This window comes from Nonomuraea sp. NPDC049400 (genome assembly GCF_044466425.1).
GTDB lineage: Bacteria > Actinomycetota > Actinomycetes > Streptosporangiales > Streptosporangiaceae > Nonomuraea.
The window spans coordinates 1-57671 of sequence record NZ_JBITMP010000034.1 but is presented as its reverse complement, the minus strand read 5'-3'; the positions used below and the strand labels follow the sequence as shown (position 1 = coordinate 57671).

The window sequence follows — 57671 nt, the reverse complement described above, 5'->3', positions numbered from 1 at the left end:
GAACACCAGCTCCTCGGGCCGTTCGCAGCCCTCGACCTCCTTCCACAGCAGCGGGGTCGAGACGGTCGGCTGCTCCCTGGCCCGCAGGGAGTAAGGCGCCACGGTGGTCTTGGCCGGGTTGTTCTGGCTCCAGTCGATGAACACCTTGCCAGGTCTGGCCTTCTTCGTCATCACGCTGACCACCTGCTTGGGGTGCTCTTTCTCCAGAAGCCGGGCCAGCCTCCTGGCGTACGCGGAGGGCTCCTCGCGGCAGTCCCAGTCGGCGTACAGCTGCATGCCCTTGCTTCCGCTGGTCTTCGGCCTGGCGGTGAGCCCCTCGCTCTTCAGCACCTCGCGCAGCATGAGCGCCACCTCGCAGCACTCGACGATCGTCGCCGGCGCGCCTGGGTCGAGGTCGAACACGAGCGTGTCGGGCGGCAGCGCCTCCCCGTCCTCGCCGACGCGCCACTGGGGTACGTGCAGCTCGAGCGCGGCGAGGTTGGCGTAGTAGACGAGCGTGGGCAGGTCGTCGACGACGGCGAAGTCGATGGTCTCGCGGTTCTTGGTGCTGCCGGGGGCGGGCAGGGTGGCCCGCCGCACCCAGGAGGGGGTGTGGTCGGGGGCGTTCTTCTCGAAGAAGGACTGGCCGGCGACGCCGTTCGGGTAGCGCTTGACGGTGAGGGGCCTGCCCTGGATGTGGGGGAGGAGCACGGGGGCGACGCGGCTGTAGTAGTCGATGACCTCGGCCTTGGTGAAGCCGTACTCCGGGTAGAGGACCTTGTCCAGGTTGCTCAATGTCAGCTCGCGCCCGTCGACCTTGACCGGAACCTTCATAGCGTCACCTCCGCGGGGAGCTTGTCGGGCCGCAGCCCGCGCCACACGGGGTGCCGCAGCCGCTGTTCGTCGGTCCACATCGTGTAGGCCACCTCCCCGACCAGCTCCGGCCTAACCCACCGGTTCCGCCACGGAACCTCGTTGCAGAACGGGCTGCGCGGGATCTCCAGCGGCCGCATCCGCTGGTAGAGATCGTCGAGCACGGCGTCGGTGAACCCGGTGCCCACGTGCCCCACGTACGTGAACCCCTGGTCGGTGAACACCCCCATCACGAGCGACCCGACGCCGCCCGCCCGCCGCCCCTTCCCCGGTTTCCAGCCGCCGACCACGACCTCCCTGGTGATCAGGTTCTTCACCTTGATCCACCAGGGGGAGCGCGTACCCGGCCGGTAGGGCGAGTCCAGCCGCTTGGCGACCACGCCCTCGAGCCCCTGCTCGTACGTGGCCGTGAGCAGGTCGGAGTCGCCGGGGAAGTACGGGGGAGCGCCGACGTCCAGTTCGTCGAGCAGTGCCCGACGGTCCCGGTAGGGCAGGTCGAACAGCCGCGTGCCGTCGAGATAGAGCAGGTCGAACGGCATGTACGTGACGGGGTACAGCTCCAGCATGATCGGCTCGGGATCGGTCAGGTGCATCCTGTGCTGCAACCGCTCGAAGCTGGGCCTGCCGCGCCGGTCGAGCGCGACGACCTCGCCGTCGATGATCGCGTTCTTAATCCCGAATCCCGAAATTTCCGGATACCGCCGCGTGTACTCCACCCCATGTCTACCCGTCACCCTCAGCCCGCCATCAAGATGAACGATGGCGCGGATGCCGTCCCACTTGACCTCCAGCCCGTACTGCTCGCGGTCGGAGGGTAGTTCCCCAGGTACGGCCAGCATCGGTTCGACCGGGTATGGCATTGGTTGCCCCATGACGGGTATGTGCCCAATGGCAAACCCATGCGAGCTGAGGAGTGACCATGCGCAGCATCTGGAAAGGTGCGATCTCCTTCGGGCTGGTCACGATCCCCGTCAAGCTCTACTCGGCGACCGAGCAGAAGGACGTGGCGTTCCACCAGGTGCACCGCGAGGACGGCGGCCGGATCCGCTACAAGCGCGTGTGCACGGTGGACGGCGAGGAGGTGCCGTACTCCGACATCGCGAAGGGGTACGAGCTGGCGTCCGGCGAGATGGTCGTGCTCACGGATGAGGACTTCGAGGGCCTGCCGCTCAGCACGTCACGCAGGATCGACGTCCTCCAGTTCGCCCCCGCCGAACAGATAGACCCGATCTACTTCGCCAAGTCGTACTACCTGGAGCCGGACGCGCAGGGGGCGAAGCCGTACGTGCTGCTGCGCAACGCGCTGGAGAGCTCGGGCCAGGTGGCGGTGGTCAAGGTGGCCCTGCGCCAGCGCGAGTCCCTGGCCACGCTGCGAGTACGGGACGGCGTCTTCGTCCTGGAGACCATGCTCTGGCCCGACGAGATCCGCAGGCCGGACTTCTCCTTCCTCGAGGAGGACATCGAGGTACGGCCCCAGGAGCTCAAGATGGCCGAGTCCTTGATCACCACGATGGAGTCTGACTTCGACGCGAGCGAGTACCACGACGCTTATCGCGAGGCGTTGCAGCAGGTGATCGAGGCGAAGGTGGCGGGCAAGGAGGTTCTTCCTCCCAGGGAGGAAGAGGAGGCCCGCCCTGCGGTGGACCTCATGGCCGCGCTGCGGGCCAGCGTGGAGGCCGCGAAGCGGGAGCGCGAAGCCGGCGCGCCCGCCAAGGCGAAGAAAGCGGCGGGCAAGTCCAAGGACGAAGAGAAGGCCCCCGCGAAGCGCAAGGCCCGCAAGTCCGCCTGAGGCTGCCTGCGGCCCTCTGCGGGCCTGATCGAGGCGTCCTGGGCGATGCTTTTCCGCCCACGGCTGCCCCGACAGCCCTACCGATCGCTCGCCCGTCATGAGTGGGACACGCATGCGCGCCCTGCGGCAAGTGCTCAACGCCGCGCTGTCTCGCCGATTCTCGCTGTGCCATCCCCGGTGTGCCCGTGCTCGTTGCCGCCCGGCGATCGGCCAAATTGGACATATCGGGATAATTCATAACATGTCATGAGATAAATCTTTAATGCGAGCAATACCATAGCTATTGTACGGCAAAATAGGGCGATTCCCGTTTTGGCCTCTACGTCCTCGGTAATGACATTCAGCGGATGACTCTTCAGCAGGCGTCCAAGACGTTTTCCGAGCAATCGGAGGACGTCCAGAACGGGGCAACAAATCCTTTAGGGGGAAAACGCAATGCCCAAGCTCAAGAGTGTTATGGCGGGCCTCGCCATCAGTACGGGTCTGTCCGGCGGCCTGCTCGCCATGGGTGCGACGACCCCGGCCAGCGCCGGCACCACCCAGGCCACCTCCGGCGCGCCCGTCCTCATCGGGAACGGCTGCGGCTGGCGGTGTGGCGGTTGGGGCTGGGGCCGTCGTCACAACAACCGGACCAACGTCTTCGTCCACAACAACAACCAGAACTTCAACTACGACAAGGACCGCCACTACAACAAGGAGTACGACATCGAGAAGTGGTTCAAGCACCACGGCGATGACGACGACTGACGTGCTTTGACTGACCGTGTGCTGACAGCGCAGGGATGAGTGCCTGCTTCTGGTCTCCACGGCAATTCCTGGTGAGGGCTCCACTGGCATCGGCCAGGGAGCCCTCACTGTGCCGTGTCCGGCGAGGCGGGTGCTGCCTGTTCAGGCGCCTTTCTATTTGTGCCCGATGCCGTGTGCCGTTCGCCGGAGGCCCGCCCGGACCGGGCGAGAGGCGACGGTTATATGCCGCGACGTGTTACTGCTGAGCCATGTAAATGCCTGGTGTCGGGCAAGAGTAGACAATGTCGGTTTGCTGGCCATTCGGCCGGAAATATGCAGGGTACGGATGATTCGCCTAGCGGGGCATCCGGGGGCGTTTCCCGATATTCCGGTCGTACTGGATTTGGGAAGCTCTGAGAACGGGGCAATCGATCCTTTAGGGGGGAACCGCAATGCCCAAAACGTTCAAGAATGTTATGGCCGGCCTCGCCATCAGCACGGCGCTGACCGGCGGCGTGGTCGCCGTGGGCGCCACGACGACCGCGGCCAACGCCAGCACCGCCACTCAGATCAGCGCCGGGACGTCCGTCCTCACCAAGGTCGCCCGCTGCCACCGCTGGCGTCGCTGCGGATGGGGCTGGGGTCGCGGCTGGCGGCGCCACCACCGTCCCCAGACGATCCGGATCCTCATCCACAACAACAACCAGAACTTCAATGCGAACCGGGACCACCGGGACGAGCGGGACTACCGGTTCCGCGAGTTCCGCGACCGGTTCTTCGGCGACGACGACGACAGCTGACGTCTCGGTCTGAGCCGGTGGCGCATTTCCCTGCGCCACTCAGGAGTCCGCGAAGGCGATGAACTCCGGTCACACAAATAGGTGCCCGTATTCGCAAGGATCGACATCCATTGCGAATACGGGCACTCCCCTTTTTGCCCTTCGCCTCGATCGCCCTCGGGCTCACCGGCCTGTGACTCCGACGACGTCGAGGGCTTACGGGCGGTTCGGACACGGTGTCGCCTGGCCCTCTGGTCGATGTCGCCGATCCGGCTCCTGGCCGGCGGCGGTCGATCGCGTTGATGTGCCTGCCCGGTCGGCAGTGGTGAACAGCGCAGGTTCACGGCGCCCGCCATCGCGGTCCGTCACGTTGGCAGAGCCCCCAAGCCACCACGCCGGAAGAGACAGGGTGCTTTCACGGAGGCGAGGCGTCCGTCGGGCGGGTCCGGGTAGCCGGGATCACCACGTGCTCACAGACGGGGCCGTCCAGGCTCGTGTACACCGCCGGCGGTGGGCGCTGTGCAATGAGCGCTGCGGGATGGGCGGTGCGCCTTACGGTGGCGATGCCTGCGGTGGCCATGCGCCCTGCGGTGGCTATGCGCCTGCGGTGGGGTCCGCCCTGCGGCCTGCGGTGCGCCGTGCAGTGCGCGGTACCTGACGGCGGGGGCGGCACGGTCGCTGTGGTGGAGGCGCGAACAAGGCGAGTGCCCGTATTCGCCGTGGATGTCGATCCGTGCGAATACGGGCACTCGTCTGTGTGAGCGGAGTTCATCGCGTTGGCGGACTCCAGAGTGGTGCGGGGAAGCGCGCCACGGCTCAGGCTGAGACAGCTCTCAGAGGTCAGTCCTCAACCTCGCCGTCGCCACCGTTGCCGCCGCCACCGCCGCCACCACCGGTGCCGCCGTCGCCGCCGGCGCCGCCGGCACCACCTGTGACGCCACCGGCGCCGCCGGCGCCGCCGTTGCCACCGTTGGCGTTGCCGCCGTTGCCGCCGTTGCCGCCGTCGCCGCCTTCGGCTTCGATCTCGTCACCGCCGCGGCCCCAGCCGCCCCAGCCGCCGTCGCCGCCGTCGCCGCCGTCGCCGCCCTTGTAGCCGTCGTGCTTGAACTCGTACTCTTCGTGATCATTCTCGTAGTCGCGGTGCTTCTTGCGATCGTTCTTGTAGTTGAAGTTGTGGTTCCTGTTGAAGATCTGGATGTCGATGCGGTCCTTACGGTGGTGCTTGCGCCACCAGCCGCCCCAGCCCCAGCAGTGCCGCCAGCCGCAACCGTGTCCTCCGATGAGGACAGGCGCGCCGGTGCTGACCTGGGCGGTGCCGGCGTTGGCCGCGGTCGTCGTCGCACCCGCGGCGATCACGCCGCCGGTCATCGCTGTACCGATGGCGAGGCCCGCCATAAGACTTTTGAGCTTGGGCATTGCGTTTTCCCCCTAAAGGATCGATTGCCCCGTTTTCGACACTTCCCGAAAACGGCAGAGCCGAGGTGCCGGGAAATGACTCTGAATGGCCGCTGAGCAAAAACCATCCATTCCTCTATGTTTCCGGCCGAATGGCCAGCAAACCGGAATTATTCACTCTTGCCCGGCAGTAGGCGTTTCTATGGTTCAGGGAAAATTGCGACGTCGATGGCCGTCGTTTCCCTGATCAAAGAACGGCGAGAAATGGAACGAGGCGAAGTGAGGGCTCCCCCGGCGGATACCGATGGAGCCCTCACCAGGAATTGTCGTGAGACGAGGAGAGCGAATCTCGGGCCGAACCGCGAAGGAAAACGCGGATCGCTCCCGAGAGCCCGTCACTCACCGACCGAATCCACTTCACGTGAACCGTGGCCACCCGTGAAGACGGGCACTCATCCCTGCGCTGTCAGCGCACGGTGCGTCAGTCCTTGTTGTACTTGTTCTTGTGCTCGAATTCGCGGTGGTCCTTCTCGAACTCGCGCCTCTTGTCCTTCTTGTGGTCGAAGTTGAAGTTCTGGTTGTCGTTGAAGACGGTGACGCAGACGTGACGACGGTTGGTCTTCCAGCCCCCTCCGCCCCGGCCGCAGCGACGGTCGCCGAAGTGACCGTTGTTGTTGAAGCCGTTGTTCTGGTTGAAGAAGAAGGGCAGGAACTCGGCGAAGTTGTCGTCGTCGTCGTCGTCATCATCGTCGTTGAAGAAGACGTGCTCGTCGTCGTCGTCGCCGCTGAGGATGGTCCTGCCGGCGAACGCGTCGGCGGCAGTGGCGCCGAGGCCGACCACGCCGCCGGTCAGCAGCGTACTGATGGCGAGGCCCGCCATAACACTCTTGAGGTTGGGCATTTCGTTTTCCCCCTAAAGGATCAGTTGCCCCGTTCTCGACGTTTTGGATGCCTGAAAACAGGTTCCTGGACGGCTGCTGAAGAGTCATCCGCCGAAAGTCATTTCCGGGGTGGTGGCCGGGCAAACAGGAATCACCCTATTTTGCTATGCATTAACACTCTTATTGCTCGCATTAGACATCTATCCAATGAAATGGCTCGATATGTCCGATTGTTCCGCTATGGAAACGTAGATGACATCGACCGTCGCGCCGGCCGGGCTTTCCTGGTGGCCGTGCCGGCGTCGCGAACGGTGATGTCCTCGTTTGCGATGTCGCTCCCAGGCGCGGAAAAACCGCGAACATATGTGTTGCCATGGCGCAGGCTCGCTCGCTCACGCCGGTGGTGGTGGCGTTCGCATTTCGCCGTAGTGGTGAGGGCAGGCATGCTGACGCGCACCGGTGTCACCGGCGAGATGCGTTATTGCGCCACGGCGGCCATCATTGTCTGGGGTCGGCGTTGTGCCTTCCCTGTGGATGTCTTCCGCTTTCGCGGCGCCCTGCAATGCCCGCCTTCTCGACTCGCCCGCCGTAAACGGTGAGTGCCCGTGCTGTCACGCCGAGTACCGCTTGGTTGTCATGTTCTCCGGCCTTGACTGCCACAAACGGGGGGCTACAGCTTTTACCGCACTCTTAGTCTGGCATGAGATCCATTAGACATTTATGAAACTAAATAGGCCGATATGTCCGCATTGATTGGAGCGGACGCCGAGCCGGAAGGGGTCCGGTGAGCGGCTGCCGTCCATGGCCTGCCCCATGATCGGGTGCTGTATGTCCGAAAGGTGGTCATGAGGCCCGCTCTGTACGGATTCCGTACCTCACCCAGACCCGATGGTTATCGTTGAAGGAACGAGAAGAGGCCTTCGCGGAACGACAAGGAGGACACATGATGGCGGAGCCGATCCCGCACTGGCCGGGACGCATGATCGGCTCGGTGCACGTCCGATCGACGGGCACGGGCCCCGGTGAGCAGGCCGTCTTCGTGCACGGTCTGGCCGGTTCGGCCACCAACTGGACCGATCTCATGGACGAGCTCAAAGACACGGTCACCGGCCACGCCATCGACCTCCCTGGAGCGGGGTTCTCGCCCGCCCCGTCCGACGGCGACTACACCGTCGCCGGCCACGCCAGAGCCGTGACCGAGCTGATGGAGCACACCGGTCCGGCTCACTTGTTCGGCAACTCGCTGGGCGGCGCGATCGCCGTCAGGGTCGCCGCCACCCGCCCCGACCTGGTCCGCTCGCTCACCCTGGTCTCCCCGGCCCTGCCCGACCTGCTCCCCAGGTACGGCCCCGTCCGCATCGCCGCCGCCGCGATCCCCGTGCTGGGCGACTGGGTGGCGAGCCGGCTCTCCCTGGTCCCCGCCGAGCAGCGCATCAACGCCTCCATGGCCATGGTCTGGGCCAACACCGGCAGCGTCCATCCCGTACGCCTGCGCGACGCGATCGACGAACTCCGCAGGCGCGACGAGATCCCGCACGCCGGCGAGGCCATGATCGGCTCGGCCAGGGGCATCGTGGCCGAGTACTTCCGCCGCGGCGAGGCAAACCTGTGGCGCCAGGCGGCCAAGGTCAAGGCCCCGACCCTGATCGTGCACGGCAGACACGACCGCCTCGTCCGGCCCGCCATGGCCGCGAAGGCATACCGTACGTTCCCGCAGGTCCGGCTCGTGCTGCTGCCGACGGCCGGCCACGTGGCGATGATGGAGATGCCGCAGGTCGTGGCGGCGGAAGCACGCAGTCTGATCCGTGAGACTCGATTGGGGAATGCCCCACTCGCCAGCTAGGTTTCAAGGTGAGATAGGACCCCCTGGAACGGGAGCGTAGAAAGTGTCGTTGCCACCGCTGGTCGAGCCGGCCGCAGAGCTGACCGTCGACGAAGTGCGCCGCTACTCGCGCCACCTGATCATCCCCGACGTGGGCATGGCGGGGCAGAAGCGGCTGAAGAACGCCAAGGTGCTGTGTGTGGGCGCCGGGGGCCTGGGCTCGCCCGCGCTGATGTACCTCGCGGCGGCGGGCGTCGGCACCCTCGGCATCATCGACTTCGACGTGGTCGATGAGTCCAACCTGCAACGCCAGATCATCCACGGCCAGTCCGACGTGGGCAGGCTCAAGGCCGAGAGCGCCGCGGCGTCAGTCCGCGAGATCAACCCGCTGGTCGACGTCGTCATCCACAACACGGCGCTGACCACGGAAAACGTCATGGAGATCTTCTCCGGCTACGACCTCATCGTCGACGGCACCGACAACTTCGCCACGCGCTACATGGTGAACGACGCCGCGGTGCTGCTCGGCAAGCCGTACGTCTGGGGCTCGATCTACCGCTTCGACGGCCAGGCCAGCGTGTTCTGGGCCGAGCACGGGCCCTGCTACCGCTGCCTCTACCCGGAGCCCCCGCCTCCCGGCATGGTGCCCTCGTGCGCCGAGGGCGGCGTGCTCGGCGTGCTGTGCGCGTCGATCGGCTCCATCCAGGTCAACGAGGCCATCAAGCTGCTCACCGGCATCGGCGACCCGCTGGTCGGCCGGCTGATGATCTACGACGCCCTGGAGATGAAGTACCGCGACGTCAAGGTCCGCAAGGACCCCGAGTGCGTCCTGTGCGGCAAGAACCCGACGGTCACGCAACTGCTCGACGACTACGAGGCGTTCTGCGGCGCGATCTCCGACGAGGCCGCCGAGGCCGCCAGCGGCTCCACCATCACCGCGCTGGAGCTCAAGGAGATGCAGGACCGCGGCGACAACATCTTCCTTGTCGACGTCCGCGAGCCGAACGAGTACGAGATCGTCTCCATCCCCGGCGCCACGCTGATCCCCAAGGGTGAGTTCCTCAACGGCTCGGCCCTGGAGAAGCTGCCGCAGGACAAGCGCATCGTGCTCCACTGCAAGTCCGGCGCGCGCTCGGCCGAGGCCCTCGCCGTGGTCAAGAACGCCGGGTTCTCCGACGCCGTCCATGTGGGTGGTGGCGTCCTGAGCTGGATCAAGACGGTAAACCCGAGCCTGCCCACCTACTAACGGGTTTCTGGGGAAGTTCCCCGGACGCCCCTATTAAGGTCGATGGGGTGAACTCCGCTCGCCCGTGGCCCACACTCGTGGTGGCCTCCGCGCTGACGCTGGTCTGCGCGGTGGCCGCCGGGGTGGCGGGGAGCGCGGCCGGCACGGAGCTCACCCGCGGTCCCACCACGGCGGAGCTGCAGGCGGCGGCCAGGCGTGAGGTCGCCGAGCGCTGGCGCACCTGGCCCAGCGGCCGTATCTTTCCCGCCACATTGCCGTACTCCGCCGAGCAGGGCGGGCAGGAACGTGCCAGCAGGATCGGCATCTCGCCTCAGACCTCCTGCGACCCCGTCGACGCCAAGGCGGTCAAGGCACTGCGCAAGGCCGGCTGCAGGGGCGTGCTCCGGGCCACCTATGTCGACGCGCTGCGCGGCGTGCTCGTCACGATCGGCGTGGTGGCCATGCGCGACGAGCCGGGCGCCGTACGCGCCAGGACCGCCTTCTCCGACAGTGGCAAACCCGTGCCGGGCCTGTATCCGCTGCCCTTCAGCGGCACGGTGGCCGACCGCTTCACCCCTGGCGTGCGGCAGGCAGGTTCGGTACGGCAGGCAGGGCCGTACCTGGTGCTGACCACGGCGGGTCAGGTGGACGGGCGGCCCGCGGGCGCGGCGGACGAGCAGCGGCCCGCCATCTTCGCCTTCGCCACCGAGGTCGCCGAGCACGTGCTGACCGACCTGAGCACGCCGAAGATGCCCGAATGCACGGCCAAGGAGTGGCAGTGCTGAGCCCGGGCAGTACGCGGATCGTGCTGAGGAGGGGTGCGGCGGTCGCGGCGGCCGGGATGTTGCTGCTCACGGCTGCGCCCGCGTGGGCCGACGACGTGCGCGGCGGTCAGCAGCCGGTCATCAAGACGCTGGAGCTGACCCAGGCGTGGCGCACCAGCAAGGGCCGCGGGGTGACGGTGGCGGTGCTCGACTCCGGTGTCGATCCGCGCCATCGCGACCTGGTGCACTCGGTGCGGGTGGGCAAGGACTTCACCGCAGGCGCGAACCCGCCGGGGGTCGCCCCGCTCCGCCTGCACGGCACGTACATGGCCTCTCTGATCGCCGGGCACGGGCACGGACCCGGAGGAAAACTGGGGATCATCGGCGTAGCGCCCGAAGCGGACGTACTGTCAGTAAGGGTCATCCTCGAGGACGAGGAGCCGGGTTTCCAGGAGTTCAACTCGGCGGAGCGTTTCGAGAACGTGGTGGCCCGGGGCATTCGCTACGCCGTGGACGAAGGGGCAGACGTGATCAACATGTCGATCTCCAAAGAGCTGGCGACCAGGGAGGAGCGGGCGGCCATCCGCTACGCCATCTCCAAGGGCGTCGTGCTCGTGGCCGCCGCGGGCAACGACGGCGACCGGAAGATCGACGTGGACTACGCCCCCTACTCCTATCCGGCCGCGTTCCCCGGGGTCGTCTCGGTGGGGGCGACGGACCGGCGGCTGCGCCGGGCCACGTTCTCCAACTGGAACTCCTCCGTGCTGGTGGCAGCCCCGGGCGTGGACATCATGGGCGCGGGCCCCGGCGACGAGTACTGGGTCGGGCGGGGCACCTCGCAGGCGACCGCGCTGGTCTCCGGAGTCGCCGCCCTCATTAAGGCGAAATATCCGGATATGTCGCCGCCGCTGGTCGCCCGCGCTCTCACCGCCGGCGCCACCGACCGGCCGCCGGGAGGGTACGACATCGCCACCGGCTTCGGCGTCGTGAACGCGGCCAAGGCTCTGTCCGAGGCCGGCAAGCTGGCCGGATACGCCGAGGCCGCCGCAGGCTCCCAGGCGCAGGACCCCGACAAGCCGCTGGCCGGCGGCCGGGCGGGCCCCATCAAGGTCATCGCCAGGGACGAGAAGCGCGTTGCGGTCCACGCGGCCATCGCCGCCACCGCGGCTGTCGGCGCGCTCGCGTCCCTGAGTGTCATATTCATCCTGGTCAGGCGCGTCCGCCGGGCACACAGCTCGCAAGGCGCATGATCCGCCCACTAAGGGGGACGAAATAGACACACGGAGGCCATTAAAGAGGATGAGGCGGTGGTGAGGGCTCGTAGGTCGACGTCAGGGCTACCGCGCGCCGGGGGAGAAGGCACGCCGGGACAGAGGAACCCGCTCGGCGCCACCACCGGCCGGCGGTCCCGCGTTCGTGCTTGGCCGGCGGCGAACTCCCGTACGCGCGCGGCCGTCAAGCAGCGCGCGGAGCTGGACACGCTCCAGCAGGGCATCCGGTACAGGCGCATGTTCGTGACGCTGCTCAGCGTCATCGTGGTCGTGTCGTCGGTGGTCGTGCTGCTCGGCACGATCGGCCTGTTCGCCGAGACGCGGTCGCGCCCGCTCACGCCCGCCGAGCGGAGCCAGTACCAGCAGGAGGAGATCGCCAGGCGCTGGCAGGCGTGGCCGGCGACGGGGGTCTTCCCTGAAGAGGTGAAGTACCTCGGGCTCGACCGGGCCCAGCAGTACGCCAGGCGCGTCGGCATCGCCCCCGAGACCGAGTGCGGCAAGGGCGTGGACGCCTCCGTCGCCGGGGTGCTGCAGAGCCACGGTTGCCTCACGATGCTGCGGGCGACGTACATCGACCAGACGGCCTCGTTCGTGATCACGGTCGGGGTGGCCGTGCTGAAGGACGAGGAGTCCAGGGTCTCGGCCGCCGAGGAGCTCACCCAGGACGACCGCGTGGGCGTGCTGCCCGTCGCCTTCCCCGGCACGATCACCGAACGCTTCGGCCCCGACCAGCGCCAGCGCACCGGCTGGGTGAGCGCGGGGCCGTACATCGTGTTCTCGACGGCGGGCTACGCCGACGGGCGGACCAGGGCCGCGATCCCGCCCGAGGAGATCCTGCACAGCGAGCTGTGGCCGGCCGCCAAGTCCGTCGGAAACCAGATCGCCTACTTCCTCGCGGACCCGCCCAAGGTGCCGCCCTGCACCCAGGGGAACGTGTGCTAGCCGGCGTGCGCGCGCTCACCGCCGCGCTGCTCGTGCTGGCAGGGCCTGCCGCCGAGCCCGTGAGGGAGCAGCAGCAGTGGGTGCTCGACGCGCTCAACGTCGAGCAGGCGTGGACCGTCACCAAGGGCGAGGGCGTCACGGTCGCCGTCATCGACAGCAGCGTGGACGGCCAGGTCAAGGAGCTGAAGGGCCGCGTGAGCGCGGGCCCCGACATGAGCGCGGGCGCGGTGACCCGCCAGATGCCGCCCGGCAGGCACGGCACCGCCATGGCAGGGCTGATCGCGGGCTCGGGCGAGGACGACGGGCTGATCGGCGTCGCGCCCAAGGCGAACATCCTGTCGCTGCCCATGGTCACGGACGACGATTCCGGGGTGGGCGTCCCGCCGGCGCAGGACGACGAGCAGGTCTCGGAGAGCCCGCTCGCCCGGGCGCTGCGGTACGCGGCCAACCACGGAGCCAAGGTCGTCAGCATGTCCATCGGCTCCTACGGCCCGCTCAGGTCCGAGCGCGAGGCCGTCTCGTACGCGCTCGGCAAGGGCGTCGTCCTGGTCGCCGCCGTGGGCAACGACGGCCTGACCAACTACGCCAAGCAGAACGGCACCTCCTACTGGAGCTTCCCGGCCGGCTACCCGGGGGTCATCGGCGTGGCGGCCACCGACAAGCAGGGCAAGCGGGCCACGTTCAGCAGCGACAACCTCTCCGTGCTGGTGGCCGCCCCCGGTGTGGGCGTGCCCGTGGTCAAGCGCAAGAGCGGCTACGAACTGTCGGAGGGCACCAGCTCGGCCGCCGCGCTCGTGGCGGGCGTGGCCGCGCTCATCAAGTCGCGCTATCCCGACCTGCGGCCCGAGCAGGTCGCCCAGGCGCTGGCCTCGAGCGCGCGGGGCCGGCCCGCCGCGGGATACGACGACCAGACCGGCTACGGGGTGGTCGACGCGGCCGCCGCGCTCAACGCCGCCGAGCGGCTGACCGGCGAGCAACGCAGTGTCGTGCCGGGCAAGGAGCACTTCGGGCAGGGCGAGGACTCGCCCGTGCCGACGCGGCCGGGCCCCGACCCGCTGCGGCTGTGGTTGTACGGGGGAGGGGTGCTGGCCGCGCTGGTCATGTTCTGCGGCGCGATCATCGTGCTCAATCAGCGCAAGGAGTGAGCCTTTACGATCCGCGCGATGAGTAAAGTTCCGCTATGGTCCCCCGTCATGGGATACGAGCTGCGGGTGGTGCGCGAGTCGCCACTCGCCTTCGCGGAGCTCGCGAAGGCCATCGCACCGGCCGGTTTCGAGCTGCGCGGATCTGACGAGATCGTGGCCGCACACAGGGGCGGCACGCACGCGGTGGCCCGCTGGCAGGGCCAGCTGATCGGGGAGCCCGGCTCCGACTGGCACGTCGCACAACTCCTGCGGCTGTCGGCCGCGCTCGGCGCCCGGCTCGTGGGCGAGGACGGAGAGGTCTACGCGCTGCGCGACGGCGTCATCGAGGTCCTGACGGGCGGCAGCGCGATGGAGATCGGCAAGTTCGACGAGATCATCGACGCGGGTCCTGCGGCATGGAGCCCCTGAACCCCTTCGCCGAGCGGGTGCTCGACCTCGTCGAGCGCATCCCGCCCGGCAAGGTCATGGCGTACGGCGACATCGCCGAATACCTCGGCGAGGGCGGCCCCCGGCAGGTCGGCAAGGTGATGTCCACGTGGGGCGGCGGCGTGCCGTGGTGGCGCGTCGTGCACGCCGACGGCGCCGGCGCGGCCCCTGACCACCTGCAACGCTGCCTGGACCACTGGCGCGAGGAGGGCACCCCGTTGCGGGGCGAGCGGGTGGACATGCGCAGGGCTCGATGGGACGGGCGTTCAGCGGATTTTCAGTAAGGGGCGTGACCTGCTGTTTCGCCGAACCGGCGAACCCGTGACCTGTGACTCCCATTACCATGGGCAGAACACTGATGGCGGCCCGAAAGGCGGTGCCTCCCTATGGCCACCGGCGTCACAGCCCAGAGCCAGGGCGGCGACTCGCTCGCCGACCGCCTGAAGGCTGTCCAGGATCTCTGCGATCGTGGAGAGCCTCTCCAAGCGGTCATGCGAGCGGTCGGTTCCGGCGGTCGCGACGCCGCGTTCGACGCCGAGGTGCTTGGCGGCCCGCTCGGGGCGCGCATGGACCTGGCGGTCAAGCGTGGCGCGGCGCGGCGGCGTGAGATGCTCGAGCTCGTCCGGCCCTACCTGGCGGCCGTCGACGCGCGCGTCAAGCGCGATCTGCCGGTCGCGCGGCGCGTCATCGTCCACCTGATCGAGCACCGGCCCGACGAGGAGCTCGTCGAGGGCGAGACGCTGACCAAGGTCGTGACCGCGGCGGCAGAGCCGTCCAAGCGCATCCGCAAGGGCCTCAGCTGGTACGCCGACCTGCCCTTCCGTGACGAGCTCCCGCCCGACCTCTACCGCCTGCGGCGGGCCGACCTCGTGCCGGTGACCCACATCGACGACATCGTCTGGGTCGACGGCAAGCTCCGCGTGACCGGGTTCGCATACCTGGCGGGGCTCTCCGTCCGCAGCCGCAGGTTCAACCGGGCGACCGTGGTGCTGCGCGGGCCACGCTGGTTGCCGCCCATCCGCATGCGCACGCGGCGCGTGCTCGCGCCCGAGGCCACGCATGGCGCGCGCGAGCCCGGCTGTAACTACGACTGGTCGGGATTCAGCGCCGAGCTGAGCCCGTGGCCGCTGCGCTGGCGCGGCGCCGTGCGCGCCGTGGTGTCCGCCGTGCGGCGGCGGATGCGCCACCGGCCGTCCGTGCCCGACGCCACGACGTGGCGCGCCGAGATCGTGTTCTGGAGCCGGGGCGCGCGGGCCACGGGCCTGCTGCGCGGCTCCTCCGTCGGCCGGCCGGAGCGTCCCGCGGGGCTGCAGCTCAAGCCGGGCTGGTGGATCAGGCCGGTGTGGACGTCCGACCGGGCGCTGCAGGTCGTGCTCCAGCCCAACAGGGCCGAGCTGACGGGCGTGTCCGTCGACGGCGAGCGCCTGGAGCTGAAGATCTCCCTGCCGGGGCGCACGGTGACCAAGGGTCACGCCCGGCTCGGCGGCCACCGCATCGCCGCCGACTTCACGCCCGCGGGCGACGGCACGCAGGTCGTGGTGGGCCTCGCCGTGTCCGCGCTGCTGCACGAGAAGGACGGGCGGCGGCTCTGGGTCGAGCCCAAGGGCGACCCCGCGGCGTCCGTCATGCTCGCCGACCTGGTGGAGACCCGCACGCCGGTGGGCGACCGCGAGATCACCGTGCTCGGTGACCGCCGCGACCGCGTGGTCGTCTCGGCTCACCGCATCCGCCCGGTCATCACCTCCGCGGTCTGGGACGGATCCGTGCTCGTCCTGCGCGGTCACTATCCCGACGCTCCCGGGCCCCGCAACCTGACGCTGCGGCACCGGTCCGGGCTGTCCTATCTGCTGCCGATGGAGCGCTCCGGCGAGGAGTTCTCCGTACGCGTCGAGCCGTCGGCCATGGACCGCTTCGGCGAGTCCGTGCCGCTGGCCTCCGGCACCTGGAACATGTCGATCCGCCACCCGTCGGGCGAGATCGTGCCGCTGCGCATGGACCACGCGGCCCTGCAGGGGCTCGACGAGGACCCGCGCACGTTCGACGGGCGCACCTACCGGATGATCTCCACCCGTTTCGACGTGCCGGTGGTGACGGTCGAGGAGGCCCGGCCCGCCGACGAGCGGGGCGTGGCGGGCACCCACGTGCTGCGTCGCGTCTTCTACCCGGCGCAGCGCACGGAGCCGCTGACGGACGCTACCGTCTACGTGGTCAACGACGGGCGGCTCTACGCCGACAGCGTCCGCGCGATCTACGAGGAGCGGCTGCGGCGGGGCGACGACCGCGAACACATCTGGATCGTCAAGGACGGCGCCTTCGTGCCGCCCGGCGGCGCGACCGTCATCCGCGCTGGCAGCCGCGAGCACCACGCCGCGCTCGCGAGGTCCCGCCACATCGTGACCAACTCGTTCCTGCCGGTCTGGTTCCGCGCCCGCGAGGACCAGGTGGTGGTGCAGACGTGGCACGGCACTCCGGCCAAGCACATCGGCAACGACCAGGCCCACATGGCCCGCGACCCGAAGCCGCCGATCTGGCACCGGCAGGCGGCGGAGGTGCGCGGCTGGGACCTGCTGCTGTCGCAGTCGCCGTGGGCGACGCCGGTGCTGCGCAAGGCCTTCGGCTACAAGGGCGAGATCCTGGAGAGCGGCCTGCCACGCAACGACGTGCTCCACTCTCCCGACCGGGAGGCGCTGGCTGCCGCCGTCCGGGAGCGGCTGGGGCTCGTGGAGGGCAAGCGGGTCGTCCTGTACGCGCCCACATGGCGGGATTACGACCGCAAGAACGCCATGGTCAAGCTGGACCTGGCCAAGGCGCGCGAGGCGCTGGGGGCCGATCACGAGATCCTGGTGCGGGCGCACCCGATGCAGGCAATGCCCGCCGTTCCCGACATCGCCCACGACGTCACCACTTATCCCGATATTGCGGACTTGTTGCTGGTGGCCGACGTGCTGGTGACGGACTACTCGTCGGTGATGTTCGACTTCGTGTGCACGGGGCGGCCGATCGTCTTCTACGGGTACGACCTGGCGAAATACTCCTCGAAGCGGGGCCTCTACCTGGACCTGGCCGAGCTGGCGCCAGGGCCGGTGCTGTCGACGTCGGCCGAGGTGATCGAGGCACTGCGCTCGATCGACTCCGTCGCCGCCGCCCACGCCGACCGCTACGAGTCCTTCCGCGCCACCTTCGCCCCGCGTGACGATGGCAAGGCGACCGCACGCGTCGTCGACCACCTCTTTCCTGATCACTAGGTGACGTCAGAAGAGGTCGGGGAGGTCCGGCAGGAGGAAGCGGCGGTCCGGGTCGTAGCCCGTCTCCAGGGGGAGGTCCTCGGCGCGGCGCAGGCCGGTGTGCGGGAGGTGCTCCACCAGGAGGTAGAGGAGCGCCGACATGGTCGTGGCGCAGACGATCTCGCCGTTTTCGATGAGCTTGCGGATGCCTGAGACGTGCACCCACTCCACTCGATCGGCCTCCCAAGGGTCCGCGGGCGGGCCGATGTGGGTGGCGGAGCCGGCGTGGTAGACGTGGTGGAGGCTGTCGGCGAGGCCGTTCGCCGGCTGGATCGACAGGAGCGGGCGCAGCGGCCCGGGACGCCAGCCGGTCTCCTCCTCGACCTCGCGCGCCGCCGCATCCCGAGGCATCTCGCCCTCGTCCACCCGCCCGAGCGGGATCTCCCATCCCCAGCTGTCGGTGATGAAGCGGTGCCGCCAGATCAGCAGCACCTGGTCCTGGTCGTCGGTGACGACCGCTCCCGCGGCCGGCGCCGTGCGGACGAGCCGGTGGCCGAGACGGCGTCCGTCGGGCAGCTCCACATCGGCGAGGCGAATGTCCAGCCACTGGTCGGCGTACAGCGACCTCTCGGAGTGGACCTGCCACCGCATGCGATCAACCTCCACGCCAGGGCGAGATGTTGACCTTACGTTACAAGGATCAACGCTGCGTAGGCGAGGGGGCGTGATCACCTGCCAAGCTGATGGCGAACAAGAGGGCGGCGTGTCGCGCGGGAAGGGGAGATTCGCCCCGATACGGTAGGCGGATCGTGTGGGGAGACCGGGCAAGTCGGCACGATCTACCCCTGTGGTCTGGTGGAATCTAGTGCTGTGAGTGGTCAGACCTGGCGGTTGGTGCGGCGTGGCAGCGGTGGCCCTGTTGTGCCCCCTGTGCTCGACGAGCACCAGCGTGCCGTGGTCGCCCACGAGAGCGGCCCGCTGCTCGTTCTCGCGGGCCCGGGCACCGGAAAGACCACCACGATCGTCGAGAGCGTGGTCGACAGGATCGACCGGCGCGGTCTCGACCCCGAGCGGGTGCTCATCCTCACCTTCAGCCGCAAGGCCGCCGAGGAGCTGCGCCAGCGGGTCACCGCCCGCCTGCGCCGCACCACCCGCACCCCGCTGGCCCTCACCTTCCACTCCTACGCGTACGCGCTGCTGCGCCGCGAGTCGGTGCTCGAGGGCAAGGCCCCGCCACGCCTGCTGACCGGGCCGGAGCAGCTGCTGGAGATCCGCCGGCTGCTCCACGGCGAGCTGGAGAGCGGCGCGCTCGACTGGCCGGTGTCGCTGCGCGAGGCGCTCAAGACCCGCGGGTTCGCTGAGGAGCTGCGCGACTTCCTGTCCAGGGCCAACGAACGCGGGCTCGAGGGCGAGCGGCTGGTCGCGCTCGGCAGGCTGCACGGCAGGACCGACTGGGTGGCGGCGGGCAGGTTCGCCGAGCGCTACCAGGACAGGTTCGACCTCGACCCGGAGGAGACGTACGACTACGCCGAGCTGATCGGCGCCGCCTCCGCGCTGCTGGCCAGACCGGAGGTGCGCGAGCGGGAGCGGGCGGCGCACGACGTGGTGTTCGTGGACGAATACCAGGACACCGACCCGGCCCAAGAGCTGCTGCTGGCGCAGCTGGCGGGCGACGGCCGCGACCTGGTCGCGGTGGGCGACCCCGACCAGTCGATCTACGGTTTCAGGGGCGCCGACGTGCAGGGCATCATGAAGTTCCCCGAGCGCTTCAGGACCCGCGACGGCCGCGACGCGCCGGTGCTGGCGCTGCGGGTGTGCCGCAGGAGCGGGGCCGACCTGCTCGAGGCCTCCCGCCGGGTCGCTGCCCGCCTGCCCGTCGCCCCGATGCCCGACCACGCGTACGGGCACGAGCACGACCACCGCGACCTGGCGCCGCTGCCCGAGTCCGAGCCCGGCGACGCGCGAGTGGTGCTGGCCGACAGCACCAGCCAGGAGGCGGCGATCGTGGCCGACACGCTGCGCCGCGCGCACCTGATCGACGGGGTGCCGTGGCACCGGATGGCCGTGCTGGTGCGCTCGGCCAAGCGCCAGGTTCCGCTGCTGCGGCGGGCACTGGTCAACGCGGGCGTGCCCACGATGATCGCGGGCGACGAGGTGCCGATCGCGCAGGAGCCCGGCGTGCGGCCGCTGCTCACCATGCTGCGGGTGGCCCTGGATCCCGCCCAGCTCGACGAGGGCGTGGCTGAGGAGCTGCTGACGGGGCCGCTCGGGGCCACGGACATGATCGGCGTACGCCGCCTGCGCCGCGCACTCAAGATCGCGGAGAACGAGGCGGAGGGGACGCGGTCGTCAGGCGAGCTGCTGGTCGCGGCCGTACAGGACGCCCGGGAGCTCACCCGCGTGGAGCCCCATGTGGCCCTGCCCGCCGAACGCGTGGCCAAGCTGCTCGCCGCCGCCCGCGAGGCCGCACAGCAGGAGGGCACCGCCGAGGACCTCCTGTGGACCGTGTGGCACGCCAGCGGCCTGGCCGGGCGCTGGAGCGAGCAGAGCCTGCAGGGCGGCCCCAGGGGCGCGCAGGCCGACCGCGACCTCGACGCCGTGGTGGCCCTGTTCGACCACGCGGCCAGGTTCGTGGACCGCATGCCCAAGGCGGGCCCCGAGGTGTTCATCGACGACCTGGCCGCCCAGGAGATCCCCGGCGACACCCTGGCCGACCGCGCCCCTGACGGCGACGCCGTGCGCGTGCTGACCGCCCACCGCTCCAAGGGCCTCGAATGGGACGTCGTGGTCGTCGCGGGCGTGCAGGAGGGCGTCTGGCCCGACCTGCGCTTGCGCGGGTCGCTGCTCGGCGTGGAGGACCTCGTCGAGGTGGTCGAGGGCACCCAGCCGAACGCCGCCTCGCTGGTCTCCAAGCTGCTGGCCGAGGAGCGCAGGCTGTTCTATGTGGCCGTCACCAGGGCCAGGCGCAGGCTGGTGGTGACCGCGGTGGGCGGCGAGGACACTGACGAGCGGCCGTCCAGGTTCCTGTCGGAGCTGATGCCGGGCGCGGTGGAGTCGGCCACGGTCGACGACCGGGCCCGCTGGCTGAACATGTCCGCGCTGGTGGCCGACCTCCGCAGCGCGGTGACCGACCCCACCAAGCCCCGAAAAATCCGCCAAAATGCCGCCAAGCAGCTCGCCCGCCTCGCCGCCGCGGGCGTCCAGGGCGCCCACCCCAACGACTGGTACGCCCTCACGCCCATCTCCGACGACCGCCCCCTGAGCTGGCCCGGCGACGTCGTCAGCATCTCGCCCTCGGCGGTCGAGAGCTTCACCAAATGCGGCCTGCGCTGGCTCCTCGAGACGGCCGTCGGAGCCGCGGGCACCAGCACCGCACAGGGCCTGGGCAACATCATCCACGCGCTGGCCGTCCTGGCCTCCACCGACCTGCCCAGCGAGGACCTCCTGGGCGACCGCCTCGACCAGATCTGGAACGACCTCGACTTCGGCGGCGCCTGGTACAACCGCAAGCAGCGCCAGGTCGCCGAGCAGATGATCGGCAAGTTCCTGCGCTGGCACAAGGAAAATCCGCGCGAGCTGGTGGCCCTGGAGGAGGCGTTCACGGCGATGGTGTCGGAGGGCGTCCAGATCAAGGGCCGCGTCGACCGGGTCGAGCGCGACTCCGACAACCGCGCCGTGATCATCGACCTCAAGACCGGCGGCTCCAAGCCCAAGGCCGGTGACCTCGACCGCCATCCCCAGCTCGGGGTCTACCAGCTCGCCGCGCTGCTGGGCGCGTTCGCGCGGCACGGCATGACCGAGCCGGGCGGCGCCGCGCTGGTCCAGGTCGGTAAGGCGGCGGGCAAGAACGAGGCGCTTGAGCAGCAGCAGCCGCCGCTGTCGGAGGACAAGGACCCCGGCTGGGCCAAGGACCTGGTGGACACGGTGGCGATCGGCATGTCGGGCCCGTTCTTCCAGGCCAAGGTCAACGACGGCTGCCGCACATGTGCGGCCAGGGCCAGCTGCCCGGTCAACGACAACGGGGGCCAGGTGTGCTGACCCCCGCCGAACTCGCCGACAAGCTCGGCATCCTGCCGCCCACCCGCGAGCAGGCCGCGGTCATCGAGTCCCCGCTGGAGCCGATGGTCGTCATGGCCGGCGCCGGCTCGGGCAAGAGCGAGACCATGGCCGGGCGCGTGGTCTGGCTCGTCGCCAACGGCCTCGTCAAGCCGGAGAACGTGCTGGGCCTGACCTTCACCCGCAAGGCCGCCGCCGAGCTGGCCACCAGGGTCAGGGAGCGGCTGAACGGCCTGGCCGAGGCGGGTCTGGTGGAGCCGGGCGCGCTCGACAACGAGCCGACCGTGTCCACCTACCACGCCTACGCCGCCCGGCTGGTCACCGACCACGCGCTGCGCGAAGGTCTCGAGCCGACCATGCGCCTGGTCACGCCCGCCGTGTCGTGGCAGCTCGCCTCGCGGGTGGTGGCGATGTACGACGGGCCGATGGACCGCATCGAGCTGGGCCCGCCGTCGGTCACGGCCGCCGTGCTTGAGCTCGCCGGCGAGTTGTCGGAGCACCTGCGATCGGCCGGCGACGTGCGGCGGGTGGGCGAGTGGCTGCAGGGCAGGCACGACGCGCTGCCGGGCAGGACGACCGTGGCCCAGCGCAAGCCGCTCAGCGTCCAGGCCGCCAGGGAGCAGCTGCTGCCGCTGGTGGAGGCGTACGAACGGCTCAAGCGCGGCCGGGAGGTCATCGACTACGGCGACCAGATGTCGCTGGCCGCCAGGATCGCCGCCAACCACAAGGAGGTCGGCGAGATCGAGCGCGCCCGCTACTCGGTGGTCCTGCTCGACGAATACCAGGACACCAGCCACGCCCAGCTCGTCCTGCTCCGCTCCCTGTACGGCGGCGGCCACCCGGTCACCGCCGTGGGCGACCCCTGCCAGTCGATCTACGGCTGGCGCGGCGCCTCCGCGGGCAACCTGCGCCGCTTCCCGCGCGACTTCCGCACCAGCACCGGCGACGCCGCCGAGGTCCGCCAGCTCAGCGTCAGCTTCCGCAACGGCGACCGCGTGCTCGACGTCGCCGCCCGCGTCCAGCTCCCGCTGCGCATGGAGGCCCGCGAGGTGCCGGTCCTGGTCCCCGGCCCCAACCGGGTCGAGCGCGGCCGCGTCACGTGCGCCTTCCACGAGACCGCCGAGGACGAGGCGAAGTGGATCGCCGACGGCATCGGCAAGATCCTCGGCCAGGAGGTCGCCCCCGACGGCATGCCCTGGGGCGAGAAGGAGCGCAAGAAGACGCTCGCCATACAACCCCAGGACGTGGCGATCCTCGCGCGCAAGCGGTCGCAGTTCCCCGCGCTGCGCAGGGCGCTCGAAGAACGCGACATCCCGGTCGAGGTGGTCGGGCTCGGCGGCCTGCTGACCGTGCCCGAGGTGACCGACATCGTGGCCACCCTGCGCGTCCTGTACGACCCGACGGCCGGTGACGCGCTGGCCAGGCTCCTGGCCGGGCCGCGCTGGCGCATCGGCCCCGCCGACCTGCGGGTGCTGGGGGAGCACGCCAGGCAGCTGGCCCGCGAGCTGAGCGACAGCGGCCGCGAGGAGGACCCGCTCGACCAGGTGGTGGCCGATCTGGCCGAGGAGCGCGGCAGCCTGGTGGACGCGCTGGACGAGCTGCCCGACAGGGAGGAGTGGCTGGAGCCGCTCTCGCCGCTGGCCCGCACCAGGCTCGTCGCGCTCGCCCACGAGCTGCGCCGGCTCAGGGCGCACACCGCGCAGCCGCTCCCTGACCTGATCACCGAGGTCGAGCGCACGCTCGGGCTCGACGTCGAGGTGGCCGCGCGCAGCGGCACGGCGAGCGCGTTCGCGGCGCGGGCCGATCTGGACGCGTTCATCGACGCGGCGTCCAGGTTCGCGGGTGACGCCGAGGATCCGACGCTCGGGGCGTTCCTGGCCTACCTGCAGGCGGCGGAGAGCGAGGAGTTCGGGCTGGAGGCGGGCCGGGTCGGCGAGAGCAACAGCGTCAAGCTCATGACCGTGCACGCCTCCAAGGGCCTGGAGTGGCCGGTCGTGGTCGTGCCGGGCCTGTCGCGGCTCGTCAGCTCGAAGGGGACGATCGCGACGGGCAGCATCTTCCCCGCCACACCGGTCATGAACAGCCGCTGGACGGAAAACCCGCGCAAGCTGCCCTACACCCTGCGCGGCGACGCCGCCGACCTGCCCAGGCTGGCCGGGCTGAGCAAGGAGGAGCTGGCCGCGTTCGACGAGCACTGCCGCGAGCGCGACCTGATGGAGGAGCGCAGGCTGGCGTACGTGGCCGTCACCCGCGCCCACTACCACCTGATCGCCTCCGGCTACCGCTGGGGCAGCGCCACCAAGCCCCTGGAGCCGTCCGACTTCCTGCTGGAGATCCGCGACACCGCCGACCGCGTCTCGTTCTGGGCCGAGGAGCCGGCGGACGGCGCCACCAACCCGCTGCTCGCCGAGCCCGCCGAGGCCACCTGGCCGGTCACGCCCGAGGGCCTGCGCTACGAGTCCGTGCTGGACGGCGCCAGACTGGTCGAGGACGCGCTGGCGGGCGCCCTCGCGGACGAGGAGGACGAGCCGCTGCGGGCGTTCGAGGAGGAGCGCCTGCGGGCCTGGGAGCGCGACACCGAGCTGCTGCTGCGCGAGCGCGAGCTGTATCACCGCAGGCCGGCCACGACGGTCGAGCTGCCCGCGAAGCTGACCGTGTCGTCACTGGTCACGCTGGCCGGCGACCCGGGCGAGCTGGCCCGCAGGATCCGCCGCCCCGTGCCGGTCAAGCCCGCGCCGCTGGCGCGCCGGGGCACGTCGTTCCACAAGTGGCTGGAGACGCGGTGGGACCAGCAGCGGCTGATCGACGACCTGGAGCTGTACGACGAGGAGCTCGAAGAGGCCGATGTGCGCCTGGCCGAGCTGCAGGAGCGGTTCGAGGCGAGCGAGTGGGCCGATCGGCGGCCGGTCGATCTGGAGGTGCCGTTCGAGACCATGATCGCCGACCGGCTGGTGCGCGGGCGGATGGACGCGGTCTTCGAGCTGCCCGGCGGCGGTTACGAGGTCGTCGACTGGAAGACCGGCCAGCCGCCCAAGGGGAAGGCCGCCAAGGTGGCGTCGGTGCAGCTCGCCGCGTACCGGCTGGCCTGGTCGCACCTGGCGGACGTGCCGCTGGAGAAGGTGCGTGCGGCCTTCCACTACGTACGCGCGAACCGCACCGTACGGCCCGTCAACCTGCTCGACGCCGACGGCCTGGTCGCCCTCATCGAGAGGGTCAGCCTCTTAGATAGTGGAACGCCGGCTTCGGATGCATGAGGAAGTCGTGGTGAGAGATGTTCCAGGCGTAGGCGCCGGCCATCTCGAACACCACCGTGTCTCCGATGTGCGCAGAGGTCATGATTTTTCGGGAAAAAACGTCTTTTGGGGTGCATAGCTGGCCGACGAAGGTGATCGGCTCGTCCGCAACGCCCGGCCCCTCGCCCGTCGGCAGGATCGTGAACGGCTGGTCGTGGCCCTTGGTCGCCGGGGTGCGGAGGTGGTGCGTGCCGCCCAGCAGGATCGCGTACGCCTCGCCGCGCACCCGCTTCACGTCCACGACCCTGGTCACGTAGTAGCCGCAGTACACGGTCAGCGCCCTGCCGGGCTCGATCCGCAGCGTCCTGCCCCCGCCGAGCGCCGCCAGGCCGCGCCCGTAGCCCGCCCAGTCGAAGCGCGACTCCGGCGCGGCGTAGGAGACCCCCATGCCGCCGCCCAGGTTGACCTCCTCGTGCCCGTTGTCCAGCAGGGCCCCGGCCAGGGCCAGGAGCTGGGGCGCGGCCAGGCCGCTGGCCAGGTGGGTGTGCAGGCCGCGCAGCCGTACCCGATCGCCGAACAGCGGCAGGCACTCGGCCACGCCCTGCTCGTCCATGCCGAACGGCCCGCTCATCGTGAGCGCGGCGCCCTCGACGGGAAGGTCGGGGTTGAGCCTGAGCAGCACGTCGGCCTCCAGACCGGTGCCGAGGAGGCGGCGCAGCTCGTTCGGGGACTCGACGTGGATGCGGTGGTGCGGCAGGCGCAGCTCGGCGTCGGTCTTGCCGGGGCCGCCGAGCGCCAGTTTCTTGCCCGGGCACAGGGCCGCGACATGCGCGTGCTCGCCCGCCGACGACACCTCGAAGCCGTCCACGTGGCCCGCCAGCACGCGCAGCAGCTCGGCGTCCGGATTGGCCTTGACGGCGTAGTACAGCTCGATGCCCCCCAGCGCCCGCCGTATGGACGCGACGTGCTCGTCCAGCGCCGGCAGGTCATAGAGGTAGGCGGGAACATCCGGCAGGCTCAGAGCGGCGTTCTGGACGCGGTCGGAGATCATGCGAGCGGGTTCGCGATCGGGACGTAATCGGCGGCGCGGTCGGCGGCCCTGGCCCAGCGGACGCCCAGGTTCGCCTTGGCGGGCAGCGGCGCCCCGGCAAGCAGGTCCGACAGGGGCAGCGGCCAGCCGAGCTCATCGGCCTGGTGAACGAGCAGGTCGCGGGCGGCCCGCCACAGCTCGCGCAGCAGCCCGTCATCCGGCCCCGCCAGCGTGGCGGCGATCTCGGTCAGGTGGTTGACGAGCAGGCAGTAGACCACCCGGGCCCAGCCGCGCTCGGCGTCGTAGGTGAGCGCCCGGGCCACCTCGGGGCGCAGACCGGTGAGGTCGTGGCGGCCCGCGACCAGCTTGGTGCCCTCCAGGTCGCGGAAGACGGCCTGTACGGGCAGGCCGTCCGCGTCCAGGCCGACCAGGACGTTCTGGAGATGGGGCTCGAGCACGACGCCGTAGGTGAAGTACAGCTCCAGGACGGGCAGGGCCACCGCCGTCACGTACGCGTGCCACCAGGCGAGCGGGTCCTTCGCCGATGCGTCGAGGGCGAGCGCGGCGGCCAGCACAGGAGTCACGCCGGGGTCGCAGGCCGCCCAGGGGCTCTGCCTGACGATCACGCCCAGGCCCTCGTGGAGCCGGGTGCCGAGGGCGACCGAGCGGTAGCCGGGCTCGGGCAGCCAGCGGGTGGCGGGGTGCTTGCCGGATATTTCCTCGAAAATCGGTGCCAGCCGGGATGTGAGCTCCACGGCTCCGGCCAGCTCGTACCAGGCGTTCTTCCGCACGCAGTTCGTGATCCGGACGTCCAGGGAGAACTTCAGGCAGGCCTCCGGCCCGGGGGCGTACACGGTCCGGACGGACGAGGTCGGCATGACAGCCGGCCCAGGACCCAGGTCGACCAGCTCGGCCCCGAACGCCGGCCGCAGCAGCTCCAGCTGCCACGGATGCGCAGGGAGCAGCCGGTACCCGGCCGGCGCCGCACCCATGGCGTCCAGCACCGACACGTCGCCGCCCTCCGCGAGCACGTCCTCCCGCACGCCGAGCAGCCTGACCGGGAACTGGGCGTGCGCCTCGGGCGCGTACCGCAGCCAGCCGTCCCCGCCGCGCGCCTTGGGGCTGGGATGGAACGGATGCCCGTACACCAGCGCCTGCTCCGAGGCCAGCCACGGATCGGCGGGCGGCACGGCCTCCTGCCTGGCCCGCAGGATCGCCGCCACGGCCTCCCTGCTGGCCGCCACCTGCCCGCCGAACTCGCCGTTCTCCCCGTGGAGGTCGGACTCGGCCAGACGCACCAGCTCGTCGGTGGTCAACGGCTGCCAGGCGCCGCCTTCCAGGCGTTCCGGCCGGCCGTCGAAGCGCAGTGCGGCGCCTCCGTACGTACGGGCCCGCAGCAGCGTGCCGGCCACCCGCAGCAGCAGGTACGGCGGGGCAGGCCACACCAGGCCGCGCGGCCCGGCCACCTCCCGCACGCAGCAGCGCAGCAGGGCCGCCAGCGTCGCCTCCTCGGCCAGGGCGGAGGGCGCGTCGATGGCCAGTCCTTGCATCAAGCTCTCCTCAGGTAGTTGGGCCCGCTGGTGCCGTAGAACTTGTTGATGTCGCGTGCGCCGGAACGTTCCTTCGCCACGAGCGTCCCAGCGGTGATCATGGATTTGCCCGTGAGCCTGACGGCGTCCAGGGTCCTGGCGCGCAGGATCTTGGCCATGGGGTCGTCGCCGTACTCGTCGAGCGCCTCGGCCAGGGTGTCGCGCAGCAGCGCGCCCGCCCGGTCGTGCGGCATCGCCGCGAACGCCACGGCTGCGGCGGCGAGGTGCAGCGTGATGGTCACGAACACGTCGGCCAGCGCGTGCGGATCGTCGTTCAACATCCGCTCGTCGGCGAACTCCGGCACCGCGAGCCCGGCGGCACGCAACCTCGCGGGCGAGGCCAGCAGCCCGTCGTTGTCCTTGACCAGCAGCCGCATCCGGTCGCCCTGGAAGACCAAAGCGAGATTCTGCTGATGGGCTTCGAGCGCGACGCCGTACCGCACGAAGAGCCGCACGTTCCACCGCAGCAGCATCCGCAGGTAGGCGGGGACGACGTCGCCCAACTCGGCGAGCACTCCTGGCGCCGCCAGCGCGGCCACCGGCACGATCTCGCCCTCGGGCAGCCGCCTGACCATCCAGGCGAGGTACTCGTGGCCGGAGTGCGCATGGACCTGCTCGTCGGCCAGCAGCACGTCCGGGTCGGCCAGCTCCCGCAGCAGCAGCTCGGCCTTCGCGCCGTCGTCCAACGTGCCTGGCTTGATCGAGCGCCGGTTCCGCATGCCCAGGGTGCTGATCGGCAGGGGGAGCTTGAGATGGGTGCGGGGGTCGATCTCGACGGTCCGCATCGACAGGGTGGGCCGCACGCTCACCCTGGCCTCCTCGAGGACCCGTACCCCGTCGATCTTCCGCACCTCGCCGACGGTCAGCGGATGCACCGGGAACAGCACCTCGTCGCTCTCCCAGGGCGCCACGTCGGCGGGAAGGCGCGTGGCGGAGCCGGGCACCGCGGTCCAGCGCAGCTCGAACGAGGGCGCGAACTCCGGCGCGTAGGCCAGCAGCTCGGCCTCGGACAATCCCACACGAGCCCGGGAGGTCGGATAGACGGGATGATCCACGAACGCGGCGAGCACCTCATAAGAGGGCTTGCGCCCGAGCACCTCGGCGGCGTGCGCGTCGTGCAGCTCCAGGGCGGCCAGCGCCGCCAGGCACTCCTCGAAGAAGGCCGCGACCCCCTCGGAGTCGGCCGGGTCCGCGACCTCCGCCAGCGTCTCCAGCACCTGCTCCAGCCCCAGCCGCTCGCCTTCCGCGACCACGAAGTCCTGGAACAGCACCCCGGGGGCCAGCCGTACCCACCGCCCGTCCGCCAGCAGCAGCCCCGCGCCGTCCTTGGTCCGGCTGATCCGGGAGGACAGCCCGCCGTAGTCCTCGCGCAGCAGCGTGTTCAGCACCCGGGCGGCCAGGTAGGCCTCCCGACCGCTCATTCGATCACCCACGGCCGCGCGGCCCGGTAGGCCTCGATCGCCGAGTCCACGACCTCCCGGGAAGGGCCGACGGCCCGTACCACGCCGAGGTAGTCCCGGTTCGTGTGCGTGAGGGAGACGACGTCCCCGACCCGCCGCAGAGGCCGGTGCCACAGCCGGACGTCCCCGTCGACCAGTGCCTCGGTCCCGGGAGCGTCCTTGACGGTCCCCGACCGGTCCGCGACCAGGCTCACCGCGCTCCCGTATGCGGAGATTTCCGGAATGTCGGGCACGGGCTCGCCGAGGTGCACCCGCAGGATCCACTCGAACAGCGGCACGCCGAGCACATCACCGAGCAGGAAGTCACAATGGTCACCGATCGCCCGGTAGTTCACCTCGACGATCCGAGGTCCCCTGGGGGTGACCACGTACTCGGTGTGACAGGCCCCGAACCCGACCCCGAGCGCCCGCAACGCGCCGAGCACGTGCTCGTGTGAGGTGTCCCGCGGCGCCCAGTCGAGCCGCTCCTCGATGAAGTACGGCAGCGCCCCCAGGGCCGTCTCGAACCCTCCGAGCACCCGCACCCCGGCGGAGTCCCCCAGCGTCTCCAGCGTCCGCAGCGGCCCTTGGAGGTACTCCTCGACGACCAGTGCCTCGCCGGGTCGCCGCTTCCTGAGCGCGGCCACCGCCCCGGCCAGGTCGCGTTCGACGAGCATGACGTCCTCGCTGGCCACGCCCTCGCGCGGCTTCAGCACGACCGGATAGGGCGGGCTCTCGGGCACCGGGTCGCCGGGGGCGAGCCGCGTCGACCACACGTGCTCGATCCCGGACTCGAGGAGCCTGCGACGCATCAGGAACTTGTTCTTGGCGGCCACGCACGCCCGCCAGTCCTTGCCGGGCAGCCCGAAATAGGCGGCCGCGAGCGCGGTCTCCGCCTGCAGGTGGTCGGAGTTGGTGAAGATCGCGTCCGGCCTGCCGAGGTGTTCGACGGCGTCGATCACGGCCCGCGGGTCGCGAACGTCGCACGCCAACGCGTGCGGATGGCGCTCCGGCCGATCCGTCAGGGTCGTCACCTCGCAACCCAGCGCCTGAGCCGCGGGCAAGAAGCCATCCGTCACGGAATCTGTTGGTTTGAGCGCGGTCAGATAGAGCCGCAACGCGAAGGCACCCCCGGATTATCAGGTAAGGCTAACCTAACTCATCGATCTTAGCCGCAGAGAGATCGCTCAGGGGCCCGGATACCTTAATCGGCGGCTAACTGCGAGGTCATAGGATGACAGGGGATTTGGGAAGGGGCGGCCTGTGGAGACGACCGCGGAAGAGCAACTCATCGGACCCCTGCTTCTGGCGCGCGGCACGATCGACAGATCGTCGGCGCTGCGTGCCAACGAGCGATGGCTGGAGCGGGCGTGGTCCGATCCGTCCACCCGGGTGCTGGTGATCGACAACGGTCACACGCTGGTGCGGCGGACGGGTGATGAGGTGCAAGCGGTGCTGTTCACGCCCGGCGACGCGCCGCCAGGACAGCGCTTCCTGCTCGGGCTGGAGGACGGAGTCGCGTACTTCGCGGTGGCCGCGGCGCTGCCCGGCATCCCCGCGGGCGACGTCAACGGCCGCGTGACGATGCCGATGAGCCTGGGCGACACGCCGGAGGGCAAGCCGGTGGCCGCCGGGCTGCGCCAGGTGGGCGGGCTGCTCGGCGACCGCGACGCGGGCCTGCTGGTCTACGCCGTGGCGCTGGAGGCCTGGCACACGACCCACGAATACTGCCCGCGCTGCGGCACCCGCACCGACGTCCAGGCCGGCGGCCACATCCGGATCTGCCCGCAGGACGCCAGCCAGCACTTCCCCCGCGTCGACCCCGCGGTGATCATGCTGGTACGCGACGAGGACGACCGCTGCCTGCTCGCCCGCGGCCCTCAGTGGCCGGAAGGGCGGTTGTCGATCCTGGCGGGGTTCGTGGAGCCGGGGGAGTCGCTGGAGCACGCCGTCGCGCGCGAGGTCGCCGAAGAGGTCGGCATCACCGTCGCCAACCCGCGCTATCTCGGCAGCCAGCCCTGGCCGTTCCCGCGCAGCCTCATGCTCGGCTTCTTCGCCGAGGCCACCTCGACCGAGCTCACGCCCGACGCGGAGGAGATCGCCGAGGCCCGCTGGTACTCCCGCGAGGAGCTGGCGCGGGCGCTGGAGTCCGGCGAGCTGCGCCTGCCGCCGCCGGTGTCGATAGCCCGCCGCCTGATCGAGACCTGGTACGGCGGCGAGCTGACCGGCGACTGGTGATCAGGCGGCTCCGAGCAGGGCCTTGACCTCGAGGGCGGAGGGGTTCGTCCGCACGACGCGGCCGTTGGGGGTCTCGATCACCACGGTCGGCACCGTCTGGTTGCCGTTGTTGACGCTCATCACGAACTCGGCAGCCGACGGGTCGCGCTCGATGTCGATCTCTCGGAAGCTGATGCCCTCGCGGGTGAGCTGGGACTTGAGCCGCTTGCAGGGGCCGCACCAGGTGGTGCTGTAGACCGTGAGCGCCATGTTGGGAGATCCCTCCGAGGTCAGGAATTCAGGCGCTCCTTGCAACAACGGCACGCGCCGGGTTAATCCCCCCGGGGGTTCACCCGCCGAGGCGCTCGGCGATCCAGGCCTGCACGCGCTCGGCCACGCCCGGCTCGCGGTAGAGAGGGTTGCTGTGGTTGACGCCCGGCTGGGTGATGACCGTCACGGGCACGCCCACCTGACCCAGCATCGTCCTGAGCAGCTGGCTCTGCACCGGCGGCACGAACTCGCCGTCCGAGTGCACGGTCAGCATCGGCGCGTCCTTGCGGCTGGCGTGCCAGGCCACCTCCATGCTGGCCCAGACCCGCGAGCACTTGCCCTTGGGCTGGCAGCCTCCGGCCAGGCGGATGGCGGCCGTACGGAGCTTGCGCTTGTTGGGGTCGCTGGCCTTCTCGCCGTCGGAGTAGGCGCGCAGGGGCGAGATGATCGGCGACAGGCCCACGACGCCCTTGAGCCCGTGAACGCCGTCGCCGTAGGTGCCCACCGCCGCCGCGATGTGACCCCCGGCGGAGAAGCCGACCACCACGTAGTTGCCCGGGTCGAACGCCCACCGGTCGGCGTGCCTGCGGGCCATCGCTATCGCGGCCAGCGCGTCCGTGCGCTGCGCGGGCCAGGCGGCGTCGCCGGAGAGCCGGTAGTTGAGGTTGAAGACCGTGTAGCCGAGCTCGGCGTACTGGCGGACGATCTCCTTCATGTAGCGCTTGTCGCCACCCGACCACCAGCCGCCGTGGATCAGGAAGACGCCCGGGCGCTGCTGGCCGTCGGCGGTCCACCAGACGTCCATGCTCTGACGTACGTGTGAGCCGTACGAGATGGTCTCGTTGGCGAAGCCGCCGAGACCCTCCTGGTCAATGACGGAGTTGGGGGCGGGCGTCGGCTCTTTGTTCGCGCTGGCGGCGACCGGCGTGAGCACGACGGCGGCGAGCGCGAGCACGCTCGCGGAAACCGCAGTTCGCACGGCTTTCCTTTCCCCCATACAGACGGTCGGCCCCATTGTGGGGGAAGAGACCAGTTCTTTGCGTTGGGACCACGATGAACATACGTCGGCCCGCATGTTGCCAGAATAAAGAGTCTTTCCGCTACACCTGGGAGTATGTACGGGTGAACAACATGGATGACGTCCTGGCGGGCCTCGATCCCGAGCAGCGCGCGGTGGCCGAGGCCGTACGCGGGCCGGTGTGTGTGCTGGCCGGCGCGGGTACGGGCAAGACCAGGGCGATCACCCATCGCATCGCGTACGCGGTGCACAGCGGGGTGGTCGACGCGCAGAGCGTGCTCGCTGTGACGTTCACCACTCGTGCGGCGGGGGAGCTGCGCCAGCGCCTGCGCGCGCTGGGGGCGCCCGGCGTGCAGGCCCGCACGTTCCACGCGGCGGCCCTGCGGCAGCTCACGTACTTCTGGCCGCGGGTCATCGGCGGCGAGGCGCCCTCGGTGATCGAGTCCAAGCTCCCGGTGCTGGCGGAGGCCTGCCGCCAGATCCGGAAAAATCCGGATCGGTCCGAGTTGCGGGACATCGCGGCCGAGGTCGAGTGGGCCAAGGTCACCCAGATCGGCCCAGAGGATTACGCGGCCGCCGCCGCGAAATACCACCGCACGCCGCCGGTCCCCCCGGAGGAGGTGGCCCGGCTCTATGAGGCGTACGAGCAGATCAGGCGCCAGCGCCACCTGGTCGACTTCGAGACCATCCTCGAGCTGACCGCGGCCGTGATGACCGAGCACCAGGAGGTCGCGGCCCAGATCCGCCAGCAGTACCGCTATTTCGTCGTGGACGAGTACCAGGACGTCAACCCGCTGCAGAAGCTCCTGCTCGACACCTGGCTCGGGGGCCGCGACGACCTCTGCGTGGTCGGCGACCCCAACCAGACGATCTACTCCTTCACCGGCGCCACCCCGCGCTACCTGACGGGCTTCGCCGTGGAACACCCGAACGCCACCGTCATCAAGCTGGTCCGCGACTACCGCTCGACCCCGCAGGTGGTGGACCTCGCCAACCGGATGGTCGCGAGGTCGCCGCACCGGCTCGACCTGGTGGCGCAGCGCCCCGACGGCCCCAAGCCGTCGTTCGCCGACTACGACGACGAGCCCGCCGAGGCCGCGGGGGTGGCCCGCGCGATCAGGAAGCTCCTGGACAAGGGCGTGCCCTCGCGGGAGATCGCGATCCTGTTCCGGATCAACTCGCAGTCGGAGTCGTACGAGGAGGCGCTGTCCAAGGCCGAGATCCCGTACGTGCTGCGCGGCGCCGAGCGCTTCTTCGACCGCCCCGAGGTACGCCAGGCGGTCGTGCTCCTGCGCGGCGCCGCCCGCTCCTCCGCCGGGGAGCCGCTGGCCTCGGAGGTCCACCACATCCTCAGCGGCGTGGGCCTGACGCCTTCCCCTCCGGGCGGCGGCAAGGCCAGGGAGCGATGGGAGTCCTTGAAGGCCCTGGCGGACCTGGCGGAGGACATGGCCGCCGAGGGCGCCGACCTGCCCACGTATGTGGCCGAGCTGGAACGCCGGGCCGCCGAACAGCACGCCCCGCCCGTGGAGGGCGTCACCCTGGCCTCTCTTCACGCCGCAAAGGGCCTGGAATGGGACGCCGTCTTCCTCGTCGGCCTGACGGACGGCATGCTCCCCATCATCTACGCCGAGACTCCGGAGCAGATCGAGGAGGAGCGCCGCCTCCTCTACGTCGGCATCACCCGCGCCAGGGAGCACCTGTCCCTCTCCTGGGCCGGAGCCCGCGCCCCGGGCGCCCGCAAGACCCGCCGCCCATCCCGCTTCCTCGACGGCTTCACCGGCCGCACCTCGTCCCCGCCCCGCCTCTCGCCGTCGCCCCGCGAGCGCCGCCCGGTGGCTGCCCCGGTGAGCTGCCGGGTGTGCGCCAAGACCCTGGTGGCGGCCGCCGAGCAGAAACTGGGCCGCTGCTCGACGTGCCCGGCGGACTATGACGAGGCCCTCCTGGAGCGACTGAAGGCCTGGCGCACGGCCACGGCCAAGGAGTCCAAGGTCCCGCCGTACGTCATCTTCACGGACGTGACCCTCCAGGCCATCGCTGAACGTGCGCCGGCGTCCGAGCAGGAGCTGCTGTCGATTGCGGGCGTCGGCAAGGTCAAACTCGACCGCTACGGCGAGGCCGTCCTGTCCCTCTGCCGCACCGACTGACCCACCTCCCCACACACGGCCCCGCCGCCCGTGTCCCGCTCGCGACGCGCCCTGTCCCGCTTCGACCGCTCGCGACACGCTCTGCCCCGCTTCGACCGCTCGCGACGCGCCCTGCCCCGCTTCGACCGCTCGCGACGCGCCCTGCCCCGCTTCCACCACCTCCGGGAGGCGTCCGCCTCTCGCCTCGGCCTCGCTTCCGGCGCGCCCGACGCCCGCAACCCCCAGTCCGGCGCTCCGCGCGTCCGTTCGCATCGATCGCGTCCGGCCTCCCTCTCGCCCCAGCAACTCAGGTACCCCGGCGCCACATACGCTGTGTTCTCCTCACCATCCAGGGCCACAGCCCCGTAACAAGAGAGAAACCAGCGCCGGGCATCAGCCGGGGATCACCGGGCAACACCAGGCCCACCTTTGGCCTTATAAAGGCGACACGTCAGACTTGTCCAAAGACACGGAAAGCACAAAGGGGGGACGGACACGTGAACGAGGCGCTGAAGGAGCTCCTGGACCTGCTCGACCTGGAGCAGATCGAGCTCGACATCTTCCGGGGACGAAGCCCGGAGGAGCGCATCCAGCGCGTCTTCGGCGGCCAGGTGGCGGCCCAGGCCCTCGTGGCGGCCGGCCGTACGGTCCCCAAGGACCGTAACGTGCACTCCCTCCACGCGTACTTCATCCGCCCGGGCGACCCCGCCGTCCCGATCGTCTACAACGTGGAGCGCCTGCGCGACGGCCGTTCGTTCACCACTCGCAGGGTCGTCGCCATTCAGCACGGCAAGGCGATCTTCACGATGTCGGCGTCGTTCCACATCACCGAGGAGGGCGTGGCGCATCAGGCGTCCGTGATGCCGCAGGTCCCCGACCCTGAGACGCTGCCCACGTTCCAGGACAGGATGTACGAGCTGGTCGGCGACAACTCCGGCCTCCGGGACTGGCTCTCGCGCCCCCGCCCGGTGGACGCCAGGTACGTCTCGCCGCTCACCTGGGAGGCGTTCAAGAACCCCGAGCTGCGCAGCGCCAACACCAACGTGTGGTTCCGCTACCACGCGGACCTGCCCGACGACCCGCTCCTGCACGTGGTGCTGGCCGCGTACGCCTCCGACTTCACGCTGGTCGACACGATATTGCTGACCCACGGCATGGCTTGGGGCGAGTCGAACGTCATGGGCGCGTCGCTGGACCACGCCATGTGGTTCCACCGCCCATTCCGGGCCGACGACTGGTTGCTCTATGCTCAGGAATCCCCCTGGTCGGGGGGAGCTCGGGGACTGGCTCGCGGTGAGATGTTCACTGCGTCGGGTGATCTCGTGGTCTCGGTTGTTCAAGAGGCCATGATCCGCCTGACAAAATAGTGCATACTCGCTGCCTGCGATGGCCGCCAGACGCGGCCAGTGTTACAAAATCGCAGGTAGAAAATATGTTGCCGGTTCCTGGGTTCCCGGTTTAGGGTCATGGTCAAGCGAGTCGGGACGCTCTTGTTCCGACGATCTCGAGAGTGGAGGTGAGTCACGTGATGAGCATCAAGATGTCGGCCACGCAGTGGCTCGCTTCCGCATGCCGTGACTCGGTGAGACTCGTCGATGGTCCCACCAAGCTGCGGCAGGAGAGGTCTGCCCGTAGCCAGGCGGCTGCCTACAACGCGCGCGTCCACTTCGGCGCCGCTGCGCAAGCTGCCCCTGCCTACCTCGGACGTATCGAACTGCCGGCCAACCAGCTCACCAAGGGTGGACTGTGGGGTCCGCAACCCTGGAGGGATGTACCGGTCATAACCTGACCGGCACATAGCCCACCAGGCCGCGGATCCGCAGACAGGATCCGCGGCCTTACTTATTTGTCCGTGATTCCCGACCACCTACGAGGTGCCCGACCAAGATCAAAAAGATCGATCAAAAGGAGAAGCAGATGGGGGCGAAGACGATCATGGACCTGATCGACGAAGCCAAGATCCCCTGCCGTACCGACCCTGACCTGTGGTTCGCCGAGTCGCCGGAGGACGTGGAGTTCGCGAAGGCACTCTGCGGCGGCTGCCCGATCCAGAAGGCCTGCCTGGCCCGCGCGCTCGAGCGCGAGGAGCCGTGGGGCGTCTGGGGCGGCGAACTGATCCTCAGGGGAACGATCGTTCCCCGCAAGCGTCCGCGCGGGCGTCCCCGCAAGCACCCGGTCGCTGCCTGAACACCGCACCTACCACCAGAAAGCGAACAGACCAATGAGCACTCACATCACGAGGAGCCGAGCAGTGCCGGATCTCATCCATGACCTGGTAAATGACCGAATACAAACGCTCCACCGCGAGGCGGAGCAGCAACGCCTCGTCCTGCACGTCAGCCGCGTGGAGCGGGCGCGGCGTCAGGTCAAGCGGGCGAACGACCGCCTCCGCGTGGCCCTGACCCGCCAGATCTGATCCGGGAGATCCTGCCGCCGGCGCAGGATCTCCCGCGATCCCCCGAGAGAGCCGGGCGCCCCCAGCGCCCGGCTCTTCCCATGGAAAGCCCCGTCCTCTGTACGCCCGCTCCTCCGTCTCGGCCCGTACGCGGCCACTTGGGAAGCCGGTGCGTTGCCCCTTTTGAGGGGTCTGCGGTCACGCACCGCCTTCCCCACCTCCTGCGGCTACTCGGGGCGCCCTTTGAGGCGTCGCTGTCACCCACCCGCCCGCCCGCGGCCACTTCGGAGGGCGGGATGGGCGGCGTCTTATGAGTGACTACCGTCACGCACCCGCTTGCTCACCTCCTCGGCTCGTACTCGGCCGCCATGACCACTTCGGGCCGGCGCGTTACAACCCGCTTCAAGCCGTGGGCCGTACGCCGGTTCGCGGCGAACGCGCGACGAGTTCCTCTTCGGCGGCCCAGAGCCGAGCCGACATCCAGGCGACCCCGACCCCCGCCACCACCAGCCCGATCAGATACACCGGCAGCGGCACCACGCTCCGCAACGACCCGGGAACCATCCCCACGGCATAGAGGATCACGCCGAGAACGGGCATGGCCCCGCTCCTGATCGCCGCCATGCTGAACGTCACCACTCCGCCCAGCAGAACAACCGACGTGACCAGGAACGCCCGCCCGGTGCCTCCGGCCAGCAGCCCGTTCACCGTGCCCCTGCCGAGGTACGGGAAGACGAAGTGGAGGATGTACTCGATCGCGAACGCTCCGGCCAGACCGGCCGAGTTGAGCACGTACCCGATGAGTCCGAGACCGCCGGCCGTATCCCGGATGAGCAGGTAGACGCCGGTGATCGCGAGTAAGCCCGTCAGCGCCCCGAACGGCGCGATGGCGTGCGTGAACGCCGTCTCCGGCAGGAACCCGGCACGGCGGGCGGAGTTCACCACGAGCAGCACGGCGCAGACGAACCCGGCCACTGCCGCGACCCGATGCACACGCATGTCTGGAGCCCCTTCTCTTCGGCGACATCAGTGCGATAACGATCGTTATGATGCGCGTTATCGCCAGATATGGTGAAGAGCGTGCCGAGCGACGTAAGCACCCCGAAAGAACTCGGCGCGCTGCGCCAGGACCTGCTCGACGCGGCCCTGCGGGTCCTCCGCGAGCAGGGCGCGCTCCACCTGACCCTCCGCCGCGTCGCGGACACCGCCGGCACCTCCACGATGGGCATCTACACGTGCTTCGGCGGTCGCGCGGGCCTCCTGGAGGCGATCTACGAACACGGTTTCAGCGTGCTCCACGACGTGATGTCGACGTCACTCAACGGCCACGCCGACCCGCTCGTCCGGATCATGGCCGTGGCGCGCGGCTACCGGCAGTTCGCGCTCGCGGATCCCGCGCTCTACGCGCTGATGTTCGAGCGTCCGCTCCCCGACTTCGACCCCTCACCCCGGCAGCGGAACGACGCCCTGGGACTGACCTTCGACCTCCTCACCCAGGCCACCTCGGCGGCGGCCCAGTCCGGGCTCATCCGGTCGAATGATCCGGTGCGGGCGGCGTACCTGGTGTGGACCACAATCCACGGCATCGTCAGCATCGAACTGACGTGTTCGCTCCGCAGCCCGCTCCCGGGCTGGTTCCTGGACTCACGCGAGGAGGGCGAACGCGTACTCATCGACGGCGTCCAAGCCCTGCTCTCTGGCCTCACCTGACCGCCCAGCTCCACCAGCCGGATCATGCGGTGCGAGTCGGATCTTGTGATGGGAGTCGGATCTTGTGGTGGGAGTCCGGCCTTCGGTGCCAGTCCAGCCTTGCGGTGTCGTCTCGGCCTCGCGGCCCCAGCCGGGCTCCGCAGCGATCGGCCTGACCCGATCTGACCACGATCGGCTGCGAGCCCACCGGCGCCTGTTCAGCACCCTGGAGGGGGATGTGCTGACCGTCGGCGCCGGTGGGATCACCGTGCACGAGCGCACGCGCGTGCACGGGCATTGCACCCGGGCCGGCCCACGGGTCTTATCGACCCTGCACCGGCCACGGACGGCACCCTGGGACCGGTGGTGTCACCCTGGACGCGGTCTCATGACTCAGCACCGGTTACGGATGTTCACCCCTCGGACCGGCCATGGGGGGTGATGGCCGGGAACAACTGGAGGGGTCACCAGCTCGTATCGGCCATGGGTGTCACGCTCCGGAACCGGCCGCGAGGCGTCACCGTCTCGGACCGGTCAGGGATCGGACCGGCGCGTCACGGACCTAAACCGGCTACGGGCATTGCGAAATCGAACCGGGCGAGAGTCCATGCGTGCGGAGCCCGCGCCCGCGATCCCCGCGTCAGCGTGACGGCGGGGGCGGCGGCGAGTAGGCCTGCGGTCGCCGGTGCGGCAGCGGTCGGCAGGCGCGCGGATCGACGCATTCGGATCCCCTCGATACGGTAACGACTTGCACTCGTATCATTACACAGCGCAGTCAGAAATCAATACGGCGCCAGTAAAATCCCTGCGTCAGTTAATGAGTCACCGCCTGTCCGCCAACGACAGGGTGATCCGCGGACCGGCTAACCGATGGTCACGGCCTCGCCGTTGGGGTCGTCGGCGAAACCGGGGACCCAGCGGATCACCTCGTCGCGAAAGCGAGCCGTGGTGCCCAACTGGCACAGGACGCCGATCCCGGCGGCATGGACCCGGTGTATGAGCACGTACGAGGGCGGAAGGTTGAGATGGCGAACCACGTTCGTGGGGCGGAGGTCCGCGACGCTCGCCGCCTGAGCCTGCAGCCACTCCCGGCTGAACGTGAACTCCTCCACCGCCGTCGGCTCCACGTACGGCGCCAGAAAGGCTCGTAATGCGTCAGGATCGATCTCTACGTCGTCGCGGATGAAGCCTTCCCGGCGCAGGCCCGCCATGACGGTCTCCATGTCGCCCTGGTTGAAGATGCGCGTCAGCTGGCCGAACATCTTGGGATAGCCGTCGGGCAGACGGTTCACCGCGCCGAAGTCGAGCACCCCGAGCCTGCCGTCGGGCAGCATGCGGAAATTGCCGGGGTGGGGGTCGGCGTGCAACATCCCGACCCGTGCCGGGGAGCAGAAAAGGAAGCGTACGAAGAGTAATCCGGCCCGGTCGCGCTGCTCTTGGGTGCCGTCGGCAATGATGCGGGACAGAGGGGTGCCGTCCATCCATTCGCTGACCAGCACGAGCTCGTTGGCCGCGACCACGTCAGGGACATGGAAGTCGGGATCGCCGTCGAACTCGAGCGCGAACGCGTGCTGGGCCTCCGCCTCCCGCAGGTAGTCGAGCTCCTCGGCGACCCGTTCGCGCAGCTCCGCCAGCACGGCCTTCACGTCCAGACCGGGCAGCAGCGCGCCGAACAGCTTGCCCAGCCGCGCCAGCTGCGCGAAGTCGCCGAGCAGCGCCTTGCCCGCCCCCGGATACTGGATCTTGACGGCCACCTCTCTGCCGTCATGCCACACGGCCTTGTGCACCTGGCCGATCGACGCGGCGGCCGTCGGCTGGTCGTCGAACGACAGGAAGTGTTCCCGCCAGTCGTCGCCGAGCTGCTCGGTGAGCACCTTGTGGACGGTGGACACGGGCAGCGGGGGAGCGGCGTCCTGCAGCTTGGTCAGCGTGGCGCGATAGGGGCCGATGATCTCCTGCGGCAGCGCCGCCTCGAAGATGGACAGGGCCTGCCCGAGTTTCATCGCGCCGCCCTTGAGCTCGCCGAGCACCTTGAAGATCTGCTCGGCCGTACGCTGCTGGACCTCCTGCGCCACGATCTCGGCGGATTTGCCGCCGAGCCGCTTGCCCAGCCCTAGGGCGGCGCGGCCGGCGAACCCGAGCGGAAGGGTGGCCAGCTTGGCGGAGCGCGTGACAGCACGACGCGGAAGATCGCTCACACTGATGCGCGGAACCTCGGCGAGATGCCGCTTCCCCCCTTCATGGTCGTTCTCTGAGCACGTCAGTCGCGGTTAGGAGACATGACCATTCTTAGCGAATAAGGATTGTTTCGCATACAACGACATTGTGGGTGCGCCTTCCACAATCGCCTCTTCCAGCGCCAATCAGGCGTAACGTCCATTGTGCCGTTGGTCACAGCTGGCTCCTTGCCATCGAGGTAAGCAAGCGCATGGCCGGTCGCCTCGGCCGCGACCAGCGTCGCCAGTGTGGAGTCGCAGGCGATCTCGCCCGGCGGATAGCCGCCCAGCCTGGCGGTCACGATCGGCCATCCGGGATCACCATCCCGCCGCGTCAGGTCCAGGCAGTGCAGGCATGCCGTCTTCCCCGGCGTGACCAGTGGGCCCACGATCCCGTGCCCCTCGAAGGCCGACGCCAGAAGATGCGGGATGCCGAGCGAGGTCAGCTCGTTGACCAGCACTCCGTCGAGCGGGCTGACGGGCGTGAGTATGACGAGATCGGGCCGATCCGATTTGTCCCCGAGATACGGCCCTCCGGCCAGCGCATTGACGGACGGCCTGACTGCCTCCCCGCCGTCAGCCTCCAGACCGTCCGCCCGGGCTGCCCGCCTCTCGGAGGACCCGCGCACCCGCTTCAACGACCCAGCGGTGGCCTGGCACGCTTCCGCACCCGCGGCAGCCGCCCCTGCCCCGGTCTCCGGAGAGGACTGCACCCTGTCCGCAGGGCGCGTCCCGCTCTCCACAAGCCCGGTCTCCGCAGAGGACGGCAGGTTTCCGACGGGGGATGGCACGTTCCCTGTGGCGGACCTCATCCCGCCCGGGGAGGACGGCAGGGCGCGTGTGGTGGACGGCACAGTGCCCGGGGCGGATGTCACGACCTCTGTGTGGGTTGGGGCGACGGCTCGCGCCCGATGGGGAGCGGCGGCCGAGTGCACGCCTTGCGCAGGGCTGGTGGAGGGCGAGTGCGGGACCTGTGCCGGGTTGCTGGAGTGCGCGGACGGTGCTGGGTTGCTGGAGCGCGGGAACGGCGCCGGGTTACTGGCGCGCGCGGCCTGCGCCGGGCGGCCCGAACGCGCGGTTTGGGGCGAGTCAGTGACTCGCGCGGTTTGGGGCGAGTTGGTAACGCGCGCGGCTTTGGGCGATCGGATGGGCGGGGCGACCGGCGGAGGCGCGGCGGCGCGGGACTCGACGGCTTGCGGCGCGTCCGCGGCACCGGCGGATGTGTGGCCGCCTGACGTGAGCCTCCTTACGACGGCCACCGCGCCGGCCTCGCGGGGGAGCCCGACCTCCGCCCACGTCAGCCCGCCGGGCGTGATGTCGCACGGCCGCGCGGTGCCGGGGTCGAACACCCGGATGTTGCCGACGCCGGACGCGGCGAGGAGAGCGACCACCTGCGCGCCCACCCGGCCCGCCCCATAGACGCGCACCCGCTGCGTCCGGCGGCGGCCGAAGAGGGCGATCGCGCCGTCCGGGGCGGTGGAGGCGAGGTCGAGGGCGTCAAGGTCTGGTCTCAGGCGGTCCCGCTCGGCCAGGGAGAGCTCGGCGAGAGGCGTGGGGCTGGTGGCGGCGTCGTGGAGGGCGCCTTGTACGGCGAGCTGCTCCAGCAACGAGCGGGCGCGGAGCTCGTCCAAGCCCGCGGCGGCCGCCTCCGCCAGCACGCACTCCAGGTCGCGAGTGCCGTCGAGACGCTCTATCCACTGGCGGACGGCCGGGGTCAGGCCGCTCAACATGACGGCCCGGAGGGGGTGCACTCCGTATTGGAGGGTGTGCTCGTCGCGGATGATGCGCCGGAGGGCGGGCTTCACACGTGGCCTCATGGCGGGAAGGTTGGCACGCCCGAGCAAGATCCCGGGCCGGTTCGGCAGTGGCTGTGGATAACTAGGGTCCAGACCGAGTGCCTGTGGACAGGGAGATCGTCGGGACAAGCAAGCACAGCGCAGATAAAGATCCGGTAAATGAATCTTTCCCGAAAAATGGCTCAATGTCGGAAGCGGGTGCCATCGCCGTGAAGATCGCCTAGAACGTGCCAACCCCTACAAGGCCCGCCAAACCGTCTCTGAACCAAGAGCATCAACCCCGGAAGCCGCGCTGAGGTGGGAATCCTCGGCACACCCCATGACCACGGCCACCAACAGGACGAGCCAGGTCAGGCCACGCATCGGGAAACGGCGCATGCCCAAATTCACCGGCTCTTAATCATCTGACCAGCAGAAACAACGTCCACCCTCTGTGGAATTTCGCCAGGGTCGGCTACCGTGCATATGTGCCCCCCGAGACAGTCGAGGTTCGTCGCAGTTCTCGTCGCCGGCGTACGGTCTCCGCCTACCGCGACGGTGACAAGACGATCGTGCTCCTGCCCGCCTGGCTGAGTGGCGAAGACGCAGATGAATGGGTGAGCCGGATGCTGGATCGGCTGGCTGCGAAGGAACGCCGGCGAAGGCCCACCGACGAGGCGCTGCTCGAGCGGGCCAAGGAGCTGTCGGCCAGATATCTCGACGGCAAGCCGAAGCCGGTGAGCGTGCGCTGGGTCGACAACCAGCAGCACCGCTGGGGCTCGTGCACCCCGGAGAACGGCACGATCAGGATCTCGACCAGGCTCAAGGGCCTGCCCGAATGGGTCATCAACTATGTGATCATCCACGAACTGGTGCACCTGCTGGTGCCCAGCCACGGGGCCAAGTTCTGGGCGCTGGTAGAACAGTATCCCAAGGCAGAACGCGCGCGCGGGTTTCTGGAGGGATTCTCGGCCGCGGCCCACACGGCACCGGAGGAGTGTTGACGCGCATCGCCGCGGTCCTGGTACGACAGCGCATGGCACAGGCGGCGCCCGCGGGCGTTGACCCCGGCGAGTTCCTCGAAGCGGTGGCGGAGGACACCTACGAGATGGTCGCAGGGCTCGAGCTCGTCACTCCGGTCCTGATCACCAGCGTTCCCGAGCTGGAGGAGATCGTCTGGCCCGGCACCGAAGTAATCACGATAAAAGACGACGAACCGCTAAAAATCATCCTCCAGCGCCTCAACGCCGACCAGGCCGCCGTGATCAGCGCCGACGCCCCCGACCTGCCGCCCCTGCTCGTCGGCAAACTGTTCAGGGAGCTGGGCAGGGCCGAGATCACGATCTGCCCGGCACAGAACGGCGGCGCGGTGGCCATGGCCTGCGCCCTCCCCGCGCCCGCCTGGGCGGACCCCGACCTCGACGACGCTGACATCGTGGCCACCCTGCGCGGCCAGGCTCCCGGTCCCCGCAGGGTCGCCACCACCCCGGGCTGGCACCGCCTTCGCACACCCGAAGACGTCGAGGCCCTCGACCCCGGCCTCGAAGGCTGGGAGAACACGAGGGCGCTGGTCAGGGCACGGTGAGTGCGGCCAGCACGGCGCGGTGGTCGGTCCCCGGCACGTCGCGCACGCTGACCTCCTGCACCCCCACCCGCTGGTCCACCAGGACGTGGTCGATGGTGATGATCGGCGGCACCCGCTTGTTCGCCGGCCAAGTCGGTATCAGCCCGGCCCCCACCATGTCGGCCGCGTCCTTGTAGCCGCGGGCCAGCAGCCGCCGCATGGCGGCATGGTCGAGGGAGGCGTTGAAGTCGCCCGCGATGATCCGGATCCGGTCCGGCGAGGCGGAAGGAAAGGCCGCGAGAGCCTCGCTCCACTCGGTGACCTGGCCCCCCAACGGCGGATAGGGATGCGCGTCGATGAGCTCGATCGGTCTCCCGCCCGGCAGCGAGATCAGCGCGGCGGGCATGTGGTGCCCGACCGGCGGCATCCGGTCCGGCAGCGCCTCCAGCGGGTGCTTGGAGTAGATCCCGCTCCCCCCGGCGCTCCACTCGTCCAGCAGCACCCGGTGCGGCATCACCTCCGCGAGGCCCGCCGAGTCCAGATCGGAGACCGCCCCGGGCGTCAGCTCTTGCGTGCTCAGCACATCCGGGGTGAACTCGTGTACCAGCTTCATGATCGTCACCGCGTCGGCCCGGCCGAACAGCATGTTGATCGTCATGACCCGGAAGGGCCGGCCCGTCGTGGCCTCGGCCGTGCCCAGCGCCCTGGGCAGCACGCTGAAGCCGAGGGCGGTCGTGGCCAGCAGCGCGACGGCGGTCGCGGCGCGCTTGCGCCCCACCGCGGCGATCAGGAGGGGGACCAGTGAACCCGCCGCCGCGTACGGGGTGCCGGTCATGATCTGCGTGGGCAGCGACCCCCGCTCAAGACCGGCCACCCTGACCACGGCCCACGCGGCGAACGGGGCCACCGCCAGCCAGGTCAACGCCGTCCCGGGGAACTTCACCCGCTTGCGCTGGGGTGTCACGATCGTGCCGCCGACGGCAGAAGTCTCCACGCCACCCCCTCTTGGAACGACGCAAAGGACTCTAGCCGAGCGCGCGTGATCCCGAGCTGAGAGCGGCCTGTCCGCGTGCGGCCAATCGCCGCGTCGCCTCGTCGGAGAGCTCGGGAATGCCGTCAACGGGGAACCAGCGCAGATCCAGTGACTCCTCGCTGATCACGGCCTCGGCGCCGGGAGGGGCCACGGCCGCGTATTCGACGTCGAGATGCCAGCTGTGCGGCGGATGGCACCACACGACGTGCTTGTCCACCGCGAGCGGCCCAGGCAGGAGCTCAAGCCCGGAAATTCCCGACTCCTCCCACGCCTCCCGCAGAGCAACCTCCGCAAGCGACATGTCGGAAATCTCACAGTGGCCACCCATGGGCAGCCACATCTTGGCCTTCGGATGCAGCGTGAGCAGCACCTGCGAACCGTCGTGCGACAGCACCGCCGTCGTGGCCGTCAGGTGCCCCGGTACGCACTCACGCAGCATCGCGTCGTCGTAAGAGCGCAAGTGCTCAAGGAACTCGGCCCGCAGCGCCTCTTCCTCGGGCGTGGGCGCGTTCCACGCGGACAGCACCGCCACCGCGTCGCCATGCAGGCTCAACTCTGGTCGCCCTCGTCGTCCGGCTTCCTCTCCAGCTCGGAGATGTCCCAGTCCGCCTCGCCACGTACGAACGCGTCGGGGTCGTCGAGATCGTCGGCCGTCGGCATGAGATCGGGGTGGCCCCACAGCGCGTCGCGCCCGTCGAGCCCGCGCGCGCTCTCCAGCGCGCGCCACAGCGCCGCCGCCTCGCGCAGCCGCCGGGGCCGCAGCTCCAGACCCACCAGCGTGCCGAACGTCAGCTCGGCGGGCCCACCGGTCGCGCGCCGCCGGCGTACGGTCTCCGCCAGCGCCACGGCGGAGGGCAGCTTGCCCTCGGCCGCCCGGTCGACCACGGTGGCCACCCACCCCTCGACCAGGGCCAGCATCGTCTCCAGGCGTGACAGCGCGGCCTTCTGCCGCTCGGTCTCCTCGGGCTTGAGCAGGTTGCCCCCGCTCAGCGCCTCCTGGATCGCCTCGGGGTTGTTGATGTCGAGACCCCGGATCTGCTCTTCGAGCGCCGAGGTGTCGACCGTTATGCCCTTGGCGTATTCCTCGACCGCGCCCAGCAGGTGGGAGCGCAGCCACGGGACGTGCTGGAACAGCCGGTGGTGCGCGGCCTCGCGCAGCGCCAGATAGAGCCTGATCTCGTCGGACGGGCTCTCCAGGCCCTCGCTGAAGGAGGCGATGCCCCCTGGCAGCAGCGCGGCCGTGTCGGACAGCGGCAGGCCGATGTCGGTGGTGCCGACCACCTCACGGGCCAGCGAGCCGAGCGCCTGCCCGATCTGCTGGCCGACCATCATGCCGCCCATCTGTTTGAGCATGCCGAGCAGCGGCCCGGCCATCTGCTGGGCCTCCGGAGGCAGTCCGGAGCCGCCGAGCGCGCCGCCCATGGTCTCGACCATGCGCTCCGCGATCGGCTCGCAGAGCTTGCGCCAGATCGGGACGGTGTTCTCGATCCACTCGGACCGGCTCCAGGCCTGCGGATTGGAGACGCCGCTCGGCAGCGTCGTCGCCTCGTTGAGCCAGAGGTCGGCGAGGCTCAGCGCCTCGACGATCTGGCGGCGTTCGCCTTCCATGACGCTCGGGTCGCCCTGGGCGACCACGGCGTGGCGGGCGATGTTCTTGGCCATGTCCCAGTTGACAGGGCCTGAACCCTGCGGCGCCGACAGCATGTCGGCGAACTGGCGCATCGCCTGAGCCATCTGCTCAGGGTTGCCGAACATGGCGAACGGGTTCTCGTTAGGGTCGTTTTCGCGACCTGGCAGGTCAGTCACCGCTCTACCTCGTGCAGGATGGAGGAGTCCACATCCGCCACGTTAGTCGTCCTACGGCGGATCAGTGCAAAGTGAGGACCTGGTGCCTACCTCGAAACGCCCGCGCGAACCCGTAGTAGCCGTCACGGGAGCGGCTTCCGGCCTAGGCCGCGAGCTGCTCGCCAGGCTCGTATCCTCCGCGGATTTCCGCAGGGTGGTGGCCATTGACGAGCAGCGCGGCGACGTCGGGGAAGCCACCTGGAGAGTGATCGACGTACGGGATCCGCTCTTGGCGAACCGGATCTCCGACATCGACGTCCTGGTCCATCTGGCCGGTGACTACGCTGTCGACTCCGACCCTGGTGAGCGGCGCGCGTACAACCTCCGAGCCGCCCAGACGGTGCTGACGGCCTGCGCGGCGGCGCGCGTGCGCCGGGTGGTGCTGGTCACGAGCGCGATGGTGTACGGAGCCGCGCCCGACAACGAGGTGCCACTCCCCGAGGACGCCCCGGTGGCGGCCGAGCCTGACACCGGCGTCGTCGGCGACCACCTGGAGATCGAGTCCCTGGTGCGCAGGTCGCTGCGCAGCCACCCCGGCCTGGAGATCACGGTGCTGCGCCCGGCCGCCGTGGTCGGCCCGGGAGTCGACACGGTCATCACCCGCCACTTCGAGTCGCCCAGGCTCCTGACCGTCAAGGGCTGCAGCCCGCACTGGCAGTTCTGCCACATCGACGACCTGGTCTCGGCGCTGGAGCTGGCGGCGCGCGGCGCCGTCACCGGCGTGGTGGCCGTCGGCTCCGACGGATGGCTGGAGCAGGACCAGGTCGAGGAGCTGTCCGGCATCCGCAGCCTCGAGCTGCCCGCGGGGCTGACCTTCGGCACGGCCCAGCGGCTCCACCGGCTCGGCGTCACTCCGGCGCCCGCCACGGACCTGCACTACGTCGTCTACCCGTGGGTGGTCGACTGCACGTCGCTGCGCGAGGCGGGCTGGAAGCCGTCATGGACCAACGAGGCCGCGTTCGCGCAGCTCCTGGAGCTGCGCGAGAACCGGACGACCGTGGTCGGCCGGCGACTGCCCGTCAAGGAGGCCACGCTCACCGCCGCGGGCGCCACCGTCGCCGTCATCGGCACCGCCGCGATCGTCCGGCAGGTGCGCAAGAAGCGGCGCCAGTAAAGGCCGACGCGGTCCACCTGGCGGACCGGACCTGGCAGGGCCGTCGGGCGGCAGCCCAACGAGCGGGTTCCTCATTGGGTAGGCTCCCTTTCCGTGGACGTCATCCGGTTGCTCGGCATTCGTGACACGCCGCTCTCCGTCGACGAGGTGCTGGCCGCCGTGGGCGACCACGCCGCCGGCGGCACCACCCTCTTCGTGGGCACCGTACGCGAGCAGGACCACGGCAAGCCGGTGACCAGGCTCTCCTACTCGGCGCACCCCTCGGCGGAGGCCGAGCTGCGGCGGGTGGCGGAGAAGATCGCCGCCGACTTCCCCGTGACGGCGCTGGCCGCCGTCCACCGCGTGGGCGATCTGGAGCTGGGCGAGGCGGCCGTCATCGTCGCGGTGGCCGCGCCCCACAGGGGCGAGGCGTTCGAGGCCTCGCGCCGGCTGATCGACGACCTGAAGGCGCAGGTCCCGATCTGGAAACACCAGGTGTTCGCCGACGGCGAGACCGAATGGGTCGGCGCCGGCGAATAAGCTCATCGACATGTCACGACGCGCCCTGACCCTGCTGATCGCGGGTTTCCTCGTGCTCGCGCTCGGCGTGGTGGGCGCGTTCAGGCCAGTCCCGTACGTCGTGCTGAGCCCCGGCCCGACGGAGAACACGATCGGCGAGGTCGACAAGAAGCCCGTGATCACGATAAAGGGGCGGCAGACCTATCCCACCAGCGGCGCGCTGAGCCTTGTGACGGTGGCCTACCAGGGCGGTCCGGCCGCCCAGATCGACCTGCTGACGGCGTTGCGCGGCTGGATCGACCCGACCGTCGCGGTCGTACCGCAGGAGACCATCTTCGCTCCTGACCGCGACCCCAAGGAGGTCGAGCAGGAGAACACGGTCGAGATGACCAACTCCCAAGACTCCGCCACCGCCGCCGCGCTCAACGAGCTCAAGATCCCCTACAGCACCGTCGTGACGGTCGTGTCCACGGAGAAGGGCAAGCCCGCCGAGGGCAAGCTCGCGAAGGACGACGAGATCAACGCCGTGGACGGCAAACCGGCGAAGAACGTCGACGTCGTCAGCGAGGCGGTCAAGGCGCACAAGCCCGGCGAAAACGTGCTCTTCACCGTCACCAGGGGAGGCAAGAAGCTCGACGTCACCGTGCCGACGATGGCGGGCCCCAAGGGGCAGACCCTGGTGGGCGTGCTCATGCAGGCGAAATACAAGTTCCCGTTCGACGTCGAGATCAACGTCGGCGACGTCGGCGGGCCGAGCGCCGGGATGATGTTCTCGCTCGGCATAGTCGACAAGCTCACCCCAGGCGAGCTCACCGGCGGAAAGCGGATCGCCGGCACCGGCACGATCGATCCGTCGGGCCAGGTCGGCGCGATCGGCGGCATCGCGCAGAAAATGGTCGGCGCCAGAAAATCCGGTGCGACCATTTTCCTGACCCCCGCCGACAACTGCGCGGAGGCCACGAAAGCCGTGCCCGACGGGCTCCGGCTGGTCAAGGCCGACACGCTGCATGACGCGGTGCTGGCGCTCGACGCGCTGCGCACGGGCAAGGGAAACGTGCCGGCGTGTGAAGCCGGATGAAACTTCTGGCGCCTGCCGTGCGTTAGCCGTAGGGCTGGCACAGCGGTGTAGGTTGCCAGACACGGACCGTTTCTTCATCACGACGAGGGGTTGGCCTTGAGCTTCCGGACCCCAGGAGCCGGTAGGGCGATGCGCTTGCCCCGCCGACCGCGACTGCTTCTGCCTGTGGCGATCGCTCTTGTAGCGATCGTGGCGCTGTTTTTCCTATTTTCTGGGATTTATACCGACTATCTGTGGTTCGACGCGACGAACTACACGTCGGTCTTCACTGGTGTGGTGCTGACCCAGATCGTGCTGTTCTTGGTCGGAGCGGTGCTGATGGTCGGCATCGTGGGCGGCAACATGCTGCTGGCCTTCCGGGTGCGCCCGATGTTCGGGCCGGCGATGTTCGGCGGGGGCAGCGGCGCCGACCGCTACCGCATGGCGCTCGACCCCCACCGCAAGCTGATCTTCATTGTGGGCATGGGCCTGCTCGCGCTCTTCTCCGGCTCCTCGTTCGCCGGGCAGTGGGAGATATGGCTCAAGTTCGTCAACGGGACGTCGTTCGGCAAACAGGACAAGCTGTTCGGGCTGGACATCTCGTTCTACATGTTCGACCTTCCGTTCATCCGGATGGTGCTGAACTTCCTGTTCACCGCCGTGATCATCTCGATCGTGCTGGCGGCGATCACGCACTACCTGTACGGCGGGTTCCGGCTGCAGTCGCCCGGCGTGCACGCCTCCAGGGCGGCGCGCACCCACCTGTCGGTGCTGCTCGGCATCTTCCTGCTGCTCAAGGCCGTCGCCTACTGGTTTGACCGCTTCGGCCTGGTCTTCTCCGACCGCGGCTTCGTCCACGGCGCCTCCTACACCGACGTCAACGCCGTCCTGCCGGCCAAGACCATCCTCGCGATCATCGCGCTGATCTGCGCCGCCCTGTTCTTCGCCGGCGTCGTGCGCCCCGGCGGCATGCTCCCCGGCGTCTCGGCCGGCCTGCTCGTGCTCTCGGCCATCCTGATCGGCGGCGTCTACCCGGCGCTGGTCGAGCAGTTCCAGGTCAAGCCCAACCAGCAGGGCAAGGAGGCCGCCTACATCCAGCGCAACATCGAGGCCACGCGGGAGGCGTACAACGTCGACAAGACCGAGGTGGAAAACTACAACGCCGAGTCCGACCCGGCCAAGGTCCAGAAGGACGGAGACTCCTCGGTCTCCGGCGTCCGCCTGCTCGACCCGGCGCTGGTGTCGTCGACGTACGAGCAGACGCAGCGCATCCGCGGCTTCTACAGTTTCGGCGACACGCTCGACGTCGACCGCTACCCCGACAGCACCGGCAAGCTGGTCGACCACGTCGTCGGCGTCCGCGAGCTGACCGGCCCGCCCGAGGGCCAGAACAACTGGATCAACCGGGCCCTGGTCTACACTCACGGCTACGGCTTCGTCGCCGCGCCGGGCAACCAGGTCGACAACAGCGGCCAGCCCGCCTACGACGCCAAGGACATGCCGGTTACCGGCCCGCTGGCGACCTCCACCAAGCTGCAGGAGCCGCGCGTCTACTACGGCGAGGACCCGGCCTCGGCCGAGTACGTCATCGCGGGCGGCAACCCCAAGAACCCGCAGGAGCTCGACTACCCGAAGACCGGCGGCACGGGCCAGGAGAACACCACCTACACGGGGGGCGGGGTCCGCGTCGGGTCGTTCGTCAACAGGCTCGTCTACGCCGCGAAGTACGGCGAGGCGAACATCCTCCTGTCGGGCGACATCAACGACAACTCCAAGATCCTCTACGTCCGCAACCCGCGTGACAGGGTGCAGAAGGTCGCGCCCTTCCTCAGGCTCGACGGCAACCCCTACCCGGCGATCGTCGACGGGCGCATCACCTGGATCATCGACGGCTACACCACGTCGAACGACTACCCGTACTCGCAGAGCGAGAGCTTCGGCGACATGACGCGGGACACGTCCACCGACCGCCGCGTGATCGCCCAGCAGCCCACCGACAAGATCAACTACATTCGCAACTCCGTCAAGGCCACGGTCGACGCCTACGACGGAACGGTCAAGCTCTACGGCTGGGACACCAACGACCCGATGCTGAAGACCTGGAGCAAGGCCTTCCCCGGCATCATCCTCCCGGCCTCGAAGATGAGCCCCGACCTGCGCAACCACGTGCGCTACCCGGAAGACCTGTTCAAGGTGCAGCGCTACACGCTGTCGCGCTACCACATGACCGACCCGGCAGCCTTCTACAACGGCTCCGACTTCTGGAACGTCCCCGGGGACCCCACGCAGGGCGACAAGAACATCAAGCAGCCGCCCTACTACCTGACCACCACGATGCCGGGGACGGGCGGCACGCCGACGTTCTCGCTGACGACCACGTTCGTGCCGCGCCAGGGAGGCGCCAACCTGTCGGCGTTCATGGCGGTCGACTCGTCGGCGGGCTCCGGGTACGGCCGGCTGCGCATCCTGCGCATGCCGTCCAACACGCCCATCCCGGGCCCCGGGCAGATCCAGAACTCCTTCCAGAGCCGTCTCGCCGGTCAGCTCAACGTGATGGGCGTCGGCAGCTCGTCGCTGCGCTACGGAAACCTGCTGACGTTGCCGTACGCGGGTGGCCTGGTCTACATCGAGCCGGTGTACGTCCAGACGACCGCGGGCGGCGGCCAGGAGCCGTACCCGATCCTGCAGCGGGTCCTGGTGTCCTACGGCAGCAAGATCGGCGTCGGACGCAACCTGGAGGAGGCGCTCCAAGAGGTCTTCGGCGGCCAGCAGCAGACCCAGCCCAGAGAAGAGCAGCAGCAGACCGTCCCCAGCCAGACCAACACGGCGATCAACTCGGCGATCGCCAACGCCAAGAAGGCGTACGAGGACGCGCAGAAGGCTCTGCAGACCAGCCCGCCGAACTGGGACGCCTACGGTGAGGCGCAGAAGCGGCTGGAGGAGGCGCTGAAGGCACTGGAGGGGGCGAACGCCCAGCAGCCCAAGCCCTCGGCGACTCCTTCGGCCACTCCGTCCGCCTCGCCGACGGCCACGCCTTCCGCGACACCCTCCGGCGCGGCCACGCCGTCGCCGTCGCCTACGGGATCTCCGACGGGAGGCACGGGCTAGCTCATTCAGTTTGCGCCCACCCCTCGCCGCCGACTAAGGTTTAGACAGCAAGGCGACGCGGGGTGGAGCAGTTCGGTAGCTCGCTGGGCTCATAACCCAGAGGTCGCAGGTTCAAATCCTGCCCCCGCTACCAAACCCAGAGGCCCGGGATCCGGAAACGGAACCCGGGCTTTTGTGCGTCTGACCACAGCCTTCCCATCCTGCTGAGGTCGAACGTCCCAAGCACTGCTTGGGAGCCTGTATAGTTATTGAAGACACACCGACGCGGGGTGGAGCAGTTCGGTAGCTCGCTGGGCTCATAACCCAGAGGTCGCAGGTTCAAATCCTGTCCCCGCTACTCAGCACCAAAGTCCCTGGTCACCGGATCATCCGGAGGCCGGGGACTTTGTCGTTTCCGCGCCCTTGCCCCGCCGTGGGCAACGGTGATTACATCATTACATGACTGATCAAACAGTGCCCACGCTGTACGAATGGGCGGGCGGCAGCGCGGCGTTCGAGCGGCTGACCGAGGCCTTCTACCGGACCGTGGTCAAGGACGACTTGGTCGGCCCGCTGTTCGCCCACATGGACCCGGACCATCCGAAACACGTGGCGATGTGGCTGAGCGAAGTGTTCGGCGGGCCGGACCGATACACCAAGGAGCGCGGCGGCTATCCGAACATGCTCCGCCACCACCTCGGCAAGGCCATCACCGAGCCGCAGCGCCGCAGGTGGGTGAGCCTGCTCATGGACGCGGCCGACGAGGTGGGCCTGCCGGACGACCCCGAGTTCAGGGCGGCGTTCGCGGGCTACATCGAGTGGGGGACCAGGCTGGCCAGGCACAACTCCCAGCCGGACGCCAAGCCGCCGCTCAAGGCTCCCGTGCCGCACTGGGGCTGGGGGGTCGCGCCCCCGTACCAGCCTTAACCTGGAGGAATGGGAGCCACGTCCCGCGGGATGCTGCGCGTTTACCTGGGCGCGGCGCCCGGTGTGGGCAAGACGTACGCCATGCTGAGCGAGGCGCACCGCGCCCGCGAGCGTGGCAAGGACGTGGTCGTGGGCTTCGTCGAGACCCACGGCCGCGCCAAGATCGCCCGCCTGCTCGAAGGGCTGGAAATCCTGCCGAGACGGACGATGTCCTATCGGGGCGCGACATTCACCGAGCTCGACGTCGATGCCGTCATCGCCCGCGCTCCCGCCGTGGCGCTGATCGACGAGCTCGCCCACACGAACGTGCCCGGCTCCCGCAACGCCAAGCGCTGGCAGGACATCGACGCGGTCCTCGACGCGGGGATCGACGTGGTCTCGACCGTCAACATCCAGCACTTCGAATCGCTGAACGACGTGGTCGAGCAGATCACCGGCGTGCCGCAGCGGGAGACCGTACCGGACGAGGTGGTACGGCGCGCCGACCAGATCGAGCTCGTCGACATGGCGCCGGAGGCGCTGCGGCGCAGGATGGCCCACGGGAACGTCTACCCGCCCGAACGGGTCGACGCCGCGCTGGCCAACTACTTCCGCGTCGGCAACCTGACCGCCTTGCGGGAGCTCGCCCTGATCTGGGTGGCCGGCAAGGTGGATGAGGAACTCGACCGCTACCGTGCCGACCATGGCATCGCGGGCACCTGGGAGGCCCGCGAGCGGGTGGTGGTCGCGCTCACCGGCGGCCAGGAAGGCGACACGCTCATCCGGCGGGCGGCCCGCATCGCGGCCAGGAGCAAGGGCGCGGACCTGCTTGCCGTCCACGTCACCAGCGCCGACGGCCTGCCCTCCGCCGGCGACCCCGCCAACCTGATCCGCCAGCGCACCCTCGTCGAGGACCTCGGCGGCTCCTATCACCAGGTGGTGGGCGACGACATCCCGCGCGCGCTGCTCGAGTTCGCCCGTGGCGTGAACGCCACCCAGCTCGTTCTGGGGGCGTCGCGGCGAGGGCGCTTCGCGCAGATCCTCTCGCGCGGCGTGGGGGTGACCACGACGGCGCTGTCGGGGTCGATCGACGTTCACATGGTCACGCACGAGGCGACCAGGAAGGCGCGCTTCGCTCGCGGCGAGCGCGGGGATGGCGAGGTTGACGGCGGCGAGCGGATGCGGTCGAGGGCAGCGCTGACCCGCGGGCGGCGGTTGTCCGGCTGGGGGCTGGCGCTGCTCGGGATGCCGCTGCTCACCGCCGTGCTCCTGCCCGTGGGGCTGCGGCTGCCCAGCGAGATCCTGCTCTTCCTGCTGCTGGTCGTGGGGGTCGCCCTGGTGGGCGGCATGTGGCCGGCCATCACGGCGGCGGTGCTCGGGTTCGGGCTGCTCAACTGGTTCTTCACGCCGCCGCTGCACACATTGACGATCTCCGAGCCGGAGAACGTGCTCGCGCTGGCCATCTTCGTGCTGGTGGCGGCCATGGTCAGCGCGGTCGTCGACCTGGCGGCCAGGCGCAGCAGGGAGGCGGCGCGCTCGCAGGCCGACGCCGAGGTGCTGTCCACGCTGGCGGGGCACGTGCTGCGGGGCGAGGCGGCGCTGCCGTCGCTGCTGGCCCGGATGCGGGAGACGTTCGGGCTGACCTCGGTGACCCTGCTCGAACGCTCGGACGGCTGGAAGATCGTCGCCACCTCGGGTGGAACGCCGTGCACGAGTCCGGGGACGGCCGACACCGACGTCGTGATCGACGACCGGCTCGTTCTCGCCGCCCACGGCCGGCTGCTGGACGCGAGCGACCGGCGGGTGCTGGAGGCGTTCGCCGCGGAGGCGGCGGTCGCGCTGCGCGAGCAGCGGCTGCGGGAGGCGGCCGAGCAGGCCGAGCCACTGGCCGAGGCCGACAGGATGCGCACCGCCCTGCTCGCCGCCGTCAGCCACGACCTGCGTACGCCGCTCGCCTCGGCCAAGGCGGCGGTCGAGAGCCTGCGCAGCACCGACGTCACCTGGTCGGACGAGGACCGGGCCGAACTGCTGGCCACCGCCGACGAGTCGCTGATCAAACTCGACCGGCTCGTCTCGAACCTGCTCGACATGAGCCGTCTCCAGGCGGGCGTGCTCGGCGTGCACCCGGAGCCCGTGGCGATCGAGGACGTCCTGCCGCGCGCGATCGACGATCTGGGCCCGCTCCGCGAGCGGATCCGGAGCGATCTGCCGCCCATGGTGCCCGAGATCACGGCGGACCCCGCCCTGCTGGAGCGGGTGCTCGTCAACCTGATGGCGAACGCGGTCCGCTACAGCCCCGACGACGAGCTCGTCCTGGTCAACGCGAGCTGGCACGGCGAGAACGTGGAGGTCCGCATCATCGACCGGGGCCCCGGCATCCCGCCCGAGGCACATGAAAAGGTGTTCATGCCGTTCCAGCGGCTCGGCGACCGCGACAGTCACACGGGCGTGGGGCTGGGCCTCGCCCTCTCGCGCGGCCTCACCGAGGCGATGGGCGGCACGCTCGTGCTGGAGGACACGCCTGGAGGGGGACTGACCATGACCATCTCGCTGCGGAGGCACGCATGACCCGCGTGCTGGTGGTGGACGACGAGCCGCAGATCCTGCGGGCGCTGCGCGTCAACCTGGCCGCCAGGCAGTACGAGGTGGCGGTCGCGCCCGACGGCGGCACAGCGCTGCGCCAGGCCGCCGACTGGCATCCCGACCTGATCATCCTCGACCTCGGCCTGCCCGACCTCGACGGCGTGGAGGTCATCCAGGGCCTGCGCGGCTGGACCTCGGTCCCGATCATCATCCTCTCGGGGCGTTCGGACAGCACCGACAAAGTGGACGCACTCGACGCGGGCGCCGACGACTACATGACGAAGCCGTTCAGCATCGACGAACTGCTCGCACGCGTCCGTGCGGTGACCCGCCGCACCGGCCAGTCGGACGAGGAGGCCGCCACGGTGCGGCTGGGCAATCACGTGATCGACCTCTCCAACAAGACGATCTCCGGTGGCGTACGGCTGACGCCCACCGAGTGGCACTTCTTGGAGATCCTGCTGCGTAACCCCGGCAAGCTGATCAGCCAGCGCCAGCTCCTGCGGGAAGTGTGGGGCGATGTGTACGAGAAGGAGACGCACTACCTACGCCAGTACATGGCCCAGCTCCGGCGCAAGCTCGAACGGGATCCATCCCATCCCGTCCATCTGCTGACCGAGCCCGGGATGGGCTACCGGTTCCAGCCCTCTTCGTCGTAAGCCCTACTGATCATCGAGAACGCCTTGTGCGCGGCCCAGCCGAAGAGCACGAGCCCGAAGACGACCTGCACGATCCGTATCGGCAGCGGAGAGTCCTGATCGGCGTAAACAACGACGCCAACCCACATCAGGCCGAAGATCGCGACCAATGCGATTGCCGCCCAGTTCAACCCCCGCTGCCACATATGCGAAGTCTTACAGCCGGGCGGCCAAGGCGAGGTATGCCCCGAGTCGTCATCAGGTCTGGCTAGCGCGGGAGCGTTCTCCTCATGCCGACGCAGCGGCGCAGGCGCGTTCCGCGCGGGCGCTGCGGGGCGGCGTTCTCGAGGCACTCGAGCAGCGCCGCCGCCGTCCGGGCGTCTGACAAGATGCGCTGCACGGCCTCTCCGTCCTCCGGCAGCTGGCCGCGCTCGCCCAGCTCATGCTTGAGGAACGCCATGGGGTCGGGTGCGCCCACCGTGTCCGCCGCCACCGTCGCCCGCGCGGCTGTGAGGAGACGCAGGTAGTGGGTGCGGAGTACGGCCTCGCGCATCCGGGCGTGTTCGAGGTCGTCGGTCAGGGTTCTGGCGATGCTCAGCAGGTCTCCGGCATGGGTCGCCCCGTCGGCGAGGAAGGCGCGGATGTCGTCGAACTCCGACCTGGTCATAGCGGACACCTCCGAGAGCGCAGTCTGCTCGTAGGTACTTCGTACCTGGATGCGATTGCGGATGACTTGCGGTCGGCTTGACGCCGAGGGCGCCGACCAGGGGGGACTTGTGAAGGTTTGAGTGTTGCGTGGTGAGGGAAGGACCAGAGGATTACCTAAGAGGCAGAAGTGGTGGCGGCGGGCTGCTAGAGTTGCTTCCCGCAGGGCGGTCAAGGGGTTCCTCGAACCTCCGGAGACGCCCGGCGAATCCCACTTCTTGCAGGCTCGTCCTTCGGTGTTCGTATCACTCCGGATGGGCTGGTAAGTTAGAGGGGTTGTCCCGGAAGCGGGGCGCGGATTAATTCCCACAGATCGAGCAAGTCGGGTCAATTTGACAGGGACTTGAACG

The 57671-nt window shown here is 69.6% G+C and carries 49 protein-coding genes and 2 tRNA genes (1 of these 51 running past the window's edge); 32 read left to right on the top strand and 19 right to left on the bottom strand.

From position 1 onward, the window contains the following. Both ligD (ACIBVN_RS39635) and ligD (ACIBVN_RS39630) read right to left on the bottom strand, forming a co-directional pair. Positions 1-813: the 5' portion of a non-homologous end-joining DNA ligase gene (ligD, locus tag ACIBVN_RS39635; protein WP_397145435.1), read on the bottom strand. Its footprint begins 60 nt before the window's first position; the window shows 813 of its 873 coding nt (coding positions 1-813); its start codon is at positions 811-813; the stop codon falls past the left edge of the window. After that, positions 810-1712, bottom strand: a complete 903-nt coding sequence (ligD, locus tag ACIBVN_RS39630; RefSeq protein ID WP_397145434.1) for a non-homologous end-joining DNA ligase — start codon at positions 1710-1712, stop codon at positions 810-812. Before ligD (ACIBVN_RS39630) ends, ligD (ACIBVN_RS39635) begins: the two co-directional genes overlap by 4 nt. 59 nt (positions 1713-1771) lie before the next feature. On the opposite strand from ligD (ACIBVN_RS39630), the gene ACIBVN_RS39625 reads away from it, so the two are divergent. From ACIBVN_RS39625 to ACIBVN_RS39615, 3 genes are all read left to right on the top strand, one after another. After that, complete coding sequence (locus tag ACIBVN_RS39625) at positions 1772-2641, top strand: Ku protein (protein WP_397145433.1); 870 nt, start codon at positions 1772-1774, stop codon at positions 2639-2641. Positions 2642-3076: 435 nt separating this feature from the next. Further along, the gene (locus tag ACIBVN_RS39620; RefSeq protein ID WP_397145432.1) at positions 3077-3388 is read left to right on the top strand and encodes a hypothetical protein; all 312 of its coding nucleotides are present in this window, start codon (positions 3077-3079) and stop codon (positions 3386-3388) included. Positions 3389-3819: 431 nt separating this feature from the next. Beyond that, positions 3820-4167, top strand: coding sequence for a hypothetical protein (locus ACIBVN_RS39615; protein WP_397145431.1), 348 nt, complete (start codon positions 3820-3822; stop codon positions 4165-4167). 819 nt (positions 4168-4986) lie between these two features. Here the strand turns inward: ACIBVN_RS39615 and ACIBVN_RS39610 are convergent. Together ACIBVN_RS39610 and ACIBVN_RS39605 are read right to left on the bottom strand one after the other, a co-directional pair. Further along, positions 4987-5541 carry a hypothetical protein gene (locus ACIBVN_RS39610; protein ID WP_397145430.1) on the bottom strand — a complete coding sequence of 185 codons (555 nt, stop codon included), beginning with the start codon at positions 5539-5541 and terminating at the stop codon, positions 4987-4989. A 481-nt stretch (positions 5542-6022) separates the two neighbouring features. Next, complete coding sequence (locus ACIBVN_RS39605) at positions 6023-6442, bottom strand: hypothetical protein (RefSeq protein WP_397145429.1); 420 nt, start codon at positions 6440-6442, stop codon at positions 6023-6025. A gap of 923 nt (positions 6443-7365) precedes the next feature. Between ACIBVN_RS39605 and ACIBVN_RS39600 the strand changes: the two genes are divergently transcribed. The 9 genes from ACIBVN_RS39600 to ACIBVN_RS39560 all read left to right on the top strand — a co-directional run bounded on the left by ACIBVN_RS39600 (position 7366) and on the right by ACIBVN_RS39560 (position 17262). Continuing rightward, a complete protein-coding gene (locus ACIBVN_RS39600; RefSeq protein WP_397145428.1) occupies positions 7366-8265 on the top strand; it encodes an alpha/beta fold hydrolase in 900 nt (299 codons plus the stop codon). A gap of 43 nt (positions 8266-8308) precedes the next feature. Next, entirely contained in the window at positions 8309-9490 is a 1182-nt protein-coding gene (gene moeZ / locus ACIBVN_RS39595) for an adenylyltransferase/sulfurtransferase MoeZ (protein WP_349448578.1), read from the top strand. A 47-nt stretch (positions 9491-9537) separates the two neighbouring features. Next, a complete protein-coding gene (locus ACIBVN_RS39590) occupies positions 9538-10254 on the top strand; it encodes a hypothetical protein (RefSeq protein ID WP_397145427.1) in 717 nt (238 codons plus the stop codon). Continuing rightward, positions 10248-11483, top strand: a complete 1236-nt coding sequence (locus ACIBVN_RS39585; protein WP_397145426.1) for a S8 family serine peptidase — start codon at positions 10248-10250, stop codon at positions 11481-11483. Before ACIBVN_RS39590 ends, ACIBVN_RS39585 begins: the two co-directional genes overlap by 7 nt. Before the next feature lie 57 nt (positions 11484-11540). After that, positions 11541-12446: a hypothetical protein gene (locus ACIBVN_RS39580; RefSeq protein WP_397145425.1), complete on the top strand. Its 906-nt coding sequence runs from the start codon at positions 11541-11543 to the stop codon at positions 12444-12446. A gap of 5 nt (positions 12447-12451) precedes the next feature. Next, positions 12452-13591, top strand: coding sequence for a S8 family serine peptidase (locus tag ACIBVN_RS39575; protein ID WP_397145424.1), 1140 nt, complete (start codon positions 12452-12454; stop codon positions 13589-13591). An 18-nt stretch (positions 13592-13609) separates the two neighbouring features. Further along, complete coding sequence (locus ACIBVN_RS39570; protein ID WP_397145423.1) at positions 13610-13999, top strand: hypothetical protein; 390 nt, start codon at positions 13610-13612, stop codon at positions 13997-13999. Continuing rightward, complete coding sequence (locus ACIBVN_RS39565) at positions 13987-14301, top strand: MGMT family protein (RefSeq protein ID WP_397145422.1); 315 nt, start codon at positions 13987-13989, stop codon at positions 14299-14301. Before ACIBVN_RS39570 ends, ACIBVN_RS39565 begins: the two co-directional genes overlap by 13 nt. A 207-nt stretch (positions 14302-14508) precedes the next feature. Next, the gene (locus ACIBVN_RS39560) at positions 14509-17262 is read left to right on the top strand and encodes a CDP-glycerol glycerophosphotransferase family protein (protein ID WP_397145421.1); all 2754 of its coding nucleotides are present in this window, start codon (positions 14509-14511) and stop codon (positions 17260-17262) included. 6 nt (positions 17263-17268) lie between these two features. Here the strand turns inward: ACIBVN_RS39560 and ACIBVN_RS39555 are convergent, their stop codons facing one another. Next, complete coding sequence (locus ACIBVN_RS39555; RefSeq protein WP_397145420.1) at positions 17269-17892, bottom strand: NUDIX hydrolase; 624 nt, start codon at positions 17890-17892, stop codon at positions 17269-17271. A 279-nt stretch (positions 17893-18171) separates the two neighbouring features. Between ACIBVN_RS39555 and ACIBVN_RS39550 the strand changes: the two genes are divergently transcribed. Both ACIBVN_RS39550 and ACIBVN_RS39545 read left to right on the top strand, forming a co-directional pair. Further along, entirely contained in the window at positions 18172-21279 is a 3108-nt protein-coding gene (locus ACIBVN_RS39550) for an ATP-dependent helicase (RefSeq protein WP_397145419.1), read from the top strand. Beyond that, the gene (locus ACIBVN_RS39545) at positions 21273-24551 is read left to right on the top strand and encodes an ATP-dependent helicase (protein ID WP_397145418.1); all 3279 of its coding nucleotides are present in this window, start codon (positions 21273-21275) and stop codon (positions 24549-24551) included. The genes ACIBVN_RS39550 and ACIBVN_RS39545 overlap by 7 nt, the downstream gene beginning before the upstream one ends. Here the strand turns inward: ACIBVN_RS39545 and ACIBVN_RS39540 are convergent. From ACIBVN_RS39540 to ACIBVN_RS39525, 4 genes are read right to left on the bottom strand one after another with little or no spacing between them, the layout of a single operon-like run. Continuing rightward, complete coding sequence (locus tag ACIBVN_RS39540) at positions 24511-25581, bottom strand: type III PLP-dependent enzyme (RefSeq protein ID WP_397145417.1); 1071 nt, start codon at positions 25579-25581, stop codon at positions 24511-24513. The genes ACIBVN_RS39545 and ACIBVN_RS39540 overlap by 41 nt on opposite strands. Beyond that, the gene (locus tag ACIBVN_RS39535) at positions 25578-27110 is read right to left on the bottom strand and encodes an IucA/IucC family protein (protein WP_397145416.1); all 1533 of its coding nucleotides are present in this window, start codon (positions 27108-27110) and stop codon (positions 25578-25580) included. Before ACIBVN_RS39535 ends, ACIBVN_RS39540 begins: the two co-directional genes overlap by 4 nt. After that, positions 27110-28570 (bottom strand): IucA/IucC family protein, encoded by a 1461-nt coding sequence (locus ACIBVN_RS39530; protein WP_397145415.1) that lies wholly within the window; start codon positions 28568-28570, stop codon positions 27110-27112. The genes ACIBVN_RS39535 and ACIBVN_RS39530 overlap by 1 nt, the downstream gene beginning before the upstream one ends. Next, on the bottom strand, positions 28567-29622 hold the full coding sequence (locus tag ACIBVN_RS39525) for a siderophore biosynthesis protein (RefSeq protein ID WP_397145414.1): 1056 nt from the start codon (positions 29620-29622) through the stop codon (positions 28567-28569). Before ACIBVN_RS39525 ends, ACIBVN_RS39530 begins: the two co-directional genes overlap by 4 nt. A gap of 229 nt (positions 29623-29851) precedes the next feature. Between ACIBVN_RS39525 and nudC the strand changes: the two genes are divergently transcribed. After that, positions 29852-30826 carry an NAD(+) diphosphatase gene (gene nudC, locus ACIBVN_RS39520; RefSeq protein ID WP_397145413.1) on the top strand — a complete coding sequence of 325 codons (975 nt, stop codon included), beginning with the start codon at positions 29852-29854 and terminating at the stop codon, positions 30824-30826. On the opposite strand, the gene ACIBVN_RS39515 is transcribed toward nudC, so the two are convergent. Both ACIBVN_RS39515 and ACIBVN_RS39510 read right to left on the bottom strand, forming a co-directional pair. Beyond that, positions 30827-31075 carry a mycoredoxin gene (locus ACIBVN_RS39515; protein WP_397145412.1) on the bottom strand — a complete coding sequence of 83 codons (249 nt, stop codon included), beginning with the start codon at positions 31073-31075 and terminating at the stop codon, positions 30827-30829. A gap of 79 nt (positions 31076-31154) precedes the next feature. Then, positions 31155-32054: an alpha/beta hydrolase gene (locus tag ACIBVN_RS39510; RefSeq protein ID WP_397145411.1), complete on the bottom strand. Its 900-nt coding sequence runs from the start codon at positions 32052-32054 to the stop codon at positions 31155-31157. Positions 32055-32206: 152 nt separating this feature from the next. Here ACIBVN_RS39510 and ACIBVN_RS39505 point away from each other — a divergent pair, with 152 nt between their 5' ends. The 5 genes from ACIBVN_RS39505 to ACIBVN_RS39485 all read left to right on the top strand — a co-directional run bounded on the left by ACIBVN_RS39505 (position 32207) and on the right by ACIBVN_RS39485 (position 36632). Then, entirely contained in the window at positions 32207-34237 is a 2031-nt protein-coding gene (locus tag ACIBVN_RS39505) for an ATP-dependent DNA helicase UvrD2 (RefSeq protein WP_397145491.1), read from the top strand. A 476-nt stretch (positions 34238-34713) separates the two neighbouring features. Next, on the top strand, positions 34714-35583 hold the full coding sequence (tesB, locus tag ACIBVN_RS39500) for an acyl-CoA thioesterase II (protein WP_397145410.1): 870 nt from the start codon (positions 34714-34716) through the stop codon (positions 35581-35583). Between the two features lie 158 nt (positions 35584-35741). Next, positions 35742-36005 carry a hypothetical protein gene (locus ACIBVN_RS39495; RefSeq protein ID WP_397145409.1) on the top strand — a complete coding sequence of 88 codons (264 nt, stop codon included), beginning with the start codon at positions 35742-35744 and terminating at the stop codon, positions 36003-36005. Positions 36006-36133: 128 nt separating this feature from the next. Continuing rightward, the gene (locus tag ACIBVN_RS39490; protein ID WP_080045300.1) at positions 36134-36403 is read left to right on the top strand and encodes a WhiB family transcriptional regulator; all 270 of its coding nucleotides are present in this window, start codon (positions 36134-36136) and stop codon (positions 36401-36403) included. Between the two features lie 64 nt (positions 36404-36467). Further along, the gene (locus ACIBVN_RS39485; protein ID WP_349448599.1) at positions 36468-36632 is read left to right on the top strand and encodes a hypothetical protein; all 165 of its coding nucleotides are present in this window, start codon (positions 36468-36470) and stop codon (positions 36630-36632) included. A gap of 381 nt (positions 36633-37013) precedes the next feature. On the opposite strand, the gene ACIBVN_RS39480 is transcribed toward ACIBVN_RS39485, so the two are convergent. Beyond that, a complete protein-coding gene (locus ACIBVN_RS39480) occupies positions 37014-37610 on the bottom strand; it encodes a hypothetical protein (protein WP_397145408.1) in 597 nt (198 codons plus the stop codon). An 81-nt stretch (positions 37611-37691) separates the two neighbouring features. Here ACIBVN_RS39480 and ACIBVN_RS39475 point away from each other — a divergent pair, with 81 nt between their 5' ends. Continuing rightward, a complete protein-coding gene (locus ACIBVN_RS39475; protein WP_397145407.1) occupies positions 37692-38321 on the top strand; it encodes a TetR/AcrR family transcriptional regulator in 630 nt (209 codons plus the stop codon). Between the two features lie 842 nt (positions 38322-39163). Here ACIBVN_RS39475 and ACIBVN_RS39470 read toward each other — a convergent pair. Beyond that, positions 39164-40498, bottom strand: a complete 1335-nt coding sequence (locus ACIBVN_RS39470) for an ABC1 kinase family protein (RefSeq protein WP_397145406.1) — start codon at positions 40496-40498, stop codon at positions 39164-39166. 62 nt (positions 40499-40560) lie between these two features. Then, positions 40561-42333 carry a hypothetical protein gene (locus ACIBVN_RS39465; RefSeq protein WP_397145405.1) on the bottom strand — a complete coding sequence of 591 codons (1773 nt, stop codon included), beginning with the start codon at positions 42331-42333 and terminating at the stop codon, positions 40561-40563. 446 nt (positions 42334-42779) lie between these two features. Between ACIBVN_RS39465 and ACIBVN_RS39460 the strand changes: the two genes are divergently transcribed. After that, complete coding sequence (locus ACIBVN_RS39460) at positions 42780-43295, top strand: M48 family metallopeptidase (RefSeq protein ID WP_397145404.1); 516 nt, start codon at positions 42780-42782, stop codon at positions 43293-43295. After that, a complete protein-coding gene (locus ACIBVN_RS39455) occupies positions 43292-43876 on the top strand; it encodes a hypothetical protein (RefSeq protein WP_397145403.1) in 585 nt (194 codons plus the stop codon). The genes ACIBVN_RS39460 and ACIBVN_RS39455 overlap by 4 nt, the downstream gene beginning before the upstream one ends. On the opposite strand, the gene ACIBVN_RS39450 is transcribed toward ACIBVN_RS39455, so the two are convergent. Genes ACIBVN_RS39450 through ACIBVN_RS39440 form a run of 3 tightly spaced genes read right to left on the bottom strand, consistent with a single transcriptional unit; the run spans position 43863 to position 46643 of the window. Beyond that, positions 43863-44849: an endonuclease/exonuclease/phosphatase family protein gene (locus ACIBVN_RS39450; protein WP_397145402.1), complete on the bottom strand. Its 987-nt coding sequence runs from the start codon at positions 44847-44849 to the stop codon at positions 43863-43865. The genes ACIBVN_RS39455 and ACIBVN_RS39450 overlap by 14 nt on opposite strands. A gap of 31 nt (positions 44850-44880) precedes the next feature. Then, positions 44881-45441, bottom strand: coding sequence for an NUDIX domain-containing protein (locus ACIBVN_RS39445; protein ID WP_349448607.1), 561 nt, complete (start codon positions 45439-45441; stop codon positions 44881-44883). Then, the gene (locus ACIBVN_RS39440) at positions 45438-46643 is read right to left on the bottom strand and encodes a zinc-dependent metalloprotease (protein ID WP_397145490.1); all 1206 of its coding nucleotides are present in this window, start codon (positions 46641-46643) and stop codon (positions 45438-45440) included. Before ACIBVN_RS39440 ends, ACIBVN_RS39445 begins: the two co-directional genes overlap by 4 nt. 130 nt (positions 46644-46773) lie before the next feature. On the opposite strand from ACIBVN_RS39440, the gene ACIBVN_RS39435 reads away from it, so the two are divergent. From ACIBVN_RS39435 to ACIBVN_RS39395, 9 genes are all read left to right on the top strand, one after another. Then, positions 46774-47847, top strand: a complete 1074-nt coding sequence (locus ACIBVN_RS39435) for an NAD-dependent epimerase/dehydratase family protein (protein ID WP_397145489.1) — start codon at positions 46774-46776, stop codon at positions 47845-47847. A gap of 93 nt (positions 47848-47940) precedes the next feature. Then, the gene (locus tag ACIBVN_RS39430) at positions 47941-48366 is read left to right on the top strand and encodes a molybdenum cofactor biosynthesis protein MoaE (protein WP_397145401.1); all 426 of its coding nucleotides are present in this window, start codon (positions 47941-47943) and stop codon (positions 48364-48366) included. A 10-nt stretch (positions 48367-48376) separates the two neighbouring features. After that, on the top strand, positions 48377-49423 hold the full coding sequence (locus tag ACIBVN_RS39425) for a PDZ domain-containing protein (RefSeq protein WP_397145400.1): 1047 nt from the start codon (positions 48377-48379) through the stop codon (positions 49421-49423). A 129-nt stretch (positions 49424-49552) separates the two neighbouring features. Next, positions 49553-52510, top strand: coding sequence for a UPF0182 family protein (locus tag ACIBVN_RS39420; RefSeq protein ID WP_397145399.1), 2958 nt, complete (start codon positions 49553-49555; stop codon positions 52508-52510). Between the two features lie 56 nt (positions 52511-52566). Beyond that, positions 52567-52643 (top strand) — tRNA-Met (locus tag ACIBVN_RS39415). A gap of 130 nt (positions 52644-52773) precedes the next feature. After that, a tRNA-Met gene (locus ACIBVN_RS39410) sits at positions 52774-52847 on the top strand. 101 nt (positions 52848-52948) lie between these two features. Then, positions 52949-53416, top strand: coding sequence for a group II truncated hemoglobin (locus ACIBVN_RS39405; RefSeq protein ID WP_397145398.1), 468 nt, complete (start codon positions 52949-52951; stop codon positions 53414-53416). 9 nt (positions 53417-53425) lie between these two features. Beyond that, positions 53426-55963 (top strand): DUF4118 domain-containing protein, encoded by a 2538-nt coding sequence (locus ACIBVN_RS39400; protein WP_397145397.1) that lies wholly within the window; start codon positions 53426-53428, stop codon positions 55961-55963. Continuing rightward, positions 55960-56637: a response regulator gene (locus ACIBVN_RS39395; RefSeq protein WP_397145396.1), complete on the top strand. Its 678-nt coding sequence runs from the start codon at positions 55960-55962 to the stop codon at positions 56635-56637. The genes ACIBVN_RS39400 and ACIBVN_RS39395 overlap by 4 nt, the downstream gene beginning before the upstream one ends. Here ACIBVN_RS39395 and ACIBVN_RS39390 read toward each other — a convergent pair. Then, positions 56610-56822: a hypothetical protein gene (locus ACIBVN_RS39390; RefSeq protein ID WP_349448614.1), complete on the bottom strand. Its 213-nt coding sequence runs from the start codon at positions 56820-56822 to the stop codon at positions 56610-56612. The two genes, ACIBVN_RS39395 and ACIBVN_RS39390, sit on opposite strands and share 28 nt — an antisense overlap. A 62-nt stretch (positions 56823-56884) precedes the next feature. Further along, the gene (locus ACIBVN_RS39385) at positions 56885-57283 is read right to left on the bottom strand and encodes a hypothetical protein (protein WP_397145395.1); all 399 of its coding nucleotides are present in this window, start codon (positions 57281-57283) and stop codon (positions 56885-56887) included. Positions 57284-57671 lie beyond the last annotated feature (388 nt).

Coding starts and splice junctions, on each gene's coding strand:
- ACIBVN_RS39625 (WP_397145433.1), top strand. CDS start 1,772: ATGCGCAGCATCTGGAAAGGTGCGATCTCCTTCGGGCTGGTCACGATC.
- ACIBVN_RS39565 (WP_397145422.1), top strand. CDS start 13,987: ATGGAGCCCCTGAACCCCTTCGCCGAGCGGGTGCTCGACCTCGTCGAG.
- ACIBVN_RS39440 (WP_397145490.1), bottom strand. CDS start 46,643: ATGTTCGGCAACCCTGAGCAGATGGCTCAGGCGATGCGCCAGTTCGCC.
- ACIBVN_RS39530 (WP_397145415.1), bottom strand. CDS start 28,570: ATGAGCGGTCGGGAGGCCTACCTGGCCGCCCGGGTGCTGAACACGCTG.
- ACIBVN_RS39385 (WP_397145395.1), bottom strand. CDS start 57,283: ATGACCAGGTCGGAGTTCGACGACATCCGCGCCTTCCTCGCCGACGGG.
- ACIBVN_RS39465 (WP_397145405.1), bottom strand. CDS start 42,333: ATGAGGCCACGTGTGAAGCCCGCCCTCCGGCGCATCATCCGCGACGAG.
- ACIBVN_RS39515 (WP_397145412.1), bottom strand. CDS start 31,075: ATGGCGCTCACGGTCTACAGCACCACCTGGTGCGGCCCCTGCAAGCGG.
- ACIBVN_RS39420 (WP_397145399.1), top strand. CDS start 49,553: ATGCGCTTGCCCCGCCGACCGCGACTGCTTCTGCCTGTGGCGATCGCT.
- ACIBVN_RS39600 (WP_397145428.1), top strand. CDS start 7,366: ATGATGGCGGAGCCGATCCCGCACTGGCCGGGACGCATGATCGGCTCG.
- ACIBVN_RS39390 (WP_349448614.1), bottom strand. CDS start 56,822: ATGTGGCAGCGGGGGTTGAACTGGGCGGCAATCGCATTGGTCGCGATC.
- ACIBVN_RS39620 (WP_397145432.1), top strand. CDS start 3,077: ATGCCCAAGCTCAAGAGTGTTATGGCGGGCCTCGCCATCAGTACGGGT.
- ACIBVN_RS39605 (WP_397145429.1), bottom strand. CDS start 6,442: ATGCCCAACCTCAAGAGTGTTATGGCGGGCCTCGCCATCAGTACGCTG.
- ACIBVN_RS39540 (WP_397145417.1), bottom strand. CDS start 25,581: ATGATCTCCGACCGCGTCCAGAACGCCGCTCTGAGCCTGCCGGATGTT.
- ACIBVN_RS39405 (WP_397145398.1), top strand. CDS start 52,949: ATGACTGATCAAACAGTGCCCACGCTGTACGAATGGGCGGGCGGCAGC.
- ligD (WP_397145434.1), bottom strand. CDS start 1,712: ATGCCATACCCGGTCGAACCGATGCTGGCCGTACCTGGGGAACTACCC.
- ACIBVN_RS39490 (WP_080045300.1), top strand. CDS start 36,134: ATGGGGGCGAAGACGATCATGGACCTGATCGACGAAGCCAAGATCCCC.
- ACIBVN_RS39615 (WP_397145431.1), top strand. CDS start 3,820: ATGCCCAAAACGTTCAAGAATGTTATGGCCGGCCTCGCCATCAGCACG.
- ACIBVN_RS39480 (WP_397145408.1), bottom strand. CDS start 37,610: ATGCGTGTGCATCGGGTCGCGGCAGTGGCCGGGTTCGTCTGCGCCGTG.
- ACIBVN_RS39505 (WP_397145491.1), top strand. CDS start 32,207: ATGGATGACGTCCTGGCGGGCCTCGATCCCGAGCAGCGCGCGGTGGCC.
- ACIBVN_RS39570 (WP_397145423.1), top strand. CDS start 13,610: ATGAGTAAAGTTCCGCTATGGTCCCCCGTCATGGGATACGAGCTGCGG.
- ACIBVN_RS39395 (WP_397145396.1), top strand. CDS start 55,960: ATGACCCGCGTGCTGGTGGTGGACGACGAGCCGCAGATCCTGCGGGCG.
- ACIBVN_RS39555 (WP_397145420.1), bottom strand. CDS start 17,892: ATGCGGTGGCAGGTCCACTCCGAGAGGTCGCTGTACGCCGACCAGTGG.
- ACIBVN_RS39425 (WP_397145400.1), top strand. CDS start 48,377: ATGTCACGACGCGCCCTGACCCTGCTGATCGCGGGTTTCCTCGTGCTC.
- ACIBVN_RS39400 (WP_397145397.1), top strand. CDS start 53,426: ATGGGAGCCACGTCCCGCGGGATGCTGCGCGTTTACCTGGGCGCGGCG.
- ACIBVN_RS39535 (WP_397145416.1), bottom strand. CDS start 27,110: ATGCAAGGACTGGCCATCGACGCGCCCTCCGCCCTGGCCGAGGAGGCG.
- ACIBVN_RS39560 (WP_397145421.1), top strand. CDS start 14,509: ATGCGAGCGGTCGGTTCCGGCGGTCGCGACGCCGCGTTCGACGCCGAG.
- ACIBVN_RS39610 (WP_397145430.1), bottom strand. CDS start 5,541: ATGGCGGGCCTCGCCATCGGTACAGCGATGACCGGCGGCGTGATCGCC.